General features: G+C 61.7%; 60 protein-coding genes (2 of these 60 cut by a window edge). 41 read left to right on the top strand and 19 right to left on the bottom strand.

Annotation, left to right across the window (positions count from 1 at the left end):
• The 5 genes from LB566_RS25935 to LB566_RS25915 all read right to left on the bottom strand — a co-directional run.
• Positions 1-515: the 5' portion of a formylmethanofuran dehydrogenase subunit C gene (locus LB566_RS25935; protein WP_224628575.1), read on the bottom strand. It extends 298 nt beyond the left edge of the window; only the first 515 of its 813 coding nucleotides appear in the window; the start codon lies at positions 513-515; its stop codon lies beyond the left edge, outside the window.
• Complete coding sequence (gene fhcD, locus LB566_RS25930) at positions 512-1,420, bottom strand: formylmethanofuran--tetrahydromethanopterin N-formyltransferase (protein WP_140552495.1); 909 nt, start codon at positions 1,418-1,420, stop codon at positions 512-514. The genes LB566_RS25935 and fhcD overlap by 4 nt, the downstream gene beginning before the upstream one ends.
• Positions 1,408-3,039, bottom strand: coding sequence for a formylmethanofuran dehydrogenase subunit A (locus tag LB566_RS25925; RefSeq protein WP_224628574.1), 1,632 nt, complete (start codon positions 3,037-3,039; stop codon positions 1,408-1,410). The genes fhcD and LB566_RS25925 overlap by 13 nt, the downstream gene beginning before the upstream one ends.
• On the bottom strand, positions 3,033-4,118 hold the full coding sequence (locus tag LB566_RS25920; protein WP_224628572.1) for a tungsten formylmethanofuran dehydrogenase: 1,086 nt from the start codon (positions 4,116-4,118) through the stop codon (positions 3,033-3,035). The genes LB566_RS25925 and LB566_RS25920 overlap by 7 nt, the downstream gene beginning before the upstream one ends.
• Positions 4,119-4,236: 118 nt before the next feature.
• Positions 4,237-4,617, bottom strand: coding sequence for a 4a-hydroxytetrahydrobiopterin dehydratase (locus LB566_RS25915; protein WP_140552492.1), 381 nt, complete (start codon positions 4,615-4,617; stop codon positions 4,237-4,239).
• 157 nt (positions 4,618-4,774) lie between these two features.
• On the opposite strand from LB566_RS25915, the gene LB566_RS25910 reads away from it, so the two are divergent.
• Both LB566_RS25910 and LB566_RS25905 read left to right on the top strand, forming a co-directional pair.
• Complete coding sequence (locus LB566_RS25910; RefSeq protein ID WP_224628562.1) at positions 4,775-5,746, top strand: beta-ribofuranosylaminobenzene 5'-phosphate synthase family protein; 972 nt, start codon at positions 4,775-4,777, stop codon at positions 5,744-5,746.
• 30 nt (positions 5,747-5,776) lie between these two features.
• Positions 5,777-6,670, top strand: a complete 894-nt coding sequence (locus LB566_RS25905) for an NAD(P)-dependent methylenetetrahydromethanopterin dehydrogenase (RefSeq protein WP_224628560.1) — start codon at positions 5,777-5,779, stop codon at positions 6,668-6,670.
• 148 nt (positions 6,671-6,818) lie between these two features.
• Here the strand turns inward: LB566_RS25905 and LB566_RS25900 are convergent, their stop codons facing one another.
• Complete coding sequence (locus LB566_RS25900) at positions 6,819-7,046, bottom strand: hypothetical protein (protein ID WP_224628612.1); 228 nt, start codon at positions 7,044-7,046, stop codon at positions 6,819-6,821.
• On the opposite strand from LB566_RS25900, the gene LB566_RS25895 reads away from it, so the two are divergent.
• The 5 genes from LB566_RS25895 to fae all read left to right on the top strand — a co-directional run bounded on the left by LB566_RS25895 (position 7,008) and on the right by fae (position 11,262).
• Positions 7,008-7,778, top strand: a complete 771-nt coding sequence (locus LB566_RS25895; RefSeq protein WP_224628608.1) for an ATP-grasp domain-containing protein — start codon at positions 7,008-7,010, stop codon at positions 7,776-7,778. The genes LB566_RS25900 and LB566_RS25895 overlap by 39 nt on opposite strands.
• Positions 7,775-8,731, top strand: a complete 957-nt coding sequence (mch, locus tag LB566_RS25890) for a methenyltetrahydromethanopterin cyclohydrolase (protein WP_224628558.1) — start codon at positions 7,775-7,777, stop codon at positions 8,729-8,731. The genes LB566_RS25895 and mch overlap by 4 nt, the downstream gene beginning before the upstream one ends.
• A 53-nt stretch (positions 8,732-8,784) precedes the next feature.
• Positions 8,785-9,732 carry a RimK family alpha-L-glutamate ligase gene (locus LB566_RS25885; RefSeq protein ID WP_140552488.1) on the top strand — a complete coding sequence of 316 codons (948 nt, stop codon included), beginning with the start codon at positions 8,785-8,787 and terminating at the stop codon, positions 9,730-9,732.
• A gap of 14 nt (positions 9,733-9,746) precedes the next feature.
• Entirely contained in the window at positions 9,747-10,607 is an 861-nt protein-coding gene (locus LB566_RS25880) for a triphosphoribosyl-dephospho-CoA synthase (protein ID WP_140642660.1), read from the top strand.
• A gap of 148 nt (positions 10,608-10,755) precedes the next feature.
• Positions 10,756-11,262 (top strand): formaldehyde-activating enzyme, encoded by a 507-nt coding sequence (gene fae / locus LB566_RS25875; protein WP_140552486.1) that lies wholly within the window; start codon positions 10,756-10,758, stop codon positions 11,260-11,262.
• Between the two features lie 135 nt (positions 11,263-11,397).
• On the opposite strand, the gene LB566_RS25870 is transcribed toward fae, so the two are convergent.
• Complete coding sequence (locus tag LB566_RS25870; protein ID WP_224628556.1) at positions 11,398-12,189, bottom strand: HisA/HisF-related TIM barrel protein; 792 nt, start codon at positions 12,187-12,189, stop codon at positions 11,398-11,400.
• Between LB566_RS25870 and LB566_RS25865 the strand changes: the two genes are divergently transcribed.
• Positions 12,139-13,185, top strand: coding sequence for a hydantoinase/oxoprolinase family protein (locus LB566_RS25865; RefSeq protein ID WP_224628554.1), 1,047 nt, complete (start codon positions 12,139-12,141; stop codon positions 13,183-13,185). The genes LB566_RS25870 and LB566_RS25865 overlap by 51 nt on opposite strands.
• A 20-nt stretch (positions 13,186-13,205) precedes the next feature.
• Here the strand turns inward: LB566_RS25865 and LB566_RS25860 are convergent, their stop codons facing one another.
• From LB566_RS25860 to LB566_RS25845, 4 genes are read right to left on the bottom strand one after another with little or no spacing between them, the layout of a single operon-like run.
• Positions 13,206-13,790: a DUF447 domain-containing protein gene (locus LB566_RS25860; protein ID WP_224628552.1), complete on the bottom strand. Its 585-nt coding sequence runs from the start codon at positions 13,788-13,790 to the stop codon at positions 13,206-13,208.
• Positions 13,791-15,185 carry a DUF6513 domain-containing protein gene (locus tag LB566_RS25855; RefSeq protein WP_224628549.1) on the bottom strand — a complete coding sequence of 465 codons (1,395 nt, stop codon included), beginning with the start codon at positions 15,183-15,185 and terminating at the stop codon, positions 13,791-13,793. It lies immediately after the preceding gene.
• A complete protein-coding gene (locus LB566_RS25850; RefSeq protein ID WP_224628547.1) occupies positions 15,178-15,729 on the bottom strand; it encodes a flavoprotein in 552 nt (183 codons plus the stop codon). The genes LB566_RS25855 and LB566_RS25850 overlap by 8 nt, the downstream gene beginning before the upstream one ends.
• A 3-nt stretch (positions 15,730-15,732) precedes the next feature.
• Positions 15,733-17,550: a (5-formylfuran-3-yl)methyl phosphate synthase gene (locus LB566_RS25845; RefSeq protein WP_224628605.1), complete on the bottom strand. Its 1,818-nt coding sequence runs from the start codon at positions 17,548-17,550 to the stop codon at positions 15,733-15,735.
• A gap of 302 nt (positions 17,551-17,852) precedes the next feature.
• Here LB566_RS25845 and LB566_RS25840 point away from each other — a divergent pair, with 302 nt between their 5' ends.
• From LB566_RS25840 to LB566_RS25815, 6 genes are all read left to right on the top strand, one after another.
• A complete protein-coding gene (locus LB566_RS25840) occupies positions 17,853-19,082 on the top strand; it encodes an ABC transporter substrate-binding protein (RefSeq protein WP_224628545.1) in 1,230 nt (409 codons plus the stop codon).
• A gap of 21 nt (positions 19,083-19,103) precedes the next feature.
• The gene (locus tag LB566_RS25835) at positions 19,104-20,075 is read left to right on the top strand and encodes a YVTN family beta-propeller repeat protein (protein WP_140498194.1); all 972 of its coding nucleotides are present in this window, start codon (positions 19,104-19,106) and stop codon (positions 20,073-20,075) included.
• Between the two features lie 29 nt (positions 20,076-20,104).
• The gene (locus LB566_RS25830; protein ID WP_224628544.1) at positions 20,105-20,548 is read left to right on the top strand and encodes a hypothetical protein; all 444 of its coding nucleotides are present in this window, start codon (positions 20,105-20,107) and stop codon (positions 20,546-20,548) included.
• A 70-nt stretch (positions 20,549-20,618) separates the two neighbouring features.
• Complete coding sequence (locus LB566_RS25825; protein ID WP_224628542.1) at positions 20,619-21,407, top strand: ATP-binding cassette domain-containing protein; 789 nt, start codon at positions 20,619-20,621, stop codon at positions 21,405-21,407.
• A complete protein-coding gene (locus LB566_RS25820) occupies positions 21,404-22,279 on the top strand; it encodes an ABC transporter permease (RefSeq protein ID WP_411910512.1) in 876 nt (291 codons plus the stop codon). The genes LB566_RS25825 and LB566_RS25820 overlap by 4 nt, the downstream gene beginning before the upstream one ends.
• Complete coding sequence (locus LB566_RS25815; protein ID WP_224628540.1) at positions 22,279-22,905, top strand: hypothetical protein; 627 nt, start codon at positions 22,279-22,281, stop codon at positions 22,903-22,905. Before LB566_RS25820 ends, LB566_RS25815 begins: the two co-directional genes overlap by 1 nt.
• A gap of 94 nt (positions 22,906-22,999) precedes the next feature.
• On the opposite strand, the gene LB566_RS25810 is transcribed toward LB566_RS25815, so the two are convergent.
• On the bottom strand, positions 23,000-23,932 hold the full coding sequence (locus tag LB566_RS25810; protein ID WP_140552473.1) for a LysR family transcriptional regulator: 933 nt from the start codon (positions 23,930-23,932) through the stop codon (positions 23,000-23,002).
• Positions 23,933-24,055: 123 nt separating this feature from the next.
• On the opposite strand from LB566_RS25810, the gene LB566_RS25805 reads away from it, so the two are divergent.
• Genes LB566_RS25805 through gph form a run of 10 tightly spaced genes read left to right on the top strand, consistent with a single transcriptional unit; the run spans position 24,056 to position 34,029 of the window.
• On the top strand, positions 24,056-25,102 hold the full coding sequence (locus tag LB566_RS25805) for a class 1 fructose-bisphosphatase (protein ID WP_140552472.1): 1,047 nt from the start codon (positions 24,056-24,058) through the stop codon (positions 25,100-25,102).
• Positions 25,103-25,110: 8 nt separating this feature from the next.
• Positions 25,111-25,983: a phosphoribulokinase gene (locus tag LB566_RS25800; protein WP_140552471.1), complete on the top strand. Its 873-nt coding sequence runs from the start codon at positions 25,111-25,113 to the stop codon at positions 25,981-25,983.
• Between the two features lie 10 nt (positions 25,984-25,993).
• Complete coding sequence (gene tkt, locus LB566_RS25795) at positions 25,994-28,000, top strand: transketolase (protein WP_224628538.1); 2,007 nt, start codon at positions 25,994-25,996, stop codon at positions 27,998-28,000.
• Between the two features lie 11 nt (positions 28,001-28,011).
• A complete protein-coding gene (fba, locus tag LB566_RS25790; RefSeq protein ID WP_224628536.1) occupies positions 28,012-29,091 on the top strand; it encodes a class II fructose-bisphosphate aldolase in 1,080 nt (359 codons plus the stop codon).
• Positions 29,092-29,112: 21 nt separating this feature from the next.
• On the top strand, positions 29,113-30,606 hold the full coding sequence (locus LB566_RS25785) for a ribulose-bisphosphate carboxylase large subunit (protein ID WP_224628535.1): 1,494 nt from the start codon (positions 29,113-29,115) through the stop codon (positions 30,604-30,606).
• 18 nt (positions 30,607-30,624) lie between these two features.
• Positions 30,625-31,059, top strand: coding sequence for a ribulose bisphosphate carboxylase small subunit (locus LB566_RS25780; protein WP_140498220.1), 435 nt, complete (start codon positions 30,625-30,627; stop codon positions 31,057-31,059).
• Positions 31,060-31,066: 7 nt separating this feature from the next.
• On the top strand, positions 31,067-32,005 hold the full coding sequence (gene cbbX, locus LB566_RS25775; RefSeq protein WP_224628534.1) for a CbbX protein: 939 nt from the start codon (positions 31,067-31,069) through the stop codon (positions 32,003-32,005).
• Between the two features lie 60 nt (positions 32,006-32,065).
• Positions 32,066-32,752 carry a ribulose-phosphate 3-epimerase gene (gene rpe / locus LB566_RS25770; RefSeq protein WP_140560476.1) on the top strand — a complete coding sequence of 229 codons (687 nt, stop codon included), beginning with the start codon at positions 32,066-32,068 and terminating at the stop codon, positions 32,750-32,752.
• A gap of 21 nt (positions 32,753-32,773) precedes the next feature.
• Positions 32,774-33,331, top strand: coding sequence for a thioredoxin family protein (locus LB566_RS25765; RefSeq protein ID WP_224628529.1), 558 nt, complete (start codon positions 32,774-32,776; stop codon positions 33,329-33,331).
• A complete protein-coding gene (gene gph, locus LB566_RS25760) occupies positions 33,328-34,029 on the top strand; it encodes a phosphoglycolate phosphatase (protein WP_224628527.1) in 702 nt (233 codons plus the stop codon). Before LB566_RS25765 ends, gph begins: the two co-directional genes overlap by 4 nt.
• 48 nt (positions 34,030-34,077) lie before the next feature.
• Here gph and LB566_RS25755 read toward each other — a convergent pair whose 3' ends face one another.
• Complete coding sequence (locus tag LB566_RS25755; RefSeq protein ID WP_140498230.1) at positions 34,078-34,458, bottom strand: c-type cytochrome; 381 nt, start codon at positions 34,456-34,458, stop codon at positions 34,078-34,080.
• Between the two features lie 361 nt (positions 34,459-34,819).
• Here LB566_RS25755 and LB566_RS25750 point away from each other — a divergent pair, with 361 nt between their 5' ends.
• The 6 genes from LB566_RS25750 to LB566_RS25725 all read left to right on the top strand — a co-directional run bounded on the left by LB566_RS25750 (position 34,820) and on the right by LB566_RS25725 (position 39,569).
• Positions 34,820-35,029 carry a hypothetical protein gene (locus tag LB566_RS25750; protein ID WP_140552462.1) on the top strand — a complete coding sequence of 70 codons (210 nt, stop codon included), beginning with the start codon at positions 34,820-34,822 and terminating at the stop codon, positions 35,027-35,029.
• Positions 35,030-35,060: 31 nt separating this feature from the next.
• Positions 35,061-36,047, top strand: coding sequence for an ABC transporter substrate-binding protein (locus tag LB566_RS25745; RefSeq protein ID WP_224628518.1), 987 nt, complete (start codon positions 35,061-35,063; stop codon positions 36,045-36,047).
• A gap of 77 nt (positions 36,048-36,124) precedes the next feature.
• Complete coding sequence (locus LB566_RS25740) at positions 36,125-36,871, top strand: ABC transporter permease (protein ID WP_411910516.1); 747 nt, start codon at positions 36,125-36,127, stop codon at positions 36,869-36,871.
• Positions 36,840-37,580 (top strand): ABC transporter ATP-binding protein, encoded by a 741-nt coding sequence (locus LB566_RS25735; protein ID WP_140552511.1) that lies wholly within the window; start codon positions 36,840-36,842, stop codon positions 37,578-37,580. Before LB566_RS25740 ends, LB566_RS25735 begins: the two co-directional genes overlap by 32 nt.
• 35 nt (positions 37,581-37,615) lie before the next feature.
• Positions 37,616-38,587 (top strand): quinoprotein relay system zinc metallohydrolase 2, encoded by a 972-nt coding sequence (locus LB566_RS25730; RefSeq protein WP_224628515.1) that lies wholly within the window; start codon positions 37,616-37,618, stop codon positions 38,585-38,587.
• Positions 38,541-39,569, top strand: a complete 1,029-nt coding sequence (locus LB566_RS25725; protein WP_224628513.1) for a quinoprotein dehydrogenase-associated SoxYZ-like carrier — start codon at positions 38,541-38,543, stop codon at positions 39,567-39,569. Before LB566_RS25730 ends, LB566_RS25725 begins: the two co-directional genes overlap by 47 nt.
• Before the next feature lie 52 nt (positions 39,570-39,621).
• Here the strand turns inward: LB566_RS25725 and LB566_RS25720 are convergent, their stop codons facing one another.
• Positions 39,622-39,975, bottom strand: a complete 354-nt coding sequence (locus tag LB566_RS25720; RefSeq protein WP_224628511.1) for a hypothetical protein — start codon at positions 39,973-39,975, stop codon at positions 39,622-39,624.
• An 812-nt stretch (positions 39,976-40,787) separates the two neighbouring features.
• On the opposite strand from LB566_RS25720, the gene LB566_RS25715 reads away from it, so the two are divergent.
• From LB566_RS25715 to pqqE, 8 genes are all read left to right on the top strand, one after another.
• Complete coding sequence (locus LB566_RS25715) at positions 40,788-42,563, top strand: methanol/ethanol family PQQ-dependent dehydrogenase (protein WP_319023031.1); 1,776 nt, start codon at positions 40,788-40,790, stop codon at positions 42,561-42,563.
• Between the two features lie 175 nt (positions 42,564-42,738).
• Positions 42,739-43,263 (top strand): c-type cytochrome, methanol metabolism-related, encoded by a 525-nt coding sequence (locus tag LB566_RS25710; RefSeq protein WP_140515133.1) that lies wholly within the window; start codon positions 42,739-42,741, stop codon positions 43,261-43,263.
• Complete coding sequence (locus LB566_RS25705; RefSeq protein ID WP_224628509.1) at positions 43,235-44,128, top strand: substrate-binding domain-containing protein; 894 nt, start codon at positions 43,235-43,237, stop codon at positions 44,126-44,128. Before LB566_RS25710 ends, LB566_RS25705 begins: the two co-directional genes overlap by 29 nt.
• On the top strand, positions 44,125-44,685 hold the full coding sequence (locus tag LB566_RS25700) for a PQQ-dependent catabolism-associated CXXCW motif protein (RefSeq protein ID WP_224628508.1): 561 nt from the start codon (positions 44,125-44,127) through the stop codon (positions 44,683-44,685). The genes LB566_RS25705 and LB566_RS25700 overlap by 4 nt, the downstream gene beginning before the upstream one ends.
• A 413-nt stretch (positions 44,686-45,098) precedes the next feature.
• Positions 45,099-46,037: a pyrroloquinoline quinone biosynthesis protein PqqB gene (gene pqqB / locus LB566_RS25695; RefSeq protein ID WP_224628507.1), complete on the top strand. Its 939-nt coding sequence runs from the start codon at positions 45,099-45,101 to the stop codon at positions 46,035-46,037.
• A complete protein-coding gene (pqqC, locus tag LB566_RS25690; protein ID WP_140498254.1) occupies positions 46,034-46,792 on the top strand; it encodes a pyrroloquinoline-quinone synthase PqqC in 759 nt (252 codons plus the stop codon). The genes pqqB and pqqC overlap by 4 nt, the downstream gene beginning before the upstream one ends.
• Positions 46,789-47,085: a pyrroloquinoline quinone biosynthesis peptide chaperone PqqD gene (gene pqqD / locus LB566_RS25685; protein ID WP_224628506.1), complete on the top strand. Its 297-nt coding sequence runs from the start codon at positions 46,789-46,791 to the stop codon at positions 47,083-47,085. Before pqqC ends, pqqD begins: the two co-directional genes overlap by 4 nt.
• Positions 47,082-48,203, top strand: a complete 1,122-nt coding sequence (pqqE, locus tag LB566_RS25680; protein WP_224628505.1) for a pyrroloquinoline quinone biosynthesis protein PqqE — start codon at positions 47,082-47,084, stop codon at positions 48,201-48,203. The genes pqqD and pqqE overlap by 4 nt, the downstream gene beginning before the upstream one ends.
• A gap of 9 nt (positions 48,204-48,212) precedes the next feature.
• Here the strand turns inward: pqqE and folP are convergent, their stop codons facing one another.
• Entirely contained in the window at positions 48,213-48,989 is a 777-nt protein-coding gene (gene folP, locus LB566_RS25675) for a dihydropteroate synthase (protein ID WP_263498365.1), read from the bottom strand.
• A gap of 560 nt (positions 48,990-49,549) precedes the next feature.
• On the opposite strand from folP, the gene LB566_RS25670 reads away from it, so the two are divergent.
• Entirely contained in the window at positions 49,550-50,383 is an 834-nt protein-coding gene (locus LB566_RS25670; protein WP_224628502.1) for a hypothetical protein, read from the top strand.
• Positions 50,384-50,533: 150 nt separating this feature from the next.
• On the opposite strand, the gene LB566_RS25665 is transcribed toward LB566_RS25670, so the two are convergent.
• Positions 50,534-51,199 carry a GNAT family N-acetyltransferase gene (locus tag LB566_RS25665; RefSeq protein ID WP_224628500.1) on the bottom strand — a complete coding sequence of 222 codons (666 nt, stop codon included), beginning with the start codon at positions 51,197-51,199 and terminating at the stop codon, positions 50,534-50,536.
• Positions 51,200-51,223: 24 nt separating this feature from the next.
• Positions 51,224-52,120, bottom strand: coding sequence for a LysR family transcriptional regulator (locus tag LB566_RS25660; protein WP_224628499.1), 897 nt, complete (start codon positions 52,118-52,120; stop codon positions 51,224-51,226).
• Between the two features lie 277 nt (positions 52,121-52,397).
• On the opposite strand from LB566_RS25660, the gene LB566_RS25655 reads away from it, so the two are divergent.
• The gene (locus tag LB566_RS25655) at positions 52,398-53,132 is read left to right on the top strand and encodes an SDR family NAD(P)-dependent oxidoreductase (RefSeq protein WP_224628497.1); all 735 of its coding nucleotides are present in this window, start codon (positions 52,398-52,400) and stop codon (positions 53,130-53,132) included.
• Positions 53,133-53,219: 87 nt separating this feature from the next.
• Positions 53,220-53,822, top strand: a complete 603-nt coding sequence (locus tag LB566_RS25650) for an NADPH-dependent F420 reductase (protein ID WP_224628495.1) — start codon at positions 53,220-53,222, stop codon at positions 53,820-53,822.
• 107 nt (positions 53,823-53,929) lie between these two features.
• Here LB566_RS25650 and LB566_RS25645 read toward each other — a convergent pair whose 3' ends face one another.
• Both LB566_RS25645 and LB566_RS25640 read right to left on the bottom strand, forming a co-directional pair.
• On the bottom strand, positions 53,930-54,277 hold the full coding sequence (locus LB566_RS25645) for a hypothetical protein (RefSeq protein WP_224628493.1): 348 nt from the start codon (positions 54,275-54,277) through the stop codon (positions 53,930-53,932).
• Positions 54,274-55,020, bottom strand: the 3' portion of a protein-coding gene (locus LB566_RS25640; RefSeq protein WP_224628492.1) for an IS5 family transposase. The gene runs 345 nt beyond the window's last position; the window shows 747 of its 1,092 coding nt (coding positions 346-1,092); its start codon lies beyond the right edge, outside the window; the stop codon is at positions 54,274-54,276. Before LB566_RS25640 ends, LB566_RS25645 begins: the two co-directional genes overlap by 4 nt.

Genomic DNA, 55,020 nt, shown 5'->3' with positions numbered 1-55,020 from the left:
GAGCCTTTCAGCACCGCGATCAGGCCGCGCCGCATGCGGTCCGCGGCGAAGGCGCCCGCCCTGCCCCTGACGATCAGCACGCCGCCATTCATGCCGGCCAGTTCGCCGACGAGCGGCGCACCAAGGTGATCGCCGGCGTTACCTGTTATCTCCAGCCTGCCGCCGCGCATGCCAGAGCCGGCGTGCGGCCCCGCATTGCCTTCGATCGTCAGCTTGCCGCCGCGCATCGCGCGCCCGGCCTGCGCGCCAGTATTGCCGATCACGCGGACCGATCCACCTCCCATGCCTTGCGCCAGCCGGTCGAGGCGCGCGCTTCCACCTTCGAACACGATGCTTAGCGGATCGCTGCCGGCGAGGCGAAAAATGTCGCCCACCTTCGATCCATGCTTCGACATGCCGATTCGGATTTTTTCGATATCCCGTCTTTCGCTCCCAGCAAGCCGTTCCGGCGTCAGCGGCGACAGGTCGAGGCGCTCAGGCGGTTCGGCAACAAGAGTGAAGGTCAGCGCCTTCATGGCAACATATCCTTCAGCGAATAGATGAACTTACCGAGCTTGCCGCCGTAATTGCCGGCGCCGATGCGAACCGCGCCTTTCTTCGGGCCGAGCTGGATGACGGCCTTGATGCCGGCCTTCATCGCCGCGGCAACGGCATCATTCGTCTCACCATCAATGACGATTTCCAGGACGGCGTTGATGTCGGGCCCGAGTTCACTCGCAACCACGCCGCGCAGTGTCGGCGCGTAGGCTTCGTTGGCCGAGGCGATCATGCCCTTATATTTGCCACCTATCTTGGAGCCCGAACGGGCGATGCCGCCCGGGAACGGCACGATGGCACCAGGCACCATTCCGATCGCGGCGACCGCGGCCTCGGCCGCGACCAAAGCGTTGGCGCTGCTTTCCGCCATGACAAAGAAATTGCCGCCGCCGACGGCTTCCTTGGTCAGTCCGGTTGTTGCCTCGCAGAGGAATTCACCATCCATGACGGGAATGCGCCAGAAATGCCTGTCGCCGATCTTCTTGGAGATTTGCCAGCCGTCGCCGAAATAACGCAGCGCCGAACCGAGCTTGAGCTTGGCGCTGCCCTCCAGTCCGGCAAAGCAGGCGGAGCCTGGCGAGGTCAAGACGCACTGCCCAACGCGATTGAGCAGTTGCTTCTGCAATTCATCGGTTCCCATCGCGAAGATCATCACGCGGCAGCCGGGCCGGCCATCCGGGGTGGCTGACGGCGGCAGGTCGGCATCGATTGCCGCTTCGCAGCCGCAACCGATTACCGAGGTGGCGAAGCCGGTCATCGTGATCGCCGCCTGCCGTGCCCATTTCCGGTTCGACGCGGTGATGATGATGGCGGTTGCCCGCATCCCGAAGGCTTCGGCAAAAGTATCGTCGATCGTTACCCCATTTACGCTCACGTTCGGCATGGCACCTCGCCGAATGGCTGTTCACGCGCAATCGCGGAATCCGGGAAATTGAACCAATCCAAGGACAGGCCGTAGCGCTGCTGGTGATAGTCCTCCAGACGCCGCACCATCGCCTTGTCCACAGGTGGATTAAGCCTGAGGGCCTTGCCCCAGCGGTAATGGATGATCTCCCCGTCCTGCACGACGAGATCGCCATCCTTGAAAACATACGCTGCCTGTCCGAGCATTTTCGCGATACTTTCGTTCCTGCGATAGACAGCGATGTCGGCTATCGCGCCGACGCCGAGATGGCCTCGATCCGTCAACCCGAGCAGCCTCGCCGGCGCTGCACGCGTCATGATGGCGATTTCCTCGAACGTGTATTCGCGGTCGATTGCGGACAGGGTAGAGAGCGCTAAGGCGGATCGTGAAAGTCCAGTGGCCATTTCGGTGCGCGCTTCCCGCCTCATGAGCAGCTCGAACAGAGCCGGATAAGCGGTAAAGGGTGCACCGTTGGGGTGATCGGTGGTGAAGAACACACGCCAGGGATCGTCGATGAGGAGAAAAAGCTCGAGCCCGATCGCCCACTGCATCGTGCCATAGAAGTCCTTGCCATAGCTGTAGGGCACGATGCCGCCGCCATTGCCATCCCCGTCATGAATGACGGACTTTTTCGGATGTGCGCTGCCCCGCGCCGAGAACTGCCGCATGACGTCGGAGGAGACCGTGACCGTCTGACCGAACATCACCTGACCGATATCGATAGTGACTTCCGGAGTCGTGTTGATAAGCTCGGCAAGGCGCGCGGCGGCGGAGGAAAATCTGCGCTTTCCTTCCGTGCCATAGCCATAGAACTGGAGGTGGGCGAGGTGCATCGGCAGCCCATCCGCCGCCGCAATCGTCGCGGCCGCCGTATCCGCAGATCCGGGAATGCCCAGATTATTGCAATGGACATGCAAAGGATGCGGCAGGCCAAGACTGTCGACGGCGGCCTGCAGCGTCTTGACAATCTTGCGCGAGCTGACGCCGTAGGAAGGCACCACATCGTCCAGCGCGAAGGTGCGTGCGTTTTCCTTGAAGGCGGCCGCCGCACCGGCGTTGATCACCTTGACCCCGAGCGCTCGCGTCGAGGCGACCGTCCAGGCGACATAGTCCTCGATCATTTGAGGAGTGGCGGCGTCACGGATCATTGACAGCAGGAAGTCGTCGTTGCCGAGAATGGCCAGCGTCGCCTTGTCGATGATCGGGATGTCGGCCAGTTCGAGATGGGTGTGGAGTGCAGATCCCGGGGACATCGCCGGTTCGACGACCGTCGTGAAGCCCATCTTGGCATAGAGACAGCCGGTCTGGAAGGTCGACCAGCCGGCATTGGAGAGCGGCGTCGTCGCCGGTCGCGCCTGATGGGCGGCATGCTGTTCGGGCAAGAGAAGCCGCGCGGTATTCACGTTACCGCCGCCAATGTGGGAGTGGATGTCGATGGCGCCCGCCATCACGATGCAGCCGGCGGCTTCGATGGTCCGGTCGGCCGACCCCTCAGCGGGCGCCGCGACGATCTTGCCGTCCTTGATCCATAGATCGCCCTTGCCGAGCCGGCTGTTGACGGGGTCGACGATCTCGCCGTTGGCGATTTTCGTCAGCATGGCAATGCCTCGGCGAAAACCCGACTGGCGACCAGGCGAATGATCGTCGCGGCGGAGGGCAATTTCGAAGCAGCGCGGGTATCAGTCGACTTCAGCGAGCCGGTACGGCTGGAATAAACAACCGCATCGTGATCGATCCCAGCTTCGCCAATGGCGATGGTGACCGCGGCGCCTGCGACCGGCTCTTCCGTTTTGGCCAGCGCAATCAGTGCCGTGCGTCCCCTGTTTCTCGGGAGTTGGGTAACCGTGGCGGAGATCCGCAGGTGCAGGTCGGCTTCGCCGGCGGCGATCATGCGCTCCACATCGTAGCGCCAGGGATCGAATTCCGGGAAGCCCCGCGCAAAGCCCGTGCGCAATGGAAAACCTGTCATCCAGGTCGAGGCGAGCACACTTCCCCACCCGTTTTCGCTCGCGGGCAGATGAAGGCCAGATGCACGTGATTTGCGATTGAGATCGGCGATCAGCCCCTGCAGCATCTCCAACGCCAACCCATCGGTGGCGTGGCCTGAAAACAGGAACACGGGAAAATGCGCAGCCGTCAGAGCCTTGGCGAAATCGTTGAAGTTCGACACCGGTCGCGATGTTTGCCGCCCCTTGTACTGCGCCCTCAGCGCCGCCAGCGTGGCGCCGAGGCTAGCTTGGCCACAGGAAAGGAGCGTTGCCTTGCGCCCGTTTTTCAACGGCACGGACACCCCGTTCGATCCCACCAGGAAGAACTCGCGCTTGCTCCTGGTCGAGAGATCGGGAACCGTGCCAGCGAGCTCGGCAACAAGATCATGATGGATTTGTGCGAGTTCGCCCACGATCACCACGATATCGGCACGCCGGCGCGTCTCCCCAGGGGCGACGGTCATCGCGCCCCTGTCGGTAAAAAGCATGGTCTCTCGGGCAAGTGCCGCGCCGTCGGCGTGATCGTATGCCGCGCCAAGCCGCTCGGCCAGCGCGATCGCCGCCCTCGTGCCGTGTATGTCCGTATCAAAGCTGAAAACCGGGCACCGGCTTGACGATAACAGCGACGCGGCATGCGCAGCCGCGCGCTCGACCAGCGCTTCCCGGTTGCCTATCCAAGCAACCGCCATTCGCTACACTACTTTCTGGTGCCGGCCCGATCCTAGACGAAACTGGATTGGCCGTGAACCCCGCTTGCCAGCAGATTAACGAATGTTTTCATACGCTATCAACAAACTCCGACCGCGCTTAATCATATTTGATGTAAGCGAAGCGTTGATCGGTCGGCGGAGTTCCCTCCAGCGCCCCGCCTTCCTTGGCCGGCTGCCACTGGACAACGTCCTCGATCTTTCTCGCCAACTCGAAGTCCTTGTCGGTGATACCCTTCGCGGCGTGGTTCATAAGGCGTACCTCGACCCAGGCATAGGAAGCGGTGATATCGGGATGGTGCCACGCCGCCTCGGCGAGATGGCCAACCGTGTTGATGACCATCAGCGTCGACTTCCAGCTGTGGGTCTTGTATTTGCGCCGGATCCAGCCGTTTTCGTAGCGCCATTTCGGCAGCTCCTTCTCAAGCCGGTCGGCAATCTCGGCGTCCGAATAGATCTTCTCCTTGACCGTTTCGCTCATCTCGACCTCCCCGAATTGCTCGGTCCGTCAACACGACAGGCCAAAGCAGAAACATGAATGCACTCTCTTTGGCTTGCTCCCTCGACGAAAACAGTTATCATCGTGGCGGGCACCTAAACTTCCATGATGCATCCATGATGCACCCATCGGGGGGCAGATGTCGAATTTTGTTACCGTACGAGTGCCCGCTCGCCTTCACCTTGGCTTCCTCGATCTCAATGGCGATGCCGGACGTCGCTTTGGCAGCGTTGGGCTTCCGTTGAGTGAACCCGAAACCGTTGTCACCCTGTCGCGGTCCGGCGAGACCCTAGTCGAAGGTTCCGAGAGCGTTCGCGCCGGTGAGCACTTGTCGACGCTCCGCAGGCATCTCGGCATTCGCGGCCAGCACCATTTGGTGATCGAACAGTCGATCCCGAGTCACGCCGGCCTTGGGTCCGGCACGCAGATCGCCCTTGCCGTCGCCTCGGCACTGCGAACGCTGCACAACCTGCCTCTCGATGTCGCCGGCGACGCGACCCTGCTCGAACGAGGCGGCCGATCTGGGATCGGCATCGCAAGTTTCGAAGACGGCGGCGTGATTGTCGACGCGGGCAAGGACGAGCGTGGCGGACCGCCTCCGGTCGTGGCGCGGCTGCCGTTTCCCGAAGAATGGCGCGTCATCCTCATCCTCGACCATGCCGGGCATGGACTGCATGGCGAGGCCGAGGTCGCGGCGTTCCGTTCACTGCCACCCTTCCCGACGGCGGGCAGCGGCGAGATCTGCCGGAGGGTGCTGATGGGTATCATGCCGGCCTTGGTCGAGCGCGATCTTGCGGCATTCGGCGCTGCCGTCACCGCGATACAGATGCTGATCGGCAGCCATTTCGCTCCGGCGCAGGGCGGCGTGTTCACCTCAAAGCGGGTCGAGATGGTCGCTCACCGTCTCAATGAAGCGGGCGCCGTCGGAATCGGCCAGAGTTCCTGGGGACCGACAGGGTTTGCCTTCGCGCCGTCGCATGACGCCGCGCTCAAATTCGTCGGCGCGGTTCAGAAGACAACCGTTGAAGACGGCCTTCAGATCAAGATCGTCAAAGGCAGGAACTCCGGCGCGAAGATCAGTTCGACCGGACTCGGTCTCGTCGGCAGCTGACGCTTCAGATTCCAAGCAGAAAGGCGAGAAATGGCCCGCAAACATATCCTGCATATGCTGACGCCGTTGAAGCACATGAGCCCCTTCGACGTGAACATGGCGCTCGACGCGGGCTTCGACAGCGTCGTCCCCTATGTCGATGTTGGCCTTGGTGAGGTGACAGGCCTGGTTCAGGACGCGATCTTTTCGCGTCCGCCTGATGCCGGCGTCGATACCGGCATCTTTATCGCCGGGAAGGATGCTTCGTTGGCGCTCGACATGTTCGATGCCGCGAAGAAGGCGATGGTGCCGCCTTTCCAGGTTTCGGTATTTGCCGACCCGGCCGGCTCTTTCACCACGGCCGCGGCGATGGTGGCCAAGGTCGAAAAGGCGTTGGAGAAGAAATTCGAGCGCGGGCTGAAGGACACGAGGGTGGCTGTTTTCGGCGCCACCGGCGTGGTTGGCTTCTGCACCGCCGTCATCGCGGCAAGGGAGGGCGCCCGCGTCACACTCGTCGGCCATGACGGCATCGAAAGGGTGAAACAGATCGCTGCCGAGATCAAAAGCCGATTCAAGATCGGTGTCGATGCGGCTGACGGATCGAGCGATGCCCGGAAAGCCGATCTGGTCGAGGCAAGTGAGGTCATACTGGCTTGTGCGAAGGCCGGCGTCCAGGTGGTTTCAAAGGCCCAGTTGAGAGGCAGCGGCTTGCTTATCGCCGCCGACGTCAACGCGGTTCCGCCCGCAGGCATCGAAGGATTGGCCGTCAATGCCAATGGCGACCCGCTAGAAGCGTCAAAGGCCGTCGGGATTGGCCCGCTTGCCATCGGCAACGTCAAATATAAGGTCGAGTCCGGCCTTTTCAAAAGAATGATCGAATCCGAAAAAACGATCGCGCTCGATTTCCAGGAAGCGTTTTCCCTTGCACGCGAGATTGCCAAATAGCGCCAGATCTCTGCTGATCGCGGCGATTTCAGGCCGGGCATTGGCCATGGCTGCGCGGCGTGCGGGCTATCGTCCGTTGGTCGCTGATTTCTTCTGCGACACCGATACGGTTGCGCTGGCAGAACGAACGACCAAGCTGCCGGGCAACCTACAGGACGGCATCGACGGCGAGCGCATCATCGAGACGCTTCGGGACCTGGCCGGCGAAGACCAGCCGGTCGCCGTCGTCCTGGGCTCGGGTTTTGAGCGGATGACGGAGACTGTCGACGCCGTCGCTCGCCATTTTCCGCTTGCCGGCAATCGCGGCGCGGCGATCAGCAGGATCAAGGACCCGCAATTGCTGGCCGCGGATTGTGCCGAACTCGGCATCCCACATCCGGAATTCCGGTGGGATCGGCCGCCTGAGCCGGACAGCTGGGTGGCCAAGACCGTGGGCGGCGCCGGGGGTGGGCATATCAGACAGGCGGCCGGAGAAAGCCAGACCACCGGCCGCTATTTCCAACGTTTCGTCGCCGGACGCAGCGTCTCGGCCCTTTTCGTCGGCGACGGCCAGGCCGCGCGCATTGTCGGCTTCAGCCAACAATGGACCTCCCCCGTCTCCGCGGCACCCTATCGCTATGGCGGGGCCGTGCGGTTGAGACGCTTCGACCGCAGGCAGGCGGCGCTCATCGGCGGCTGGCTTTCAGCCCTGACGCGCCGCGCCGGCCTGATTGGATTGTGCAGCGCCGATCTCATTCGCGGATCGGACGGCTACAAGCTCATAGAGATCAATCCGCGGCCAGGCGCCACGCTGGACATTTTTGACGAGGACGAGGCGCCGCTGATCGAAGCACATCTGCGAGCTGCGGCCGGAGGAACCTACCGTTTGCCACGCTTCGTCGATTCGATGGCTTCAATGGTGACCTACGCCGCGACCCCAATCGCCCGGTTTCCGTCGATTGTGTGGCCCGAATGGACTGCGGACCACCAGTCACCCGGCACCCGTCTGATTGCCGGCGACCCCGTCTGTACCGTCTTCGCGCGCGGTCCGAACGCCGGTTTGACCAGGCGGCTCATCAAGGGGCAAGCCCGCCGGTTGCAACTGCAATGGGAAGGAGACCGGACATGAAGAACGGTTCGGCATTCCTGAACGACAATGCACAGCGCATCGCCGACGGCATGATCAGCGATGCCGAACGGCTGCGGATCGCCGCTTCCAAGGGAACCTTGGGCGAGCTCCTTATCGATGTCGGCGCCAAGGCGCCCGGCAGCGTCGAGGCCGGGCTGCGCATGGCAGAGGCGGCGATGGGTGGTCTCGGCAGCGTTTCGGTGTTCATGGACCGCACGGAGCGGAAATGGCCGTTCACGGTCGAGGTGCGCTCGTCGCAGCCCGTACTGGCCTGCCTAGGCAGTCAATATGCGGGCTGGAACCTGTCTGCCCAGGACTATTTCGCCATGGGATCGGGACCTGCGCGGGCACTCGCCCGCGTCGAACCACTGTTCGACGCGCTTTCCTATCGAGACACCGCATCGTCCGCCGTGCTTATCCTGGAGACTGCCAAACCGCCTCCCCCAGCAATCGTCGAGAAAGTGAGCAAGTCAACCGGATTGGCAACCGACAAGCTCACCTTCCTCTACGCGCCGACGCAAAGCCTTGCCGGCAGCCTGCAGATCGTTGCGCGCGCGCTCGAGGTTGCCCTGCACAAGGCCAACGATCTCAAATTTCCGCTGGAGAACGTTGTCGACGGCATCGGAGCGGCGCCAATCCCCGCCCCCCACCCGGATTTCCTGACCGCCATGGGCAGAACGAACGATGCCATCATCTATGGCGGCAGCGTCCAGCTCTTCGTAAAAGGGTCGGCAAAAGAGGCCAGCAACCTCGCGGAGAAACTTCCGAGCCGCGCCTCACGGGACTACGGTCAACCGTTTGCCGAGATATTCAAGCGGTTCAAGGGGGATTTCTATGCCATCGATCCGCTGTTGTTCAGCCCGGCCGAAGTGATCGTGACGGCGATCGAAACCGGCGATACGTTTCGCGCTGGCCGGCGTGATCCGAAGATGCTCGAACGGAGCCTCGGTTAGAGCATGGCGGCACAAAGGGAACCGTCCGTCATCCGCCATGTCCGAGGCGCCATATGATCCCTCGCATCCTGATCGTCAGTGACAGTTCGGACACCGGCTCCAGGGGCCTCGCGGCAAGGCTGAGTCGACGGGGCGCTATTGTTGCTACCGCGCCGCTGGCGGCAATCGCGTTCGACACCGGTAGCCCGAGCGGACTTTCGATCCCCGGTTTCGGCGGCGCGCTGCCCGACGCCGTGCTCGTCCGTTCGATCGCCGCCGGATCGTTCGAGGCGATCACCCGGCGCCTCGGGGTGCTGCACGCGCTGAGCCGGCTGTCGGTTCCCGTGTGGAATTCGGCGCAGGCGGTCGAACGCTGCGTCGACAAGTCGATGACGACGTTCCTCTTGAAAAATGCCGGCCTGCCAACGCCGCCGACGTTCGCCGTCGAAGGCCTTGCCGCCGCCAAGGAGATCGCGGCGCGGGAGCTTCCGGAGGGACCGCTGGTTCTGAAACCCTTGTTCGGGGCGCAAGGCCGCGGGATAAGGCTGATCCGTACGCTCTCCGACCTTCCCGCCGCAGACGAGGTGAACAGCGTCTACTATCTCCAGCATTATGTGTCGCGCGCCGGCCCGCCTTTCCGGGATTTTCGCGTTTTTATCTGCGCCGGCGAAACCGTCGCGATGATGAGCCGCAGCAGCGACGACTGGATCACGAACGTCAACCGGGGTGGCGTGCCGGAGCCGGTTTCGGGACATGGCGAGGCTGAGCTGGCAGCGCTGGCTGTCGCCGCGTCGGCCGCCGTCGGCGCGGATTTTGCTGGCGTGGACATTGTGCGAGCCGACGATGGCAGCTTGTTCGTGCTCGAGGTGAACAGCATGCCCGCCTGGTCAGGGCTGCAATCGGTGGTCGCTGTGAACATCGCCGAAGCGATCGCCGATGCCCTGCTGAAATTCCTGGCCGACCGCACCGAAGCCACCGCCGCGCCGCGCCCCTTCCGGTTCACCGCGCCGGCGAATTCGTAACGGAGCGGCGGAGGATGACGTTATCGCGTGAACGCCTCCGGGCTAGCTACAAGGATGCCTGCAGGATGGAGATCGAAGCTCTGAAGCCGGGCAATGTCCACCTGTTCGCCGACGGACACGGCATGTCCGCCGCTCAGTTCATGATAAGTGCCGAGGTTTCGTCCGAGCCGCTGACCGATCCTCGCCTCTCGGCCGGGCAGCGCATGCTGGAGGCGGTGCGTGCGACACGTCTGGCGGTAGCAACCAATACAAATCTCGGTATCATCCTCCTGGCGGGGCCTCTGATATGCGCCGCCGAAATGAGGAGTGGCAGCTTGCAGGATAATCTCGACTCGCTGCTGCGCGCGTTGAGCATGGACGATACCAGGGCAGTGTTCGAGGCGATCGCCATGGCAGCGCCAGGCGGCCTGGGAGATGCCGCCAATGATGTGCGGCAGGAGCCGAAGGTTCATCTCCTGGAAGCAATGCGGGAGGCTGCCGACCGCGATATGATCGCACGCCAGTATGACACCTGTTTCGGCGACGTGTTCGGGGTCGGGCTGGCGGCGCTGGTAGGGGCGCTAGCGCGCGGAGAAAGCGGCATGTGGCCGACCGTGTTCGCCTATATGGCGTTTGTGGCAGGCTTCCCCGACAGTCACGTGGTGCGCAATCACGGAATTGAAGTCGCAAATCAGGCGCGACAAGACGCTCTTGCCGTTCAGGCGGCGCTCCATGCCAACGGCGACGAGCCGTCACGCATTCGCCTGCTCATGGAGTTCGACCGCCGGCTGAAGGCGGACAAAGTCAACCCCGGCACCTCGGCCGATCTGACCGTGGCTACTCTTTTAGTCCACACCCTGGGCGCTCGCTTGCATAATCGCGGCGTTGGTGCTTGACTTCCAAAAGCGGGAGCTGTGCTTCCGCGGCTATCTAGCCAACCGGCCCGGGCAATCCGGGCGCTGCCAACAAGGATAGCTGTCCATCGAGCGCCTGCTCGGTTGCAGCGTCCGTGGACATCATAATTGTGTCTTGGAGGAAATTGGCATGGCAAAAATCTCGAAGGTAATGGTCGGTGAATCGCTGGTAGGGGACGGCAACGAAGTCGCGCATGTCGACCTGCTCATCGGCCCGCGAGGGAGTGCGGTCGAAACGGCATTTTGCAACGCGCTCACCAACAACAAGGACGGTTTTACCTCGCTGTTGGCGGTGATCGCGCCTAATCTTCAATGCAAGCCCAATACGGTGATGTTCAACAAGGTCACGATCAAGGGCGCCAAGCAGGCTGTCCAGATGTTCGGCCCGGCGCAGCACGCCGTTGCAAAGGCCGTGCAGGACAGCGTCGCGGACGGGACCATTCCGGCCAACGAAGCAGACGACGTGTTCATCTGCGTCGGCGTATTCATCCATTGGGACGCGGCCGACGACGCCAAGATCCAGAAATACAACTACGAGGCGACGAAGGAGGCCATCCAGCGCGCTATCGCAGGAACCCCGACTGCCGCCGAAGCCACCGCTCAGCGCGACAAGGTCAAGCATCCGTTCGCGGCCTAGACAAGAGACGGCCCCGCACAGGAAAAGCCATCTTCCGAAACGGATGGTCTGTTGCGCCGGCTGAAAAAGGTTCTGGGCTTTTGAAGCGACACTCCCGAAGGGCGCCCGCCTTTCGGGGGTGAGGAGCAACTATGATCAGGCGCCGAGCGACGCCAGGTGATCGGGTGTGAGCGTGGCGTTGTGCAGTGAGGTTGCGACCAGCGCTGCGGCGATGCCCATCGCCGACAATGCGTGGATATCATTGTCATCGCGGACGCCGCCGGCGGCGATGACCGCCCGATTTCCTGCTTTGGCCCTGACCTCCTCCAGCCGCCTGAAGTCCGGGCCGCCGGCCGCACCGACTTTGGCCAGCGTCATCACGATCACCTTTTGCGGCCAAAGCTCGGGCTCATCGAGAAGAGAACGCGGTCCGCAAAAATCATCACCGAAGAAATCAAGGGACAGGATGAGATCGGGATGATCGCGAAAATGCCGGAGCAGCATATCGTCCTGCTGCGATTCGGAACCCAGGACGGGGTACACGGAACGTTGAGCAAGCGCCGCCAAGAGCGTTTTCCCGTCTGCTGCGCCGGCATCGACCCAAAGCTCGGGCGGCTGCGTCATCGCCCTCAGCCGGGCAAGTGCGTCACTGTTTGGAGTACCGCCTTCGATGGCGTCCAGATCGGCGATGTAGAAGGTCGAAAAGGGATAAAGCGTGCGCAACCCTTCGGCGACGGCGAGGACATCGGAACTTCGGCTGAGCGGCGTAACGATCGGCCGGTAGCGATCGCGTTTTCCTTGCTGGGCGCGAACCACCTCGCCGCCTTTCAAGTCGAGAACCGGAATGATGCGCAACGCTTTTCTCGCCAACCAACTGCTGTCATGAAAGCTTGAAGTGTGGAAAAAAGAAAGAGCATCATTGCGGGCTTCGACATTGGCGGCGCGCATCTGAAGGTGACGCGCGCGCAAGGCGGCCGCATCGTCGGCGCGGTAACGCTCGCCACGCCGCTTTGGCAAGGGTTGCACAGCCTGACCTCGGCCCTCGACGAAACAGCCCCGCTCTATGCGGAAGCCGATCTCAACGCGTTCACCATGACGGGCGAACTGTCGGACATCTTTGCATCCCGCGATATCGGCGTGACGACTCTGCTGGGTCAGATTTCCAACCGTTTTCCCACAGGCGAAAAGCTGATCTATGCCGGATCATCCGGCTTTGTCGAGGTCGAGCAGGCAGCGCGGCTGAGCACCGATGTCGCCTCCGCCAACTGGCACGCGACAGCCTCTTTGGTGGCAAAACTGGCCGGCGATGCCCTGTTCGTCGATATGGGCTCCACCACCACCGACATTATCGCAATCAAGAATGGCGCCGTCGTCAATGAGGGCTACACCGATGCCGGACGGCTTCTGACTGGCGAACTGGTCTATACGGGATTTACCAGGACATTCCTGTTCGGCGTAGCCTCGTCTGCTCCTGTCCATCGAAGACTGACGCCATTGATGAACGAGTATTTCGCCTCGATCGCCGACGCGCACCGGATTCTGGGCGTGCTCGATGAGGAGGACGACATGCACCCTTCCGCCGACGGCAAGGAAAAGACCGTCCACGGCTCAATCGCGCGACTGGCGCGCATGGTGGGGCGCGACGCCGCAGAACTTTCGCCGCCGGAATGGGGTGAAGTCGCACGCTGGTTCAGCGAGCGGCAATTGCGGAAAATCCACGACGCAGCATCCCTGGTTGCCTGGGGTCTTGCTCAAGATGTTCCGATCGTCGGCGCCGGAACGGGCCGCTGGCAGATCAGGCGGCTGGCCGAGCGCATGGAACGTCGCTTTGTCGATTTCGCCGACATCGTCCCCGCCCATGACGCTGTTCGCGGCGAGGCCAGCCGCGCCGCACCAGCATCGGCGGTGGCGCTGCTGGCCGGATATCGATCACAAGCAGCGTAGCGGCGCTCGCGTCGTCACGCTCATGCGCCCTTGCTGCTGGACCCTTTGGCGGCCAAGTGATCGCTGACACGCTGCATCAGCCAACCCCAGGCTTCCCGTTCGTCGGCGCCGGCTGTCTTTTCGATAGAGATCGAAAGATACGCAATCTCGGCCTCGATCTTGTCGCGGGGTAGCATGCCAAGCCGGCTGACCAGGATGGCCAGTTCCAGAACAGCCGCCTTGGCACGGTTCAGGCCGGTGAAGGGCGCATGCATTTCTTCTCGAACCACGCGGCAGAAATGGCGAGGGCGCACACCATCATCGTCAACGCTCTCGACTTCGAGAACCGAATGCGCCAGCGCAGTCGCCAACCGGGGAACCAGAAAATCTTCAACGGGAACGGTTGGCCAATCCTTGCGCCCGGTCAGGCATCCAGCGAAGACGCGCACGTCGTCGGTGTAGTTGGCGATGGCGAACGGCACCGCCGCCAGATTGTCGAGCGTGACCGAGGGACGAAACGGTGCGATGACCCAGCCGTCTTTTTCGGAGATTATGCCGATCGGCGCGATATGGACCTTTCCTGTCTTGTCGACAGTGGTGATGATTGTCTCGCGAATGTAAGGCACCTAGCCCTCCCTCTTCGCGCGAAGCGTCTCGCCCGGTTCGGCAAGACGGGTACGGTCGGCTTCGAGAGCCGGTGCGGCGACGCCCCATGTGAGCGGCTCGTCCTGAACATAGCGCTTGCCGAGGCGCCACGCGATCTCGGCTTTCGTCAGTTCCGCGCCCAGATAAAAAGCATGCGCACCGTCGCTCTCCACGCCAAGCCCGGCGAAGAATTCGAAGGCATCCTTAGCAACCGCGTGCGTTTTTCCATTGAAAATATGGATGCCGTCCTCCGCTGCAGCAATACGGAAGTTGGCGTCGCGCACCTCGGCCGCCAACGCAGCGATATCATCGGTCGAGGCCGTGAAAGGCTTGCGATCGTGGATCTGTAGCAAGCCTGGGTGATAGCTGCGCGGCAGCGCACCGTCATTGCGGGCGGCAAACATGATGCGGCGGGCAATATCGTGCTCCTCGATCGTCCGCACCGTGTGTGGGCTGACATGCACGGCTAGCACGTTTCGAATCCCGAGTTCCGAGCAGAGCCCCGTCAGAACGGCCGTAACGCCGGAACTGTCGGCATCGGTAAGTTCAGTGAGATTGCCGGTGCCCATCAGCAATTCGGCCTCCGGCCAGCGGCGCCGCGCCTCGATGAAGCGGCCGATCGATTGGGAAAAGCCGAAGTGGATCGGATCCAACACGGGGTCCGCGATAAAGGGAATGCCAGCGCTTCGCGCCGCATCGATAGCGCGACCAAGCGAATCCAGATCGCCGGGGGCGGACGGGATCAACACCGCCGTAGCCCCATGGCCGAAGATTAATGGCAGCGTGTTCTCGTCGAGGCTGAGAAGATAGTCCGCGCCGGCGCGCGCACCGATCGACAGTTCGTCCGCGCTGGCCGAATCGACGCTGACCCGAAATCCCTGTGCCTTGAGCTCGCGCACGGCCTCCGACAGCAACGGAAATGGCGTTTCAGGCAGGCAGCCAAGATCGATGACATCGGCGCCGGCCGCAGCTAGCGTCCCCGCCCGCAGCATGAGCGCTCCGATCGACAGCATGGGCGCGTCGACGATCTCGGCGAAGATGCGCATATCGTGACGCGTAAGATCCGGCGGATCGCCGACACGGCCGAGAAAGGCCGGTAGGTCCGCGATCTCGTCAGGACCGCGCGCAAAGGTCACGCCGAAATGGTTCGACAATCGCTCGATATCGCCACGATAGCGCCCTGGCAGGACAAAGCGGTCAACGGCGTCGGGCGCGATGAGACGCCGCTTTATGATGTCTTCGGTCATCAGTGCGGCGACCTTGACACCGATGTCGACCACCTCCCACGAAAACTCCGTCTCGCCCAGACCGGATAGCAGCTTTTCCAGCCGTGCCCTGGCCAGATGTCCGGTGAGAAAGACCAGCCGCTCAGCCATGGCCGGACAGCTCGGCCCGGCGTTGCTGAACCGCCGCGTTGAGGTCCGTGAGCGACTCGACGACCCGGGTTCGTTCGAACCCCTTCAGCCGCTCGGTGTTTTCCAGGTCGATCCTGCGCGGATAGACTTTGACCAGGCCATGCGGTGCCATGGTTTCGAGTTCGGGCGCGGTGTCGCAGGCAAAGACGATAATCGGCACGCGGCACTTTCCGGCTTGCGCAAAGACGTTGGTGGCAAGCGTATCGGAAATACCCCAGACGCATTTGGCAACCGTGTTGGACGAGGCAGGCGCCACCACGACCGTGTGGTAGACGCCGTGGTAAAATTCGCCGACGGGAATGGCGCTCGCCGTCTTGTCGTGCAGCACGCGCGTCGTCTCCGGAAAATCGAGTTTGAGCTTGTACATACGCAGCACTTCATTGGCGGCTTTCGACACGAAGACATCGCAATGTTCGAGTTGGCGAACAAGTGCGAAGCTCTCCGCGAAAAAATGCCCGGAGCCCGTCAAAACCCACGCCCAACGCGGCACGTGCAGCTTCACCATCGGCTAGCCTGCCTTCTTTGCCGAGTGGGTCGAAGCCCCGATCCCGATGCCGGGCAGCTTGCCCGATGCGAGTAGCGCGCCCGCCTCGGCGGCATCCTTCGGACCGGCGAGACGGAAATCGATGCCGTCGGGCAGCATGGCGGCAAAGCCTGGGTCGACAACGCCCCTGGCCTTCAGGCTGTCAGGGGTATCGTTGTCGAAGAATGCATCGGTCTGCTTGATAAGCAACAGCGCGTTCGCGCCAAGCTTCCCTGCAAGCCAGGCGGCCAGGGAATCGGAGGTAATGTCCCAAGAGGCCGGAACGTCCGGTGCCGGCAGCGCAAGTGACGACGGCAGCCACACCGGAACCTTGCCCTCGTCCAATGCTCGGACAATCTCCTCCAGCGACCGTGCCGGCGTCAGTCTTTCGTCCCGATCGAGGATGACTTGACCGAACTGCTCCATGGCGAGGATCGCCATGGCATGTGCGGCGGTGTCTGAAAAATCCATGCGGGTCTGCGTCTCGCGCACCTGGTCGGCAAACAGGCCGCCGCCGGGCACGATGACGATCGGCAACCTGGAACCCGCCAGCGCCGCGATCCAGTTCGTCATTTCCGCACCATGGGCAGTGCTGCCGCCAAGCTTGACGACGGCCCGCCCGAGGACGTCGGAGCCTTGCTGGCGCGACCGGGAAACACTGCCTCGGTCTTTTCTGCCCGCAGAGCCGGAGGCGACACCGCGTCCTGCTGCTTGGCGCTTGCGTTCGATCTCGACGCCGACACCGCCAGGCCCGAGCTCGAGTTTTTCCACCCTTACCGTGACGCGCACGACGCGCTGGTTCTCCAGAACGTGCGCCGCCACTTGCTCGGCCAAAGCCTCGCTGAGCTGAATGTGTCCCCTCGCGACGATGGTGCGAATGCCATCCATGATGATGTCGTAGGAGAACACATGGCGCATGTCCTCGGGATGGTCGGTGACTTGCAGCACGTCGGCGATCACATCAAAGCGCACCTTTTGAGTATGACCATGCTCGAAGCTGTACGCACCGATCTGGACCGGCAGAACAAAATCCCGCACGAAAATCCTGTCCGTGCCCAGTGTCGGATCAGTGCCCGGCGAATAGCCTCTCGCTGCCAACAGGCGATAGTCGATGCTCGATTTACCGCCTGTCCCAGGCTCTGCCGGGACCAATTCGCGAATCTGCGAGACCGCCTCGGCGCTGATTGAACCCGCGCGGCCGGCATGGCCACACAGCGCTCCGCGAAAGCCGAGGAAATCGGGAGCGAAAGGCAATAGGCGTGGAATATCCGGGGCTTCGAGCGATCCGCTCAGGCCAACCATCAGACCGAGCGACTTCGCTCGATCGACGAATCCCGGAATGCGCTCCGGTGGCAAATGGTCCAGCAGCCGGCCGTTGCCCTTTTGCGCGGTATCGACCATCACGCCATGGAAGCGGTGCCTGCCGAACACCGGCAGGAGTTCGAAATCCGGCGCCAGATCGGCAAAGAGCACAGCGATCAGCTTCGTTCGCGCGGCGAGCGGTTCCAGCGCCTCCGCGCAGGCGGAGATGTCAGCCGATGGGAAAAACCCGATCTTGACATAATCCACGCCGGTCGCCGCGATCTCTTCAGCCTTGGCCCGGATCGTTTCGGGTTCCATCGGCAGGTCGCCGCAGACCGCGCTGACCGGAGCCCGACCCGCGATGAACGAAATCGTTCGGCGGATGGTTTCGGTGGATACCACGCCCAGCGCTCCCGCCTTCGGGTCCTTCAGATCGACGATGTCGACGCCGCCCGAAAGAACGGTCTCCGCCTCTTCGATACCGGTGACGCTGGCCAGCATTCTGGTCATTTGAACAGTTTCTCCAGTTTGGAGGCCAAGATTCTTTTTTGTTCTTGGTCCGCGCGATTCTCACGCACGTCGCAGATGACATAGCTGCGAACGACCTCGAAATCGAAGATGGCAATCTTTTCAGCCGCCATGGCATGTTTGTCAAAAAGACATCGAGCCTGGGCAGACGCGAAAAGTCGTCCGATAGGGTTTGATAAATTTCGCGGGTCGGCTAAGTTGACCATGGGCACCTTGACTTGGCGCTGGTCCCGACAATCGTCGGACCTCGGCGCAAGAATGGGTAATTACTATCGATGACGAGCGCGGTGCCGGGCACTCTCGCCGCCTTTTTGTGCTTTTTTTCCCTGACCGTCAACGCTCCGGGCGCGATAGCCCAGGAAGCGGCGGCGAAGCCGGAAAAAAAAATCACTGAAATCAAGATAGGTTATTTGCGCGCCTACGCGCCGCAACTGACGCTTTCCATGCTCGACCTGCCGCCGCGTGACGAAGGTGTCGCCGGCGCCAATGTGGCAATCGGTGATAACAACACGACCGGAAAGTTCACCGACCAGAAATTCAGCCTCGACGTGACCGAGATCAAACCCGAAGCCGACGCGGTCCAGGCATTCGAGGACCTGATCGCCAAGGGTGACCACTATGTCGTCGCGGACCTCTCGGCCAAACAATTGCTGTCGATCGCCGATATCGCCCGCGACAAGGGCGTGCTGATCTTCAACATCGGCGCCACCGACGACAGCCTGCGCGAGGAGGACTGCCGCATCAATGTTTTTCATATCGCGCCGACGCGCAGCATGCTTGCCGATGCGCTGGCGCAGTATCTCATGGTGAAGAAATGGCCGAATTGGGTGCTGCTCTACGGCTCGCACGAGCAGGACCATCTCTACGCCGACGCGTTGCGCCGCGCGGCAATGCGTTTCGGCGGCCAGATCGTCGCCGAGAAGGAATTCAAGGACACCGGCACGGCCAGGCGTACCGATACCGGCGCCACGCAGATACAGCAGCAGATTTCCGTATTCACGCAGGATCTGCCGGAGCACGACATTGTGCTTGTCGCCGACGAAAGCCAGGTTTTTGGCACCTACGTGCCCTACCGGACCTGGACGCCGCGGCTGGTCGCCGGCACGGCCGGGCTTGTTGCATCGTCGTGGCATCCCGCCAGCGAGCAATGGGGCGGCATCCAGATGCAGAGCCGCTTCCTGAAGACGGCGGGCCGGCGGATGCTTTCCAAGGACATGTCGGCGTGGACAGCAGTGCGTGCCGTCGGCGAAGCCACCACGCGCACCAAAGGCGACGATGCGAAAAAGATCAGCGACTACATGCGGTCGGGCGATTTCTCGGTTGCCGCCTTCAAAGGACAGAAGCTCACCTTCCGCAAATGGAACCTCCAGCTTCGCCAGCCGATCCTGCTTGGCGACACCAAGTCGGTCGTGTCGACATCGCCGCAGGAAGGCTATCTGCACCAATTCTCCGAACTCGATACGCTCGGTATCGATCAGCCGGAAACGAAATGCGTTCTCAAGTAGGGCCAAAGGGGAGGAATTTGCGTGCAGACACGAGCTTGTGCATTCGCCATTCTCGCGGCCGGCCTCACGGCCAGCCCGGCATCGGCCTATACGGCATACGTTTCCAACGAGAAAGACAACACGATGACGGTCGTCGACACGGCCACCATGCAGGTGGTGAAGACCGTCGAGGTCGGCCAGAGGCCACGCGGCATCACCATCTCGCATGACGGCAAATTCGTTTATCTATGCGCCAGCGACGACGACACGGTCGAAATCATCGACACCGCGACGCTGCAGATCGTAGGCACGCTGCCATCTGGCCCCGATCCCGAATTGTTCGTGCTCTCGCCTGACGGCAAAACACTCTATGTCGCCAACGAGGACGACAACCTCGTCACCGCCATCGACGTCGAGAGCAAGCAGGTCATGGCGGAGATTCCAGTCGGCGTGGAACCGGAAGGCATGGGTATCAGCCCTGATGGCAAGACCATGGTCAACACCTCGGAAACCACCAGCATGGCGCATTTCATCGACACTGGCACCCACGATGTAACCGATAACGTGCTGGTCGACACGCGCCCGCGCTTTGCCGAATTCAAGCCGGACGGCTCGCAGGTGTGGGTCAGCGCCGAGGTCGGCGGCACCGTCAGCGTCATCGATAACGCCAAACGCGAAGTGGTGAAGAAGATCCAGTTCGCGATTCAGGGACTGCGGGCTGAGACCATCCAGCCGGTAGGCATCGCCATCAGCGCCGACGGCAAGAAAGCCTATGTCGCGCTCGGCCCGGCGAACCATGTCGCCGTGGTCAATACCGACACCTACGAGGTCGAGAAATACATCCTCGTCGGCCAACGCGTCTGGCACCTGGCCTTCACACCCGACCAGAAAACGCTGATCACCACGAATGGCAACTCCAACGACATCACGTTCATCGATACGGCGACCGACGAGCCGGTCCAATCGCTCACCGTGGGCCAGCAGCCTTGGGGTGTGGCCATTTCGCCCAAATAGCAGACATTGATCTAGGGGAGGATCGTGACATGAAATTTCGCCATGGGTTTATCTTCGCCGCGCTCGCCGGATTCGTCCTTGCTCCGATCGGCGCAAGCGCGGATGACGCAATGCCAAAACCCTCGCGTGCCAGCAAGAACCTGCCGGAATTGATTATCGGCTCGGCCGATTCTACCTATGCCGTCAATCAGAAGGATTTCGAACTGATCGCCGGCCAAGGCTATCGCTGGAAGATCACCTCCAAGGGCGGTTTCGAATACAAGTTCGTGACGGACCTGTTCCGCAATGTGTGGATGGACCAGATCGTCATCGACGATCTGGAGGTGCATATGGACGGCGGACCGGCCTGGCTGGAATTCGACGACGCGGGAACGATCCAGGTGCAATTCCACACAGTTCGCCCGGGCGAATATACCTGGTCGGTTCCCGACCTCGCCGACAGGGGCCTGAAGGGCAAGATCACGATCAAGTGAGACCAAAGGCAATCAGACGCGCTAGATAGCAGTGCGTCCTGCCAACGCGTCCTGAAGGAGCGATCCGGGCATGCAGCATGTGAGGACAAGCGGACCGGGAGACGAGGCGGCGGCGCTCGATGTCAGTGCCGTCAGCCACTCCTATGGACCGAAGCGGGCACTCAACGAGGTTTCGTTCTCGATCTTGCCGGCGACGTTCACCGTCCTGCTCGGCCTCAACGGGGCCGGCAAGACAACGCTGTTCTCCCTGATCAGCCACCTCTATGACACGCGTCACGGGTCGATCCGCATCTTCGGTCACGACATCCGCAGCGCTTCGGGCGAAGCGCTCAGACGGGTCGGCATCGTGTTCCAGGCGCGCACGCTCGACCTCGATCTTAGCGTCTACCAGAATCTCTCCTACCATGCCTCGCTGCACGGCATTGGCGGACGCGAAGCCCGGCAGCGCATCGCCGCGCTGCTTGACACTGTCGACATGCAGGGCCGCCAGCATGACAAGGCGCGCAGCCTCTCCGGCGGTCAGATGCGGCGCATCGAGATCGCCCGGGCGCTGCTTCACCGACCTTCCCTGCTCCTGCTTGACGAAGCGACCGTCGGCCTCGACATCGAGTCGCGCGCTGGCATCCTCGCCACCATCCGCAAGCTCGTCGAAACCGATGGCATCGGCGTGCTTTGGGCCACGCATCTGATCGATGAAGTCGACGATACCGATCATGTCGTGGTGCTGCGGCGAGGCGACCTGGTCGCCAGGGGCAAGGTGTCGGATGTCGTCCAGGCAAATGGAGGAAATTCCATTCGGGATGCCTTTTCGAGGCTCAGCCGCGTCGACGCGGCAGGCATGGCGGAGACATCGTCATGAGCGCTCCTGCGATGCCCGGAAAAGTAGTCGGCGTCAAACCGGTAGGGTCTGAACCATTCGGCCTCCGTCACTATCTCATTTGCCTGAAAGGCATCGTCCTGCGCGAGTGCCTGCGCTTCCTGCACCAGCGCGAACGGTTCATTTCCTCACTGGTGCGGCCGCTCGTCTGGCTGTTCATCTTCGCCGCCGGCTTCCGCCAGGTGCTCGGCGTGTCGATCATACCTCCCTACAAGACCTATGTGCTCTACGAGGTCTACATCACTCCGGGTCTGTGCGGCATGATCCTGCTGTTTTCCGGCATGCAGTCTTCGCTGTCGATGGTCTACGACCGCGAGATGGGCAATATGCGCATCCTGCTGGTCAGTCCGTTTCCGCGCTGGTTCCTGCTGGTGTCGAAGATGTTGGCCGGCGTGGCCGTGTCGATCGTGCAAGTCTACGCATTCCTGATCGTCGCCTGGTTGTGGGGCGTCAGGGCGCCGCCGCTCGGCTATCTCTACGTGCTGCCGGCACTGTTTCTGTCGGGCATGATGCTTTGCGCGCTCGGCATGCTTTTGTCGTCCATGATCAAGCAGCTCGAAAACTTCGCCGGCATCATGAACTTCGTCATCTTTCCAGGCTATTTCGCGTCTCCGGCGCTGTATCCTTTGTGGCGTATCCAGGAGGCAAGCCCCCTGCTCTACAAGATCTGCCTCGCCAATCCGTTCACCTATGCCGTCGAACTGATCCGCTTCGCTTTCTACGGGCAGATCGACTGGCTGTCGCTGGGCGTCGTCGCCGGTTGCACGCTGTTGTTTCTGGGCGGCGCCATCATTGCATATGATCCTTCGCGCGGCCTGATGACCCGCAAACAGGACACGGGAGGAAACGGCTGATGGCGCGAATGAGACTTGTCCACACCCTGGTTCTGGTCGCCATGCTTGTCCCGATGGACGCCAGGGCGGCAAACACCGATCCCGACTGGCCCTGCATGCAGCGCAAGGTGCCGCAGCTCTCGCTCGGCCAGATCTGGAATGGGCCGGAGCTTCCCCGGGCGGCGAAGGATTGGTCGAAGGATTCGGGCGTCTCCGCGCTGGTCGAGGCGGTGGCGGCCCGACGGACGCCGATTGCCGAAGCCCAGAAGGAGATCAAGGACTACGCGGCTTCCCTGCCGGCGGAGCAGGTCGCACCAAAGATGGCGATGCTGGTGCAGGGAATGTTCGATCACATGGACGCGGAGCGTTCGCACGTGATTTCCGGCATTTCCCGCTATGCCCACAAACAGCTCGAAATGGCGGCTGAATTGCGCAAGGAAGCATCCGACGTCGACGCCCTGCGTGCCAAAGCCGATGCCGATCCGGACGAAGTCGAACGGCGTACCGACCAGTTGAATTTCGAGACGCGCATTTTCAACGAACGTGTCCAGTCGCTGACCTATGTCTGCGACGTGCCGACGATAATCGAGCAGCGGCTCTATCAATTGTCCAGGACCGTCTCGGAAACGCTCGGTCAGAAGAAATAGACCTTCACTCGACCTCACGCGACGGATTTAACGTCCCCTAGGTCATCGACACGTCTGGCGTCTCCCTCCGAGCGCCGTCCTGCGGCGCACCCGCTCAGGAATCGGGATAAAGCTTACCGAACAGGGGCAGATACATCGCGCCCTTGCGCATCAGGAAATCGTTGAACGTAGCCATGGCCGGCGAGATTGCGTGATCGGTTCGTATCACCGAGAACCATTGTCGGCGGATCGGCATGCCGACCACGTCGAGGATGACGAGCCGGCCAGCTTCCGTTTCCGCGGCGATGGTGTGGGCAGAAATGAAGGCGATGCCCAGACCAGCCATCACCGCCTGCTTGATCGTTTCGTTCGAGCCCATCTCGACACCGAGTTCGTCGATGCGGCCAGGCACGTCGCTCAGGAATATTTCCAGCGAGATGCGGGTTCCGGAGCCGGGCTCGCGAATAAGGAAATGCTCCTCGGCAATGCGCTCCTTGGAGATATCGCGCGCCGCCGCCAGCGGGTGTTCGGGCGGCGCGATGATGACCAGCGGGTGATCGCCGAAGACCGAGGCACGTACCGGTACCTCTTTCGCCGGGCGCCCCATCAGCGCGATGTCGATGTCGTGATTCTTGAGGTTGTCGATCGTCTGGGCACGATTGCCGATGGCAAGCCGCATGTCGATGTCGGGATGTTCCTTCATGAACGCAGCCATCAGCCGCGGCGCGAAATACTTGGCGGTGGAAACGACGCCGAGCCTCAGGCTGCCTGTACGAACGCCCTTGATGGCGTCGATCTTGTCTTCGAGCAGGCTGAGATGCTCCTCGATAGCCTGCGCCGCCTCAACGACCGCCAAACCTGCGGCAGTGGGACGCATGCCGTCCGACGTCCGGTCGAACAGAGCCAGTTGGAATTCTTCCTCCATTTGCCGCAACTGAATTGTCAGCGCAGAAGGAGACAGACCTAACGCCTTGGCCGCACTCACAATTTTTCCGTTCTTGATGATGGCCTGGATGGTCTTGAAATGTTTGAGCGTGAGGTTTCTCATGCCTCATACTAAATTATTTTTAGTGCTAACGTAAAGTTATTGAATTTTACTTACCGAGTGTCGTTTGTTTTCATTCCCCGATCCAGCCGATCCGAGGAGACGCGGCTGGATCGGGAGGTTACGATGCCAGCGGCAACGCTCGACGCTTTTCTGAACTCCTATCTCGGCCAGCCGGACGAACTCCGCTCCGCGGTCGTAACGACCGTCCGTCAGCTGACACAGGCCGCCAGCAAGGTCCGCAATACCATCAATCAAGGTGTGCTCGGCGCCGCCTTTGCCGGGACCCGTGGCGCCAACGCCGACGGCGATGTCCAGAAGGATCTCGACGTCTTCTCCGACGACATCTTCCTCGACGCCATGCGCCACGCTCCGGTCGCGCTCTACGCTTCCGAGGAGCTGGAGCAGCCGGTCCTGCTCGACAGGCAAGCACCACTCGCCATTGCCATCGACCCGCTCGACGGCTCTTCCAACATCGACACCAATGTGTCGATCGGAACGATCTTCTCGCTGTTGCCCATAAATGGCGCGCCGGATGCCGATCCGGCCGCCTCTTTCCTGCAGGCAGGCGCGAATCAGCTAGGCGCCGGTTTCTTCATCTATGGGCCGCAGCTGGCGCTCGTCCTGTCACTCGGCAGCGGTACGCATATCTTCGTCCTGTCGGCCAGGCTCGGCACCTTCGTCCAGGCCTACGAGAGCCGGATCATTCCGCAACGCACCCAGGAGTTCGCCATCAACGCCGCCAACTACCGGCACTGGGACGAGGCCGTGCGGCTCTATGTCGACGACTGCCTGGAGGGCACCGAAGGACCGCGAGAGAAGGATTTCAACATGCGCTGGATCGCCTCCCTGGTCGCCGACTGCTACCGCATATTGATGCGCGGCGGCGTGTTTCTCTACCCCGGAGACCGGCGCAAGGGCTACGGTCAGGGACGGCTGCGCCTGGTCTACGAGGCCAACCCGATTGCCTATCTCATAGAACAGGCTGCCGGTGCGGCCACGGATACGATCAACCGCATCCTGGACATCGAACCCGACAGCCTGCACCAGCGCGTGCCGGTGGTCTTCGGGTCGGCGCGGGAGGTCGCGCGCATCACCCGCTACCACACCGAGCCGAGCAACATCGGCGAGCGTGCGCCGCTGTTCAGCCGCCGTGGCCTGTTCAGAGCCTGAGCAGCACCATGTCAGCCAAGCACCCCATCATCACCATCACCGGCTCGTCGGGCGCCGGCACCACCTCGGTCAAGCGTATCTTCGAGCTGATCTTCCGGCGCGAGAACATCGAGGCCGCGTTCATCGAAGGCGACGCATTCCACCGCTACGACCGCGCCGCGATGAAGGCAAAGGTGGCCGAAGAGGAGAAGGCCGGCAATCCGAACTTCACCCACTTCAATGCCGCGGCCAACGAACTCGGGATTCTCGAAGAGGTGTTCGCGGAATATGGCCGCCGGGGATCCGGAAGAACCCGCACCTACATCCATGACGAGGAAGAGGAAAAGCAGTACGGCACGCCACCGGGAAGCTTTACCGAATGGCGCGAGTTCGCTCCCAGCGACCTGCTCTTCTACGAGGGGCTGCACGGCTGTGTCGTCACCGACACAATCAATTTGGCCAAACATGCGGATCTCAAGATCGGCGTGGTGCCGGTCATCAACCTCGAATGGATCCAGAAGATCCATCGCGACCGCTCGACACGCGGCTATTCCACCGAGGCGGTGATGGACGTGATCCTGCGCCGGATGCCCGACTATGTCCGCTACATTGTCCCGCAATTCTCGCAGACCGCCATCAATTTCCAGCGCGTGCCGATTGTCGATACGTCCAACCCCTTCATCGCGCGCTGGATTCCGACGCCCGACGAATCGATGCTGGTTATCCGCTTCGCCAATCCGCGCGGCATCGATTTTCCCTATCTGCTGTCGATGATCCACGACTCGTTCATGTCGCGGCCAAATTCCATCGTGGTGCCAGGCAACAAGCTCGACCTTGCCATGCAGCTGATCCTGACGCCGCTCATCCTGCAGTTGATCGAACGCAAGAGCCGTGTGTCGTGAGGAGGACGCCATGACCAGCCAAACAGCACTGAAGCCTGCCGCCGCCGTCGTCTCGGAGCTCGACATGTCGAACGCCATTCGCGTGCTGGCGATGGACAGCGTCCAAAAAGCGAATTCGGGACATCCCGGCATGCCGATGGGCATGGCCGATGTCGCAACGGTGCTGTTCAACCGCTTTATCAATATCGATCCATCCAGGCCGGACTGGCCGGACCGTGACCGTTTCGTTCTTTCAGCCGGCCATGGCTCGATGCTGCAATATGCGCTGCATTATCTGCTCGGCTATGAAGACATGCCGATCGAGGAGTTGCAGCGGTTTCGGCAGTTGGGCAGCCGCACGGCCGGACATCCGGAATATGGCCACGCACTTGGTGTCGAGACCACCACCGGCCCGCTCGGACAAGGCATTTCCACGGCTGTCGGCATGGCGCTGGCGGAGCGTATGCTTGCTGCCCGCTACGGTGCCGATCTGGTCAACCATCATACCTATGTGATTGCAGGCGACGGCTGCCTGCAGGAAGGCATCAGCCACGAGGCGATCGACCTTGCCGGCCACCTGAAGCTTTCCCGCCTGATCGTCTTCTGGGACGACAATGCGATCTCCATTGACGGGCCAACCTCCCTGTCCACGTCGATGGACCAGCCGGCGCGCTTCAAAGCCGCCGGCTGGGATGTCCAAACGGTCTCCGGCCACGACATGGAAGCTGTCGCCGCGGCTATCGAGGCGGCGCGGCGGTCGGATCGACCGTCGCTGATTGCCTGCCGCACAGTGATCGGCAAAGGCGCCCCCAACCTCGGCGGCTCGGAGAAGACGCATGGCGCGCCGCTGGGCGAGGCAGAGATCGCCGCGACCCGCGAGAACATCGGCTGGACCTTCGCGCCGTTCGAGGTGCCGGACGACGTGCTTTTCGCCTGGCGCGAAATTGCCGGCCGCGGCGAAGCGATGCGGGGCGCCTGGGAGCAGCGGCTTGCCGCCTCGCCGCAGCGAGAGGCCTTCGAGAACGCGGCCGCCGCCAGACTGCCCGACGCGGTCTTCGAAGCGCTCGATGCCTTTCGCCGCGAGCATGTCGAAAAGGCAACCAAGGTGGCAACGCGAAAAGCTTCCGAAATGGCGCTGGAGGTCATCAACGGCGCCACGGAGTTGACCGTCGGCGGCTCGGCCGATCTGACGCACTCGAATCTGACGATCACCAAGGGCATGAAACGCATTGCGCCGAGCGACTATGCCGGCCGCTACATCCACTACGGCATTCGTGAGCACGGCATGGCCGCCGCCATGAACGGCATCGCACTGCATGGAGGCTTCGTGCCCTATGGCGGTACGTTCCTGTGCTTCGCGGACTATGCGCGTGGCGCGATACGGCTCTCGTCACTCATGGGCCAGCGCGTCATCTACGTGATGACGCATGATTCCATCGGCCTTGGCGAGGACGGCCCGACGCATCAGCCGATCGAGCACCTGGCGATGCTGCGTGCGACGCCGAACCTCAATGTCTTCCGCCCAGCGGATATCATCGAAACGGCGGAGTGTTGGGAACTTGCGCTGAAGAGCAAGAATCGGCCGAGCGTGCTGGTGCTGTCGCGCCAGAACCTGCCGATACTGCGTGAGGCGCACAGCGATGCGAACCGCTCCAGCCAGGGCGCATACATCCTGCGCGAGCCAGCCAGGCACCGCGCCGTCACCCTGATCGCCACCGGCTCGGAGGTCGAGATCGCGGTTGCTGCCGCTGAAAGACTGGAGACCGAGCATGGCGTTGCCGCCGCTGTTGTCTCGATGCCGTGCTGGGAGCTTTTCGAGGAGCAGGAAAACGCCACCCGCAAGGCCGTTCTCGGCTCCGCGCCACGCGTCGCGGTCGAAGCGGCAGCCCGGCTGGGCTGGGACCGCTGGGTCGGCGAGACGGGCGCTGTCGTCGGCATGGCCGGCTTCGGCGCCAGCGCCCCTGCCCCCGATCTCTACCGGCATTTCAACATAACGTCCGAAGCGGTTGCCGCGGCGGCGCTGAAGCTCATCGTCTAGGAGGACCCACAATGGCCCGCATCACCCTTCGCCAGCTTCTCGACCATGCCGCCGAGCACGACTACGGCGTCCCTGCATTCAACATCAACAACATGGAACAGGGCCTCGCAATTATGGAGGCGGCCAAAGCCTGCGACGCGCCCGTCATCATCCAGGCCTCACGTGGCGCCCGGTCCTATGCCAACGACGTCATGCTGGCCAAGATGATGGAGGCATTGACTGAAATGCACCCCGCCATTCCGCTGTGCATCCATCAGGACCACGGCAACGACGAGGCCACCTGCCTTTCCGCGATCCGCCACGGCTTCACCTCGGTGATGATGGACGGATCCCTGATGGCAGATGCCAAGACGCCGGCAAGCTATGCCTACAACGTCGCCGTAACCGAACGCGTCACACGCATGGCGCATTGGGTCGGGGCTTCCGTCGAAGGCGAACTGGGCGTGCTCGGATCGCTGGAAACCGGCCAGGGCGAGGCCGAGGATGGCCACGGCGCCGAGGGCGCGCTCTCCCACGACCAACTCCTGACCGATCCCGATCAGGCGGTCGACTTTGTGGCCGCAACCCAGGTGGACGCGCTGGCGATCGCCTGCGGCACCTCGCACGGCGCCTACAAATTCACCCGCAAGCCGGACGGCGACATTCTGGCCATGCAGGTGATCGAGGCGATCCACGAGAAGCTGCCCAACACGCATCTGGTCATGCATGGCTCTTCCTCGGTGCCACAGGAACTGCAGGACATCATCAACAAATATGGCGGCGAGATGCCCCAGACCTTTGGCGTCCCCGTGGAGGAGATCGAGCGCGGCATCCGCTACGGCGTGCGTAAGGTCAACATCGACACCGATTGCCGCATGGCCATGGCCGGGCAGTTCCGCCGCGTCGCAACGGAGAATCCGCGCGAGTTCGATCCCCGAAAATTCCTGAAGCCCGCCATGGATGCCTTGCACGATCTTTGCCGAGACCGCTTCGAGCGTTTCGGCACGGCGGGTAACGCCTCGAAGATCAAGGTCATCGCCCTGGACGAGATGGCCAAACGCTATGCCGCGGGAAAACTCGCGCCCCATATCGCAACCGCGAAAGCCGCCTGAGCAACAAACAGGAGACCTGTCATGAACAAGATCGATATGCTGCCAGCGGGTACGCTCCAGGAAGGCAAGGAACGCTACAAGTCAGGGGTCATTCCCTACAAGAAGATGGGCTACTGGGAGCCGGACTACAGGCCCAAGGAGACCGATCTGATCGCCATGTTCCGGATCACGCCGCAACCCGGTGTCGACCACGAGGAGGCAGCGGCCGCCGTCGCCGGTGAATCGTCGACCGCAACTTGGACCGTGGTGTGGACCGACAGGCTGACGGCCTGCGAGCTCTACCGCGCCAAGGCGTTCAGATCCGAGCCGGTTCCAAACACCGGTCCCGGCACCAAGACCGAGCAACAGTACTTCGCCTACATCGCCTACGACCTCGACCTGTTCGAGCCGGGCTCGATCGCCAACCTGACCGCGTCGATCATCGGCAACGTGTTCGGCTTCAAGGCGGTAAAGGCGCTGCGGCTGGAAGACATGCGCATCCCGGTCGCCTATCTCAAAACCTTCCAGGGACCCGCAACCGGCATCGTGGTGGAGCGTGAGCGGCTCGACAAGTTTGGCCGTCCGCTGCTCGGCGCGACGACGAAGCCGAAGCTCGGTCTGTCAGGCCGCAACTATGGCCGCGTCGTTTACGAGGCGCTGAAGGGTGGCCTCGACTTCGTCAAGGACGACGAGAACATCAACTCGCAGCCCTTCATGCACTGGCGCGACCGCTTCCTCTACTGCATGGAGGCGGTGAACAAGGCTTCAGCTGCCACCGGCGAGGTCAAGGGCCATTATCTCAACGTCACCGCCGGCACGATGGAGGAGATGTACGAGCGCGCCGAATTCGCCAAACAGCTTGGCTCCTGCATCATCATGATCGACCTCGTCATCGGCTACACGGCGATCCAGTCGATGGCCAAGTGGGCACGCCGCAACGACATGATCCTGCACCTGCACCGCGCCGGTAATTCGACCTATTCGCGCCAGAAGAACCACGGCATGAATTTTCGCGTCATCTGCAAATGGATGCGCATGGCCGGCGTCGACCATATCCATGCCGGCACTGTGGTCGGCAAGCTGGAAGGCGACCCGCTCATGATCAAGGGGTTTTATGACACGCTGCGCGAGGAGCGCACGCCGCAGAACCTCGAAACCGGGCTGTTCTTCGATCAGGACTGGGCCTCGCTCAATAAGGTGATGCCCGTCGCCTCGGGCGGTATCCATGCCGGCCAGATGCACCAGTTGATCCATTATCTCGGCGAGGACGTCATCCTGCAGTTCGGCGGCGGCACGATCGGCCATCCCGACGGCATCCAGGCAGGCGCGACGGCCAATCGCGTTGCATTGGAAGCGATGATCCTGGCCCGCAACGAGGGACGCGACTATTTGCGCGAAGGAACCAAAATCCTCGAACAGGCGGCCAAATGGTGCACCCCGCTGAAGGCTGCCCTGGAGACCTGGAAGGATGTCACCTTCAACTATGAATCGACCGACACGGCCGACTTCGTGCCAACCGCAACGCCCAGCTTCTAGAAGAAAGGAACCGTCGCCATGATGACCAACCCGGGAAACAAGGTCACGCAGGGACAATTCTCGTTCCTGCCCGACCTGACTGATGAGCAGATTTCGGCGCAGATCAAATACGCGCTGAAGAACCACTGGGCCGTCAGCGTCGAGTACACCGACGATCCGCATCCGCGAAACACCTATTGGGAAATGTACGGCAACCCGATGTTCGACTTGAGAGACCCGGCGGGCATCCTGCTTGAAGTCAACGCTTGCCGGAAAGCCTGTCCGAACATGTATGTCCGGGTAACCGCCTTCGATTCGACCAAGGGATGGGAAGCGCCGCGCATGTCGTTCATCGTCAACCGGCCGCCCAGCGAACCCGGGTTCCGGCTGCTGCGCCAGGAGCGTGACGGCCGCAGCCAGGGTTATTCGATCGTGCCTTATGCGACCGACAGGCCCGAGGGCGAGCGGAGCTAGCTGAGCCATGCTGGACACGATAGCGAAGGGCGCTGGCGCGCAGGACGAGTCGGTTGATCTGCAGGCCGAGTTCGAAGCGTCCAACATCGACGAGGTGATGGACAAGCTCGACCGCGAACTCGTTGGCCTGAAGCCGATCAAGAACCGCATCCGCGAGATTGCCGCTCTTCTCCTGGTCGACCGGCTTCGCCGCAAGTTCGGTCTGACCTCTGGCGCACCGACGCTGCATATGAACTTTACGGGAAATCCCGGCACGGGCAAGACCACCGTGGCGCTGAGGATGGCCGAAATCCTGCATCGTCTCGGCTATGTCCGCGAAGGCCACATGGTCGCGGTGACGCGCGACGATCTCGTCGGCCAGTATGTGGGCCACACCGCACCCAAGACGCGCGACGTGATCAAGCGTGCCATGGGCGGCGTGCTTTTCATCGACGAGGCCTATTACCTCTACAAGCCCGAGAACGAACGCGACTACGGCCAGGAATCGATCGAGATCCTGCTGCAATGCATGGAAAACAACCGCGACGACCTGGTCGTGATCCTTGCCGGCTACAAGAACAAGATGGATCGTTTCTTCGACAGCAATCCCGGCATGCGTTCGCGCATCGCCCACCACCTCGATTTTCCCGACTACGGTGTCAGCGAGCTGAAATCGATCGCCGAAATCATGCTGGCGGAGCAGAATTACCGCCTCAGCGAGGCGGCCGCCCAGGCCCTCGAAGAGTATCTTCCGATCCGCATGAGGCTGCCGCATTTCTCCAACGCGCGCTCGGTGCGCAATGGGCTGGACCGGGCGCGGCTTCGCCAGGCCAATCGGCTTTTCGCATCGCGAAGCCGTGCCCTGACCAAGGCAGACCTTATCACCATCGAGGAATCCGATATCCGCGGAAGCCGCGTATTCGCGGAAGGGAAGCTCGAAGGCGAACCGGAGACGAAGGCGCACTGACAGGACGAAGCCGGCTGGCGGGCGACCCGAGATGGAAGACAGAAATTGGAGACGACGACCATGGTCACCAGGACAATCATTGCGCCCTCCGTGCTTTCCGCGGATTTCTCGCGGCTCGGCGACGAGGTCGAAGCTGTCGTTCAGGCGGGCGCCGACTGGATCCATCTCGACGTGATGGACGGGCATTTCGTACCCAACATCACCTTCGGTCCGCCGGTCATCAAGGCGATCCGTGGCCGAACAGACAAGGTCTTCGACTGCCATCTGATGATCGCGCCGGCCGACCCCTATCTGGCCGCCTTCGCCGATGCCGGTTGCGACATCATCACGGTGCATGCCGAGACTGGACCGCATCTCGACCGCTCATTGCAGGCGATCAGGAATCTTGGCAAGAAGGCCGGGGTGTCGCTCAATCCGTCGACGCCGGAGAGTGTCATTGAGTATGTGCTCGACCGGCTCGATCTGGTGCTGCTGATGACGGTCAATCCAGGCTTCGGCGGCCAGGCTTTCATTTCAGCGGTCGTCGAGAAAGTCAGACGGATCAAGGCTTTGGTTGGCCATCGCCCGATTGACATCGAGATCGACGGCGGAGTCACGGCCGAAACCGCCCCGCTGGTCACCGCGGCTGGCGCCAACGTACTGGTCGCCGGTTCGGCTGTATTCAAGGGAGGCACCGAGGCAGCCTATCGTGCCAATATCGGCGCCATCAGACAGGCGGCCGATGGCGCGATCCGGAAAGCCGCGTAAACCGTTGTCGGGGAGACGAACATGGCTGCGGTCCCACCTGTATGCGATTTCGGCTGGCCCGCCATCGATGCCGTTTTGCCCGGCGTCGACGGCACGTCGCATTCCATCTTCGGTCACGCCGGCCCGAATGGTCTGGTCGTGGCCTTCATCTGCAATCACTGCCCTTATGTGAAGGCCGTGATCTCTCGCATCGTGCGCGACGCCAATGATCTCAAGGCCGAAGGTATCGGCTTCGTCGCGATCAACTCCAACGATGCAGATGCCTACCCGGACGATTCCTTCGACCAAATGAAGCGCTTCGCCATGACGAACGGCTTCAGCTTTCCTTACCTGCACGACGAGGCACAGAGTGTAGCGCGCGACTACTCAGCGGTGTGCACTCCCGATTTCTTCGGGTTCAACAGCGAATTGAGACTGCAATATCGCGGCCGGCTGGACGCGTCGCGACGCGAATCCGGACCGCTCGGGCTGCGACGCGATCTGTTCGAGGCGATGAAGCAGGTTGCCCGAACCGGCGATGGCCCGTTCGACCAGATCGCCTCGATCGGCTGCTCGATCAAGTGGAAGGATGCTGCATGAATGTCGGCGCAGGTCGGTCGCTTCGACCGCCGAAGGCGATCCTGTTCGACCTCGACGGCACGTTGGTCGATTCGGCGCCTGATATAACGGCCGCCGTCAACGAGTTGCTGGCCAGCCGCGATCTGCCGCCGTTGCGCCTGGACCAGGTCAAGGCCATGATCGGTGGTGGCGTCAGGAAATTGATCGAGCGGGCCTTCGCGGCATCGGGGACGCCGCTCCTCGGCAACGCGCTCGATGAAGCCAACCGCGTCATGGCGCCGATCTACAGCCGACATCTGACCGGCCTGACAAGACTGATGCCTGGCGTCAGGGAGGTTCTCACACACTTCTACGCGAAGGGAGTGGCCATGGGCGTGGCGACCAACAAACCGCAGTTGGCGACTCGCGAGATCCTGCTGCATTTCGGACTGACGGAATATTTCGGTGCGATCATTGGCGGAGACGCAGTGACATGCCTGAAACCCGCGCCCGATGCTCTGCTGCTGGCGCTCGCCCAGCTTGGAGTCGACCCGTGTGACGCGCTGCTGGTCGGAGACAGTGGCGCCGACGCAGGCGCCGCACGCGCCGCCGGCATGCCCGTCATTCTGCTGCGCGGCGGGTACGCCCATTTTCCGGTTGAAGAGCTTGGCGCCGACCAGGTTTGCGACAGCCTTTTCGACCTGCCTGCGGCGATGCAGGTGCTGCAAGCCGGTGCTTGATCGGGGCGAACGCCGGCCGGACGCAAGTTCGAACGGCCGGCGCCGCCGCTATTTCGAGAATTGCTTCAAATAGGCGATGACGTTGGCGATGTCTTGGTCCTGCTTGAGGCCGACGAACGCCATCTTCGTTCCTTTGACCATGGCCTTGGGATCGCGAAGGTAAGTCGTCAGCGTGGGTTCGTCCCATTTGACGCCGGACTTGCCTGCCGCGACCATCGCTTGGGAGTAACTGAATCCCGGGTGTGTGCCAGCCGTCCGGCCGATGACGCCGTTCAACGACGGGCCGACCTTGTTCTTGTCCTGGTCGGCAACATGGCAGACCTTGCATTTGGCGAAGACCTTCTCACCCGCCGCGGCATCCTGTGCCTGGGATTGGCTTGTGATAAAGGACACAGCAAACACGACTGCGAAAAATGCGATTGCGCGCATGGCATTTCCTCATGGATCGTCTGGGTGCCCTGGACGATTTTGCACATGCCGATCTTTCATCCGTTGGCATGCACCTTACGCGGTGGAGTGGAGTATCCGCTTCCCCTTTGTGAAGCGGCGCCGCGTGAATCGGAAAGCTAGTTGGCGTGCGGTGAAAGTCAATCGTATAAAGGTACAGAGGCTTGGGTCCCCAGGGTACCGGTATTCGTCTTTGTTGACGGCCATCGGGCGAATGCGTAGCTTCAACACATTCCGGTTTCTCCACTGGCACCTCGGGAATCCGGCAACTGGCGATTCTGTCCAGGCTCCTCACTGGGCCGGACCAGTCGAGACAGGCGTCCCGGAGCGCAAGAGGTGCTAAATGGATATGGTCGATCTCATATTGACGGTGTGCCTCAGCACCAATCCGGGCAATTGCCGAGACGAACACCTCTATTTCGAGAGCCGCGGCTCTCTGCTCCAATGCATGTTCCTTGCGCCCAGCGAGATCGCGAAATGGTCTCAGGAACACCCGACCCTCAAGGTCATGCGCTGGAAATGCGCATTTCCGAGCAAGGAACGAGCGATCTGATTGACGTCCTGGAGCCCAGGGAGAAGGTGTCATGATGATTTCACGGCGCAACACGCTGCGTCTAGCAGTTCTCGGCACAGTCGCTGTTCTTGCCGCCAGGCCTGTCTTTGCAGCAGCCAGGATTCGCATCGGCGTCCTGAAATTTGGAACCGTGAGTTGGGAACTCGACACGCTGAGGCAACACAAATTCGATGTGGCGAACGGGATCGATCTGGAGATCATCGATTTCGCCGGGGAGGACGCGACCAACGTCGCGCTGTTGGCCGGTGCGATCGACATGATCGTCTCCGACTGGCTGTGGGTCTCGCGCCAACGGTCGGAAGGCGGCGACCTCACATTGGCCCCCTATTCGACCGCTGTGGGGGCGATCATGGTGAAGGAGGGGTCGCCGATCCGGATGGTCGCCGACCTCAAGCACAGGAAGATCGGTGTCGCCGGTGGTCCGCTCGACAAGAGCTGGCTCCTGATACAGGCCCTGACCAGACGCGACTACGGGATCGACCTGTTGGCAAGCAGCGACATCATCTTTGGGGCGCCACCGCTGATTTCGGAAAAGGCCATGCAGGGCGAACTCGATGCGGTGCTGAATTTCTGGCATTTCTGCGCCCGACTCGAGGCCAACGGCTTTCGTCGATTGATCGGCGTGAACGATGCGGCGCGGGCGCTCGGCGCCTTGGGACCTGTGTCGGCACTCGGTTACGTCTTCCATGACCAATGGGCGAACGAGAACCCCGATGCCGCCGGGGGCTTCGTCAGGGCCTCCGCGCAAGCCAAGGACTTGCTGGCGAGATCCGACGAGGAGTGGCTACGCCTGGCGCCGATCATTCGCGCGGAAGGCAAGGAACTGGAAAAACTGCGCGACCGCTACCGCCAGGGCATCCCCAGGCGGGCGGTCGCCGAGGAAGCGGCCGACGCCAGCAGGCTCTATCATGTGCTGGCGGCGATCGGTGGCGCGAAGCTGGTCGGCAGCGCGCCCGAGATGGCGCCCGGCACATTCTGGCAGGACCGCGCAAAATGACCGCACCGGAAACCAGCAACGGCACGCGAGGTGCCCCGACGAGCATGTCCGGGCGAGCCAGGGTGGCGACAACGCTGATGCCCGCTCTGACCGTGGCGGTTTCCTTGCTCGGGCTTTGCCTGCTGTGGAGCCTTGCGGCGAGTGTCTGGCGGAGCCGTGCCCTCCCGGGGCCGGGACAGGTCTGGCAGGTGCTCCTCAGGGAGGCTGCGAGCGGCGACCTCTTCTATCATCTCGGCGCGACCCTCGGCCGGGTCGCCGCGGCATATATCGTCGCGATGATCATCGGATCGGTCATCGGCGTTTTGCTCGGGAGCTATCGTCGCGCCGACCGCTTTTTCAATCCATGGGTAATTCTGTTCCTCAACATCCCGGCGCTGGTGGTCATCGTCCTCGGCTACATCTGGTTCGGTCTCAACGAGGCGGCGGCGATCGGCGCGGTTGCCGTGAACAAAATCCCGAATGTCGTGGTGACGATGCGCGAGGGCGCCAGGGCGCTTGATCCGAGCTATGCCGAAATGGCCACCGTCTATCGCTTCGGCCCTCTCGATCGCATCCGCCACATCCTGCTGCCGCAATTGCAACCCTATCTTGCCGCTGCGTCACGATCCGGCATCGCCCTCATCTGGAAGATCGTCCTGGTCGTCGAACTGCTCGGCCGCTCCACCGGCGTCGGCTTCCAGATCCATCTCTATTTCCAGCTCTTCGACGTCGCCGCCATTCTTGCCTACACGCTGGCTTTCGTGGCGGTGATGCTCGTCATCGAACTTCTTCTGGTGCAACCCGTTGAACGACATGCAACCCGTTGGCGCCGTCGTCCCGCTTAGGGTCGATATCGCTGAAAAGACTTTCAGGTCCGCGCAAGGCGTCTCGATCACGGCGCTTCAGGACCTTTCTTTCGAGGTCCGGCAAGGCGAATTCGCCTGCTTGCTGGGGCCGTCGGGCTGCGGCAAAACCACGACGCTGCGTATCCTGCTTGGGTTGGACAAGGATTTTTCCGGGTCCTTCCAGTTGCCGCAAGGAGGCTCCAACCGCATCGCGGCCGTGTTCCAGGAGCCGATCTTGCTGCCGTGGCGGACGGTGGAGCAGAATGTCAGGCTGGCGTTGCCGAAAAGCTTGAGAACGAAGAACCTCGACGATCTGTTTGAAACTCTCGGCCTCGCCGGCATGCGCTCGCTCTATCCTGCGGAACTGTCACTCGGCCTTGCGCGCAGGGCAGCGCTTGCCAGGGCCTTCGCTACCGAGCCGGCGATGCTTGTCCTGGACGAACCCTTTGTCTCGCTCGACCACCGGACCGCCGAGCGGCTTCGTCACCTGCTTCTGTCGGTGTGGTCGGCACGGCCTACGACCGCCTTGATGATAACGCACGATCTACGCGAGGCGCTGATGCTGTCGGATCGCATCATCGTGCTCGCGCCGCGACCAGCACATGTGCTCGGCGTGTTCGATGTGCGGCTGCCTCGCCAACACCGCAATTCACAGGTGATGAGCGACCTTCTGCGGTCGTTCCGTCAAAGATTTCCGGGCGTCACCTGACCGCCCTGATGGCGAAATGCATACCGGAGGACCCGATGTCGATTGATCGGCTACGACGCAGGGTTATGAGTGGCTTTGCCTGCACCGCCGCCAGCGCCGCCTTGCTGCCATGCTGCCTCGGACGAGCCGCCCTGGCCGCGGCCGGCAGCCTGCGGTTTTCGGTCCGCCAAATCGCCGACGGCGTCTTCGCCTTTCAGGGCGTGGATGAATTGATGACCGCAACCAACGACGGTGCGATCTGCAATCTGGGCGTCGTCGTCGGCACCGATGCGGTTGCCGTCATCGACAGTGGCGGCAGCCTGATCGAGGCGCACGCCTTCCTCGCCGCGATCAGAAAGATAACCGCAAAACCGGTTCGCTTCCTGATCAACACCCACATGCATCCCGACCACATTTTCGGCAATGCGGCATTCCGGGAGATCGGCGCGACCATCGTTGGCCATCGCAATCTGCCGCGTGCCCTCGAGGCGCGGGGCGCGTTCTATCTGCACAATTATCGCGAACAGGTCGGCGAAGCGCTCATGAAGGGAATCGAGATCGTTTCGCCGGCGATGCTGGTCGACGATCGCCTGGAACTCGACCTCGGCGGGCCCATGCTCGAACTGCGGGCATGGAAGGCTGCGCACACCGACAACGACCTGACCGTCTTCGACCCCGAGACCAGTACGCTCTTTGCCGGCGATCTCGTGTTCATGGGTTCCTTGCCGACGCTCGACGGATCGCTGCTTGGCTGGCTCCGCCAGATGGATGCGCTCGCGGCGATCGGCGCCGCGCGCGTCGTTGCGGGTCATGGCCCGGTACCGGCCGACTGGCCGCAGGCGCTGGCAGGAGAACGACGCTATTTCGAGATTCTGGCGCGCGATATCCGCAAGGCGATCGCCGACGGGACGCCGCTCCGAGAGGCCGTCAAAACCGCCGCCGGAAGCGAACGGGGCAAATGGCACCTGTTCGACGACTACAATGAGCGCAACGCAACGGCTGCTTTTGCTGAACTCGAATGGGAATAAACCACACCGACATGCCCCAGAGATCATGGAATTGGGGCGATTTGCCAACGCGTCATCAAAGGCATATTCTAGAAGCCAGCCTGGGCACCACCTCTGTTGCATTGGTGGAGGCATCGAAATGCAAAATCACGCTTACGCGAGCAGGCAGTTCGCCTTGTCGCTTGCATCGTTCCTGTCCACAATCATCTTGACCATCGGTACGCTGTTCGGCGTCTCCTCAGCCGCGAACGCACAGCAAACAACGGCTTCTTCGGAGAAGATCTGGGAAGACTTGAAAGGCGACGTGTTCGGCGACCGGGCTATTCTGATCGATACCGGAGTCGTCAGGATCGAAGCGCCAAAGCGGGCGCAAGATGCCGCCATCGTACCTGTCGACATCTATGTCGACCCAGCCAGGGCACCGGACGGCATCAAATCCGTGACCTTGATCATCGACGCCAATCCTGCGCCGGTGGCGGCAACGTTCCAGATCGGCAAGGACGCCGGCGTGACACATCTGTCGACACGCGTGCGCGTCAACGACTATTCCTATTTGCGTGCCATAGCGGAGACTCAAGGCGGCCAACTCCACATGGCTCAGACCTTCGTCAAGGCGTCAGGCGGCTGCTCCGCCCCTGCGGTCAAGAACCAGGACGAGGCCATGGCGACGATGGGGCAGATGAAGTTACGCCAGTTCCCACCCCAGGAGACGATGAGCAAGGCAGAGGAGTTGCAGTTGATGATCCGCCACCCGAACAATTCGGGCCTGCAGCGGGATCCACTGACACAGTATTTCATTCCCGCGCATTTTGTTCAGAAGCTGTCGATCTCGCAAGCCGGCCGGCCGATCCTCTCGATGGAAGGTGGAATATCGATTTCGGAAGACCCCAATTTCCGATTCGATTTCACGGCGCACGGCAATGGTGAAATCCAGGTCGAAGCGATCGATACGGATGGCAAGGTATTCCGCAATCAGTGGCCGCTGGAGAAAACGGGGCTCTGAAGTCTCGAAATATGATATGCCGCACTGCCACCGCGATGGCCACGCTTGATCTTTAGAAGCAACGCACGTCGGCTTCCGACTGCGCACGCTTCAGCTCGGTACGGGCTGCCTTCGCCGGTGCGCTTTCGCGAAACAGCCCTGCGTTTTCCCCCGTTGTCAAAGACATGCTCTTGAAGGTCTCAGCCGTCTCATAGTGGTCGTAGGGAAGGATCGAGGCAATGACGTCGATCGAGCAGGAACAGCTTTCCAGAGCCTGACGCGTCTGGCCGTTCGTTCGCATGCAGCCGAGCACGTAGTCGACAACCGTTACTGTGGGATAGTCTCCCGCAGCGCCCGCCGGGTTTGCGACGGCCAATGTCGCGGTGAAGAGCAGCGGCAAGGTCGAAAATCCAACATATCTGATCATGAGGAACCTCCGGTTGGTCCGGGTTCGACGCGCCCGGACGGGATCGGCGTGCCAGTTGGCAACGCGCCGTAAAGCCAGTCAAGCACCCATGGGTTCCGTATACGACCAAAGGAGGAAAGGGCTGTCCACGAGCGATAGCTGTGCATGACGACTTGATGACCGGCTCCGCGCCCAGGCTCCCACGACCGCTTCGTATCTCGCTCAATACCGGGGAACGACGAGACTTTTTACATGCCATCCACGATGGGCATCGATAAACATTAGCAAATAACCTCAGTGTATATTAGAATCAAAATATCGAAAGCAAGACTATTTTAATACCGTCCTCGGCCTCCACGGGAGCGTAAAACACTTCGTATTAGGCTTGTAGTTCTGCCAATTTCTGTATATTGCAGTGCATCATTTAGAGTATTGCGGTGCAACAATGCGCTAGGCCTTTTTTTCTTGCCTAGCCTTTTGGGATGACATAGCCTTTCCCTGTTTCCGGCTTCAAGGGCGTCACCGTCATTAGGGAGCGGCGACAGTCTTTCGTAGGCCAAAGTGAGGTGGGCAGTAACGGTGCCCTCTGCACATCTGGCTTAGGTCGTGACACGCTGCCGGAAATATTTCCCCCCCGTGAATCGCTTGGGCGAGCCCTTGTGGGCCTAACAGTCGATTCATCACTGTGAACCCCGGGAGGAATTCGGATGCGTGTACTTACGAAAGCTACGTATATTCTAACCACTGCGGCGTTTCTGTCGCTCGGCGCGGCCTATACGGCGTCGGCTAACGAGGATCTTGCAAAGCTCGCTTCGGATGCGAAGAACTGGGCGATGCAGACGGGTGACTACGCCAACACCCGCTATTCCAAACTCAACCAGATTACTGCGGATAATGTGAAAAACCTGCAGGTCAAATGGACCTTTTCCACCGGCGTGCTGCGCGGGCATGAGGGTGGACCGCTGATCATCGGCGATGTGATGTATGTCCATACGCCCTTCCCGAACAATGTCTTTGCGCTCGACCTCAAGAATGACGGGAAGATCCTCTGGAAATACGAGCCCAAGCAGGATCCGAATGTCATTCCGATCATGTGTTGCGACACGGTCAACCGCGGTGTTGCCTATGGTGACGGCAAGATCATTCTCAATCAGGCCGACACCACGGTCGTCGCCCTCGATGCAAAGACCGGCAAGGTCGTCTGGTCGGTCAAGAATGGCGACATGACCGACGGCGGCAAAGGCGAATCCGGCACGGCCGCCCCCGTCGTGGTCAAGGATAAGGTACTCATCGGCGTGTCGGGCGCCGAATTCGGCGTTCGCGGCTGGCTGGCCGCCTACAATCTGAAAGACGGCAAACTTGCCTGGAAAGCCTATTCGGAAGGTCCAGACGCCGACACCCTGATCGATCCCGAGAAAACCACGCAGCTGGGCAAGCCGGTAGGCAAGGATTCCGGCACCAACACCTGGGAAGGCGAGCAATGGAAGACGGGCGGTGGCACGACATGGGGATGGTATTCCTATGATCCCAAGCTGAACCTGGTCTACTACGGCACCGGCAATCCCTCGACGTGGAACCCGGTCCAACGGCCTGGCGACAACCGCTGGTCAATGACGATCATGGCCCGCGATGCCGATACCGGTGTTGCCAAATGGCTCTACCAGATGACCCCGCATGACGAATGGGACTATGATGGCATCAACGAGATGATCCTCGTCGATGGCATGGAGGTCAATGGCGCCAAACACGACGTGCTGGTGCATTTCGATCGTAATGGTTTCGCCTACACCATGGATCGCGCCACCGGCGAGCTTCTCGTCGCCAAGAAATACGATCCAGCGGTGAACTGGGCGACGGAAGTCGTCATGGACCCAAAGAGCGAACAGTATGGTCGCCCGCAGGTCGTGGCGAAATATTCGACCCAGCAGAACGGCGAAGACACCAACTCGACGGGTATTTGCCCGGCGGCACTTGGAACGAAGGATCAGCAACCGGCTGCCTATTCGCCGAAAACCGGCCTGTTCTATGTCCCGACCAACCATGTCTGCATGGACTATGAGCCTTACAAGGTAAGCTACACCGCCGGTCAGCCTTATGTTGGCGCGACAGTGTCGATGTACCCGGCACCTGGCGGCGACGGCAGCATGGGCAACTTCATTGCCTGGGATGCGGCCAAGGGCGAGATCGTCTGGTCGAAGCCTGAGAAGTTCTCCGTGTGGTCAGGCGCGTTGGCGACAGATGGCGACGTCGTCTTCTATGGTACGCTCGAAGGCTACATCAAGGCGGTCGATAAGGACGGCAAGGAACTTTACAAGTTCAAGACCCCGTCCGGCATCATCGGCAACATCACCACGTACGAACATGACGGCAAGCAGTACATCGCCGTTCTGTCCGGCGTCGGCGGGTGGGCAGGCATCGGTCTGGCAGGCGGTCTGCTTTCGCCTGACAACGCCGCTGCCTGGCATGGCGCCGTCGATCAGGGCCGTGCGCAAGGCGATCAGTCCGCGGTCGTTGGTACCGCTGGCCTGGGTGCCGTCGGCGGCTATGCGGCACTTGCCGACTATACGACGCTGGGCGGTCAGCTCACCGTCTTCGGTCTCCCGGACTGACGGGCGGGGAACCTTAAGCACGCCTCAGGTCTTGTTGGACCGGAGGCATGAAAACGAGAGCCCGGATCATCCGAAACCATGGCCGGGCTCTCGATGCGGTTGCACCCCCAACACACCGATCAATGCCGGCCACGACAGCAAAACCGTGTCCACGGCAAATGAAGGAAGCGTCTGAATGTCCGTTCGCATTGTAATTTCGGCTTTCGTCCTGGCTCTGCTGCCTCTGGCAAGCTCAGGCGTGGCGTGGGCCGAGGACAGCATGGAAAAAGCCAAGGCGGTGAAGCAAGAAGGCGGCAAGTATTTGGATGCGGATGGAAATCCGACCTACAAGATCGAGAACGGAACCGTCGACTGGTACACGTTCAGCGGCTACCGCCGGTATCACTCCGATTGCCATGTCTGTCACGGACAGGATGCGACAGGTTCGAGCTATGCGCCGGCCCTGGTCAACAGCTTGAAAACCATGGACTACGCCACGTTCCTCTCGATCGTCGCCGAGGGCCGCAAGAATGTCGGCGGCGGCAAGGAAAACGTCATGCCTGCCTTTGGCGACAACAAGAACGTCTATTGCTACCTGGACGATCTCTATGTCTACCTGCGCGCGCGCGCCGATGGTGCGGCGCCACGCGGCAGGCCGCCCAAGCACGAAGACAAGCCGCAGGCGGCGAAGGATGCCGAAGCATCCTGCATGGGCGGATGACATGAACGGCTGCGGGGCATCGAAACTGCGCGTCGTTCTGCCGATCCTCGGCGCGCTGGCCTTGTTGCCATCGAACGCGCAGGCGCAAGGCGCCGGCCTCGGCGCGGCGGGAGAACTGGTCGATCCCGACATTCTGCGCGTCTGCGCCGATCCTTCGAATATGCCCTTCACCGACAAGAGCGGCGAAGGCTTCGAAAACAAACTTGCCGAACTGGTAGCCGCGAAAACCGGACGGAAGTCCGTCGCCTACACCTGGTTTCCACTTGTCACCGGCTTCGTTCGCAACACGCTCGGGGCCAACCAATGCGACATCATCATGGGCTATGCCCAAGGCGATGAACTGGTGCAGAACACCAACGCTTACTATCGCTCCGCCTATGTGCTGGTCTACCCGAAAGGCAACGATATGGAAGGCGTCGAAACGATCGAGGATCCCAAACTCACGGGCAAGACGATCGGGGTTGTCGAGCGCACGCCGCCAACCGCCAATATGGCCGCCAACAAGCTTCTGCGGACCGCCAAGATCTATCCGCTTGCAGTGGATACGCGTGTCACCCCCTCCATGGGAGAGGTCATGATCAAGGACATGCTGGCCCACAAGATCGACGCGGCGGTCCTGTGGGGACCGATGGCAGGCTACTATGCCAAGCAACTTGGAGCCGATGTGGCGGTTGTTCCGCTGCTAAAGGAAAAAACCGGCTCGCGCATGTCTTACCGCATCACCATGGGCGTACGTCCGTCCGACCAGGAATGGAAGCGGACGCTCAACCGGGTGATCAGGGAAAACCAGGCGGAGATCAACAGGCTCCTGCTGAGTTACAATGTGCCGCTGATCGATGAACACGACAATCCGATCACCCAATGAAGGGAAAGGAGGCTGTTTTTTTGCTGGTCGCTGCGAGCCTTATGGGTCTGGCCGAACCGACGCGCGCTGGCGAGATTGCCGAACCCAGCGGGTACCGGATGGATGACTATCGGGCGCCGGTGCCGCCGACGCTGCGAGGCGCCAGGGTGGTGACGACGGCGGAAGCTGAAGCGCTGTGGCGAGCGAAGAAAGCAGTCTTCTTCGACGTGATGCCGAACACGCCCAAGCCGACCAATTTGCCGGCAGGAACGATATGGAGAGACAAGGTTAGAAAGGACATTCCAGGCAGTACATGGCTGGCCAACGTGGGATACGGCGCTATTTCGCAGGAGACCACCAGCTATTTTCGCCAAGGCCTCGAAGCCAAGGCCGGCACGGACAAATCGCGAGCGATTCTGTTCTATTGCATGACGAATTGCTGGATGTCCTGGAATGCCGCCAAACGGGCGATCGAGTGGGGCTACAGTTCGGTAATCTGGTATCCACTCGGTGCTGATGGATGGGAAGGTGCAAATCTTCCGCTGGAGGTGAAAAAACCGTATGAAACGAACAATTGAAGGAATGTTATGCAATTATTCCCGGTAATTTTGCTTTTCGATTTTTCAAAACCTACTTTTTCGTTTGTCCATTTTGAGACGTGATGGACGAGCCATTGCTTTGGTGCCCTGCAATGGTTGGCTAACAACAGGGATCGGTCCCTTCGGACTGGTATAAGAGGAGAAATGTCATGAAGAAGAACTGGAAAAAACCGACCATGTGCCAGGTTGCCGCGGGCATGGAAATTTCCCGGTATCTGCCTGCCGAAATTACTCCCAAGAGGTAGGCCGCAGAGGTGCGTGTCCCTGGCAACAGGGGCACGCATCCCCGCATGGGTTTTGGCGAAAGGTTTTGACGCGTGTAGGGCGCGCGCGGCACTTTTCAGGGCTGCAAATTGCCTGCTGGTCAGAGAAGCCGCGGGGCGGGCATTTTCATGCATTTGAGGATCATCGGATCGGCGGCAGGCGGCGGCTTTCCGCAATGGAATTGCAATTATCGTCTCAGTCGCGCGGCCCGCTCCGGGATGGCTGGCGTGCATTCACGAACCCAATCAAGTGTCATCGCCTCGGCGGATGGGGTCGGATGGGTTCTTTTCAATGCCTCTCCCGACATTCGCCAGCAGATCGCGGCAACCCCTGAGTTGCAACCTGCGGGCGACGCGCCGCTGCGCTCGACCCCTATCCGCGCGGTGGTGCTGACCAATGCCGATGTCGATCATATCGCCGGACTGCTCAGCCTGCGCGAGCGGCAGCCTTTCGCCATCTACGCAACGGCGCAGGTTCTGGCGACGCTGGAGGCGAATTCGATTTTCAACGTTCTCGATCCGGCGGTCGTGCCGCGGCGCATCCTGCCGACAGCGAAAGAATTGGTCATCTGCGATGCCGAAGGCAGCGAGACCGGCGTGATGATCGAGAGCTTTCCGGTGCCCGGAAAGATAGCACTCTATCTTGAGGACAAAGACCATCCAGATGCCAATTTCAGCTTCGACGCCGGTGACACGATTGGAGTCCGAATTGCGAGTATCGGCAGCCGCGATTCTGTCTTCTACATTCCAGGCTGCGCGCGCATCGATGCGAGGCTGCGCGCCCGTCTTTGCGATGCAGCCTGTCTTCTGTTCGATGGCACGGTCTACACCGACGACGAGATGATCGTCGCCGGCGTCGGTCAGAAAACCGGCGCGCGCATGGGACATCTGGCGATTTCGGGAGACGCGGGTTCGATCGCCGGCCTGGCCGATGTGAGGCTGGGCCGCCGCGTCTTCGTCCATATCAACAACACCAATCCGATCCTTGACGAGAATTCGGCCGAACACGCGGCAGTCAAGGCGGCAGGATGGGAGGTCGCAGGCGACGGCATGGAGATGGAATTTTGAACGATTTCCGCGATGCGGCCAAAGGCGGCCTGTCCACGAGCGATCTCGAAGCCGTGCTGAGGCAGGTCGGCGCCGAACGCTACCACAATCATCATCCCTTCCATCACAGGATGACCAGCGGCGCGCTGTCGAAGGCCGAGATGAAGGCCTGGGCGCTGAACCGTTATTGCTACCAGGCTGTCATCCCGCGCAAGGATGCCATGATCCTCGCACATGCCGAGGATCCGGCGTTTCGCGCCGCCTGGCGCAAACGTATCGAAGACCATGACGGGGAGGACGGCTGGAGCGGCGGTATCGCGCGCTGGCTGCATCTGGCAACCTCGCTCGGCCTGGACGCCGAGGCCGTGAAGAGCGAAAGGCTGGCACTGCCGGCGACACGGTTCGCCGTGGGGGCCTACCTCTCCTTTTGCACCAACCGGACGCTGTTCGAGGCGGTCGCGTCGTCGCTGACCGAGATGTTCTCACCGCTTATCATCGGCGAGCGCGTGCCGGCGATGCTGGCCAAATACGATTATATCACCGAGGATACGCTGGCCTATTTCAAGCAACGACCCGAACAAGCCTCGCGCGACGCCGACTTCGCCCTCACCTACGTGCTCAGCCATGCCGATACGGCGGAACGCCAGCAGCAGGCAATAGATGCGCTGGTGTTCAAATGCGATATACTCTGGGCCATGCTTGATGCGCTTCAACACGCCTATGGCGAACCGGGAAATATACCGCCCGGCGCCTTCCGCCCCGAGGCAGCCCCATGATGACGCTGCGCGAAAGAGCCTTGGTGTCCCTGCGATCGGTACCCTTCCTGCCGAAGCATGTGCGCATACAGTACGATTCCGTGCGGCAGGCATTCGCCGTGCTTTCACCGGAGAGAATATTCTGGCCGAACGATATCAGCCTCGACATATTGCGGCGCTGCGACGGACGGTCCACGGTCGGCGAAATCATCGCCGGCCTTGCCACGGATTATGAGGCCGAGGAGGAGGCCGTGGCGGCCGACGTCATCGCCTTCCTACAAGAGTGGTCGGACAAGCTGCTGGTGAAGCTATGAGCACGCCCCTCCTCCCTCCTATCGGCATGCTGGCGGAACTGACACATCGCTGCCCGTTGCAATGCCCTTATTGTTCCAATCCGCTCGAATTGCAGAAGGCCAATCGCGAACTCGACACACAGACCTGGCTCAGCCTGTTCTCGGAGGCCGCCGATCTCGGTGTTCTGCAGGTGCATCTATCCGGCGGTGAGCCGACGCTGCGCCGCGACCTGGAGCAATTGATCGCCGGACTTTCAGCGCGCGGCGTCTACACCAATCTGATTACCGCTGGCGTCGGCATCGCCGAGGGTCGCATCGAAGCATTTGCCGAAGCCGGGCTCGACCATCTGCAATTGAGCTTTCAGGGCGCGCGGCCGGCGACCACCGAACGCATCGGCAACCACAAAGGCAGCCACGACAAGAAGCTGGAGACGGCACGCCGCGCGCGAGCTGCCGGCTTGCCTCTCACCATCAACGCGCCGATCCATCGCCATAACATCGAGGAGGTGCCGGATTTCATCGATCTTGCGCTTTCGCTGGACGCGGAGAGGCTCGAGATCGCCAACGTCCAGTACGCTGGCTGGGCTTTGATAAATCGCGATCAGCTGATGCCCGAGCGTGCAGCAGTCGACCGGCAGGCGGAGATCGTCGCGGAAGCACGCGAGCGGCTGGCCGGCATTATCAACATCGATTTCGTGACACCGGACTATTTCGCAATCTACCCCAAACCGTGCATGGGTGGCTGGGCGCGTGACGCGTTCATGGTGGCGCCTGACGGCACAGTGTTGCCGTGCCATGCCGCGCAGACGATCCCGTCGCTCAGCTTCGAGCGTTTCAAACCACACACCCTATCCTCGATCTGGGCCGATTCGCCGGCGTTCAATGCCTTCCGCGGCACGGACTGGATGCAGGAACCCTGTCGCAGCTGTGAACGGCGCGAGATCGACTGGGGCGGTTGCCGCTGTCAGGCGATGGCAATCGCCGGCGATGCCGCCGCAACGGATCCGGCTTGCGCGAAGTCGCCGATCCACGCGCGCATGGCGATGCTGATCGACGAAGCCAAGCGCACCGCGACAGTTTCTTCGGAGGACGAACCATTCACCTACCGGCGTATCGGCGTCGTGACCGAGCCCGCCTGACAGGTTCTTTCATTCCGCCGTATTGTCGCGCTCGCGCACTGCGTCGGCGAAAGCCAGGGCATCGCGATTGATCCCGACATTGTGCACACGAAAAATCGAAGCACCCTTCAACCGCAGGATGACGCTGGTTGCCGCTGTGCCAACGTCCCGCCCTTGGTCGCTTTCGCCGACCAGGTGATGGGCAAGGCGCTTGCGCGAGGTGCCGACGAGCCATGGAAAACCAAGAGCGCGCAATTCGCCGAAGCGAGCCATGAGTTCAAGGTTCTCCTCTCCGCTCTTGGCGAAAGCGAAGCCTGGGTCCAGCACGATGCGGTCGTTCGGGATGCCGGCGTTGCGCGCGATCTCCAGCGATCTGTTCAGGAACAGGAACTGGTCGGCGATTACATCCGCCAATTTTTCCCGGTCGCGCCCGGTGTGCATGATGACAAGGCCAGCGCCGGTTTCCGCCGCGACGTGCGCGATGTCGGGTTCGCGCTGCAGGCCATGTACGTCGTTGACGATATGTGCGCCCGCCGCGACCGCGAGACGCGCCGTCTCGGCCCGATAGGTATCAACCGAGACGATGCTGTTGCCGTCGGACGACAGCGCCTCGATGATCGGGAGGATACGCGATTGTTCCTCAAGCGCCGAAACGCTGCCGGCGCCGGGCCTGGTCGACTCGCCCCCGACGTCAATGATCGCCGCGCCCTCGCCGATCATACGCCGGGCCTGTTCGAGTGCCCGCTCCGGCCGATCGAATTCTCCCCCGTCGGAAAAACTGTCCGGCGTAACGTTCAAGATCCCCATCAACAACGATCTCGCACCAAGATCGAGATAGCGTCCATGAGCAAGTTGCCAACGGTTCATCCGGCGAGCGCGGCAAGCATCGACGCCATGCCTCCATGGTGATCGCGCGGACATAGTCTGCCGGGTGCATTCTCGCGAGGGATGCTGACCTCCGTGCCACGCAATACCGCGGTTGGTGTCGTGGTCATCGTCATTGCGGAATTCGTGTCTTATTCGATCTTTCGGCTTGCCTAGGCTTATCATAACCCCGCAATGCGAAAAGCCAATGTTCGGGCACCGCAGGTGTGCGAAAACGTTCCGAGGGAGGAACCCGCGGGATGGCAATTTCGATTTTCGGCTGGTGTCGTCAGTTCGGGCCAGAGACCACGGAGCCGTCGCCTGGTAGGCGTCTGCCTTCGTGGGTATGGACGGCTTCACTCATGCGCAATATGTATGAGGATGAGGCCTGCCGTGGCGCTCACATTGTCGTCGCGTCGCTAAGGCAGGTAATGTACGTTCAACGAGGCTGCGCAGGCGGGTAATGCCACCCGCATAAGTGTCGATATCGGGGGATCTGGTCCATGACCGACAACAAGCCAGACGTTACCAAGGATTGGCAGGCGACGCAGGGCCAGAAGTCCTCCGCCACACGTCTTCGCCTTTTCGCCGCACTCTCGTGGATTGTCGCCATTGGCGGCGAGATCTACGGGATTATGCTACTTCGCCAGAACAAGTTCGACCAGGCACACCTGCCGCTGATCATCGGCCTTCTGGTCGGCATCGCGATTTTCGCAATCGCCGGCAACTTGCTGTGGAAGGCGGCCAACAGGCACGATCCGGCCCGCGCATCCGACACGGCCAGGTTCTTCTTCCAAAACCAGCTCGGCGCAATCATCACGCTGATTGCCTTCCTCCCGCTGGTTTTCCTGATCCTCACCGACAAAAACATGGATCCACGGACAAAGAAGGTTGCCGGCGGCGTCGGTGCTGCGCTGGCCGTGCTCGCGACGGTCATGGGGATCAGTTTCAAACCCCCGTCGGTCGAACAATACACCCAGGACATGAACGCATGCGCAGCCCAGATCAAGTCGGGGCAGCCCACCACCGCCTGTTCGCCCGACGTCGCCGCTCAGGCGCAGGCGATCGCGGCGGACACCGCCGCGGTGGCGGCGGCGACGAAGGACGCGAGCCACCCCGCAGGGCAGGACGTCGTCTACTGGATCGCGCCCGAAAACGGAGCCGCGAAATCCACCGAGCCGCATGTTTTCCACCTCTGCGCAGGCGTGAGTCCGCTGAAGGACAAGACCGTGAACAGTGGCTCCGTGACGGAAGCCTACGCACAGAACGCCGTCCGCATCACGAAGCAGATCGATATGGAGCAGAAGCAGTGCGGGTTCACCGCCAGCACCAACTGATCTTGCACTCGATCGATCGCGTCCAGCCGTTGGTCTTGTCCACGGAAATGGCGGGATCGTTCCGCTGGCCATTATTGTCCAACTGCTAGCTTATCCGTGGCGGGCGATGACCGGGCGTCCTGCGCACGGCGAATTCCGGCCTGCGATGGCTCAAGCCGGGAAGTCCGGCATCGCGTTGCTCGCCAACAGTGACGGCCCGATGTCTCGGTCGAGCGTAAAGCGCTCGCAACGCTCGCCGTCGGACTCATCGATGAAGCTCTCGACATGTTTGAATCCGAGCTTCGCAAATATCCGCACCGAGGCAAAATTGCGCGCCGCCGCTTCGGCCGTCACCCGTTCAAGCGCCAGAGTTTCGAAAGCGTAGCGGAGAACTTCGTGCGCCGCCTCGCTGCCCAGTCCGTGCCCCCAATGCGCACGCGCGAGCACAAATCCCAATGCAGCTGCCTTGGCGTCGGTTGCGTCGAAGGAAAGGGTTATTGTCCCGATCGCTTCCGAAACTCCTACTTCATCTATGGACCACTGGATCGCTGTACCGTCAGCGAACCGCTGACGCGAACGGGCGAACCATCGCTCGCCCGCGCTTATGTCGTCGGGAACAGGATCGCCGGCAAGAGAGGCGGATTCGACATCCGTCGCGCGCGCAAACCATGCCGGGATATCCCGTTTTCTCGGCGCTCGAAGCACGAGCCTTGGTGTCGTGAGCTTGGGAAATCGGATAGTTTCCATCGAAGCATTTTCACCTGAGGCGGTGCCAATGATAGCCGGAAAGCGGCGATCATGAACCAGCCGGCACCCCCCCCAGAAAGCCTTCGGCAAGGCAGGCCGTCAACCCGCCAAGCGTCAGTCGCGCGATATGGACAGCCCCGCGAGAAGCGGAGCGTACGCGGCGAGCCTGCGGGATACGAATTCCGTGAAGAGCCGCACGCGCTTCGTCTTGCGTGTCTCCCCCTGCGTGAGAAGCCAGAGCGTTCCGTACATGTGCAGTTCGGTGCCCGGCACCCTCACCAGCAGGGGGTCGGCATCTCCGACGAAGCACGGCAGTGTCGTGATCCCGAGCCCTTGCCGTACAGCAACGATCTGCGCCTCGGCGTCCGTGGTCCTGAATGGAACCCCGGTGGTGCGAACCTCGCCCTCGCGGGCCCAGTCCGGAATTCCATGAATACTTATGACGATCCACCGGATGGGATCAGGCGCGCCCGCATGCCAGGCGGCCAGTCGATCGCGGGACATATAGACGCCGCCGAACAACTCCGGCCCCTTCAGGCCGTGAAGATTGAGCGGCAGGGTTTTGCGGTCATAGACGACGCGGATCGCCACGTCGGCCTCTCGGTTGGTCAGGTTTGCCAGCTCCCCGGACGATAAGACGTCCATCTCGATGTCCGGATGCAGACGCGCGAACTCGGCGAAATCCGGCATGAGCAGGTGTGTCGCGAGGGTCGGAGCCAATGTCACCCGCAGAAGCCCGCGCACGCTCTGGTCGCGCCCGAAGACACGTGTCTCCAACTGGTGCGACGACGCTTCCATCTGGTTCGCGAGCTCGAGCACCTCCTCGCCCGCAGCCGTGAGGCGGTAGCCCGAAGGCAGCTTTTCGAACATCTGCGCCCCGAGGCGTTCCTCGAGCTGTGCAACGCGTCGCAGCACGGTCGAGTGGTTCACACCGAGGCGCTCGCCGGCAGCCCGCACCGAGCCTCCGCGCGCCACGGCCAGAAAATAGCGAACATCATCCCAGTCGATCATGGCGCGATCCCGCACCGCGCGGTGCGCTTTCCAAAGCCCGTATCCAACGCAGTCGTACAGCAGTGTGGGCGGTTATCATAGCTTATGTCGACGAGCGCGGCCCAGTTCCGAACGACGGACACCGATTCGTCGCGACTGGCGGCAGTCCTCCGACCGGATCGATTTTGCACCACCGATGTGCGCACTTCCGCACTCAACGCCTGACCCCTGCAGACTTATTTCCAGGCTCTCGGGGTTCTTCCCGAACGATCAAAGGCAGAGCCTGGAAGGAAAAGTCATGGGAAAGTTAAACGGTAAGGTTGCAGTCATCACGGGCGGCGCTACCGGCATTGGCCGCGCTGCAGCAAAGCGCTTCATCGAGGAGGGGGCTTTCGTCTTCATCTTCGGCCGCCGGCAGGAAACGCTCGACGCGGCTCTGGCCGAGCTCGGGCCCAATGCCCGCGCGGTGACGGGCTCGGTCTCGGATGAGGCCGACCTCGACCGACTCTACGCGACGGTGAAGGCCGAGCGCGGAACCCTCGACATCGTCTTCGCCAATGCCGGGGCGGGAAGCCAGCTTGCGCTCGGCAAGATCACCGCCGAGCACATTGACGAAACCTTCGACACCAATGTGAAGGGTACGATCTTCACTGTCCAGAAGGCGCTGCCGCTGATGGGCCAGGGCGGTTCCATAATCCTGACCGGATCGAGCGCCGGCACTACCGGCGCCGCGGCAATGAGCGCCTACAGCGCTAGCAAGGCCGCAGTGCGCAACCTCGCGCGGACTTGGGCGGAGGACCTGAAGGGCACCGGCATCCGCGTCAACGTGCTATCGCCCGGGGCGACCGCGACCGAACTCGCGAAGGAAGCGCTGGGCGAGGAGGGCCAGAAGGTCTTCGCCGCGATGACGCCGCTCCAGCGAATGGCCGATCCGGCGGAGATCGGGGCCGTCGCCGCCTTTCTCGCATCGTCGGACAGCAGCTTCATGACCGCCAGCGAGGTCGCCGTCGACGGCGGCCTTGCGCAACTCTGAGGCGCCACGCCCGGCCGGTCACTCCATTCAATTGACCAGCGCCGTTGAGGGCCGGGAATCGACATCAACACGGATCGGAGAAGCATTATGAGCTACGCAATTGTAGGATTCGGTAAAATAGGCCAGGCCCTCGCCCACGCCTTCGCCCGTAAGAACATCAAGGTGGCCGTGGCGAGCCGCCGGCCGCCCGAGGCATTGGCGCCGCAGGCTCGGGCGATTGGACCCACGGTCATCGCCAAGTCGCTGCGGGATGCGCTCGAGGCCGACACAATCATCTTGGCGGTCCCGTTCTGGGAGCATCGCGAGGTCGCGAAGGCCCTGCCGAACTGGGAAGGCAAGACGGTCATCGACGCGATGAACACTTTTGGAGTTCTCCCCGAAGAACTGGACGATCTTCCGTCCTCAGCCTTCGTCGCGAAGGCGTTCACCGGCGCCAAGCTCGTCAAAGGGTTCAATCACCTTGCTGCGGCCACGCTGGCTGCCGATCCGATCGTCGAGGGCGGCTACCGGGTCGTCTTCCTGTCTGGTGACGACGAGGACGCGACCGCCCCCGTGGCGGCCCTGGCCAAACAACTCGGGTTTGCCCCCGTCAAGCTGGGAAAGCTCGACGAGGGTGGCGCGCTGGTGCAGGCACGCGGCCGCATTTGGGGCCACCTCATCTTCCAGGATTTGTTCAAGAAGGAGCAGTAATCGATCTACGACCGCGTGATCGACGCCGAGAACTGGTCGCGCGCTAACCTCTTCGAGCAGCGCGCGATCAAATATTTGAAGACCACAAGGTCGCGAAGCTGGGGGGCCTAGCAGGCTGCTGTTGAAGAAGTCTGCCGTATAGCCTTGAGGATGGCCTCGTCGCCGTTGTGGTAGGTGAATGTGATTTCGATCGAGCCGTCGTCGAGCAGTTCGGCGTGGCCGTCGCCTGTGACTTCGTCCATCTCGTCACATCCGGCCCATGTGAAGTGAACCATCGACGGGCTGTAGATGAGGTCGAGGCCGGCTTGCAGGACGCCAAAGGCGATCTCGCCATTGTTGTCGCCGCCAATGGTGATCATGGCGGGGCCGCCGAGGTCTAGGTAACTGCGATCCCACAGATCGGCTTCGACGATGCGCCAGCGGCCGATCAACTGGCAGCCTGCGGCCACAGTCATATCGGCACCGCCACAAGCTTGGGCAGCCGCACTAGGTTGTAGGCGGCAGCCGCGAAGGTGAAGGCGCACCCAACGCGGTCGCGACCGCGCAACTTGGTCTTCGGCTGCCCGGCGACCGTCTTGATCCAACCGAAAGCTTCCTCGATCCGCTTGCGGATACACTGGCTGACGGAATAGCCGCCGTGCCGGGTCGTGCGGCGATCGATCGCCGAACTTCGCCCGTTCGTGTTCTGCGCCACGTGCGGTGTCACCCGCATCGAGCGCAACTGGTTGACGAAGTCCTCGGCGTCATAGGCCTTGTCGGCGCCGAGCGTGACCGCGGCCGGCCGGTCGGCACGAGGCTCGATGATGTGCAGCGCAGCCACCCGCTCGGCATGTCCGTCGGCCAGCGTCAGGCAGGCATCGACCAGCAGACCATGGCGGTTCTCCATCAGCTCATGCCCCATGAAGCACAGCTTGGTCTCTTTGCCTTTGCCCTTGCGGTATAGCCTGGCGTCCCGATCGGCAGTCGAGACATGCGTGTCGTTCGATCGCTTCCGGCTATGGAAGTCTGCTTCGGTGTTGCGCCCATCGCCTTGCGCCGGTGGCTCGTCCGAACCGTCCTTCACTTTGACGCTCTTCATCGAGGCCCAAGCCTCAATCAGCGTGCCGTCGACCGAGAAGTGGTCCGTCGACAGAAGTTTCTTCACCTTGGGCTGTGCCAAGACCGCCGCCAGGAACTTCGCCGCGACGTCGCCTTCCAG

Origin of the sequence: Mesorhizobium sp. CA13, assembly GCF_020165235.1 — a bacterium.
In the GTDB taxonomy this organism is placed as follows: domain Bacteria; phylum Pseudomonadota; class Alphaproteobacteria; order Rhizobiales; family Rhizobiaceae; genus Mesorhizobium.
This window is presented reverse-complemented; position numbering and strand designations above follow the sequence as displayed.

Excerpts from the sequence above, each read along its gene's own strand:
- LB566_RS25645 (WP_224628493.1), bottom strand. The coding sequence starts at position 54,277 with ATGACTGTGGCCGCAGGCTGCCAGTTGATCGGCCGCTGGCGCATCGTC.
- LB566_RS25870 (WP_224628556.1), bottom strand. The coding sequence starts at position 12,189 with ATGCGCGCCGCCAATGTCGAAGCCCGCAATGATGCTCTTTCTTTTTTC.
- LB566_RS25885 (WP_140552488.1), top strand. The coding sequence starts at position 8,785 with ATGATCCCTCGCATCCTGATCGTCAGTGACAGTTCGGACACCGGCTCC.
- LB566_RS25720 (WP_224628511.1), bottom strand. The coding sequence starts at position 39,975 with ATGATCAGATATGTTGGATTTTCGACCTTGCCGCTGCTCTTCACCGCG.
- pqqD (WP_224628506.1), top strand. The coding sequence starts at position 46,789 with ATGATGACGCTGCGCGAAAGAGCCTTGGTGTCCCTGCGATCGGTACCC.
- LB566_RS25855 (WP_224628549.1), bottom strand. The coding sequence starts at position 15,185 with ATGGCTGAGCGGCTGGTCTTTCTCACCGGACATCTGGCCAGGGCACGG.
- folP (WP_263498365.1), bottom strand. The coding sequence starts at position 48,989 with ATGGGGATCTTGAACGTTACGCCGGACAGTTTTTCCGACGGGGGAGAA.
- LB566_RS25715 (WP_319023031.1), top strand. The coding sequence starts at position 40,788 with ATGCAGACGGGTGACTACGCCAACACCCGCTATTCCAAACTCAACCAG.
- gph (WP_224628527.1), top strand. The coding sequence starts at position 33,328 with ATGAATGTCGGCGCAGGTCGGTCGCTTCGACCGCCGAAGGCGATCCTG.
- LB566_RS25825 (WP_224628542.1), top strand. The coding sequence starts at position 20,619 with ATGCAGCATGTGAGGACAAGCGGACCGGGAGACGAGGCGGCGGCGCTC.
- LB566_RS25920 (WP_224628572.1), bottom strand. The coding sequence starts at position 4,118 with ATGGCGGTTGCTTGGATAGGCAACCGGGAAGCGCTGGTCGAGCGCGCG.
- LB566_RS25800 (WP_140552471.1), top strand. The coding sequence starts at position 25,111 with ATGTCAGCCAAGCACCCCATCATCACCATCACCGGCTCGTCGGGCGCC.
- LB566_RS25660 (WP_224628499.1), bottom strand. The coding sequence starts at position 52,120 with ATGATCGACTGGGATGATGTTCGCTATTTTCTGGCCGTGGCGCGCGGA.
- LB566_RS25905 (WP_224628560.1), top strand. The coding sequence starts at position 5,777 with ATGGCCCGCAAACATATCCTGCATATGCTGACGCCGTTGAAGCACATG.
- LB566_RS25915 (WP_140552492.1), bottom strand. The coding sequence starts at position 4,617 with ATGAGCGAAACGGTCAAGGAGAAGATCTATTCGGACGCCGAGATTGCC.
- LB566_RS25745 (WP_224628518.1), top strand. The coding sequence starts at position 35,061 with ATGATGATTTCACGGCGCAACACGCTGCGTCTAGCAGTTCTCGGCACA.
- LB566_RS25725 (WP_224628513.1), top strand. The coding sequence starts at position 38,541 with ATGAGCGCAACGCAACGGCTGCTTTTGCTGAACTCGAATGGGAATAAA.
- LB566_RS25840 (WP_224628545.1), top strand. The coding sequence starts at position 17,853 with ATGACGAGCGCGGTGCCGGGCACTCTCGCCGCCTTTTTGTGCTTTTTT.
- LB566_RS25900 (WP_224628612.1), bottom strand. The coding sequence starts at position 7,046 with ATGTGGGATGCCGAGTTCGGCACAATCCGCGGCCAGCAATTGCGGGTC.
- LB566_RS25755 (WP_140498230.1), bottom strand. The coding sequence starts at position 34,458 with ATGCGCGCAATCGCATTTTTCGCAGTCGTGTTTGCTGTGTCCTTTATC.
- cbbX (WP_224628534.1), top strand. The coding sequence starts at position 31,067 with ATGCTGGACACGATAGCGAAGGGCGCTGGCGCGCAGGACGAGTCGGTT.
- fhcD (WP_140552495.1), bottom strand. The coding sequence starts at position 1,420 with ATGCCGAACGTGAGCGTAAATGGGGTAACGATCGACGATACTTTTGCC.
- LB566_RS25710 (WP_140515133.1), top strand. The coding sequence starts at position 42,739 with ATGTCCGTTCGCATTGTAATTTCGGCTTTCGTCCTGGCTCTGCTGCCT.
- LB566_RS25820 (WP_411910512.1), top strand. The coding sequence starts at position 21,404 with ATGAGCGCTCCTGCGATGCCCGGAAAAGTAGTCGGCGTCAAACCGGTA.
- LB566_RS25730 (WP_224628515.1), top strand. The coding sequence starts at position 37,616 with ATGTCGATTGATCGGCTACGACGCAGGGTTATGAGTGGCTTTGCCTGC.
- LB566_RS25880 (WP_140642660.1), top strand. The coding sequence starts at position 9,747 with ATGACGTTATCGCGTGAACGCCTCCGGGCTAGCTACAAGGATGCCTGC.
- LB566_RS25740 (WP_411910516.1), top strand. The coding sequence starts at position 36,125 with ATGCCCGCTCTGACCGTGGCGGTTTCCTTGCTCGGGCTTTGCCTGCTG.
- LB566_RS25925 (WP_224628574.1), bottom strand. The coding sequence starts at position 3,039 with ATGCTGACGAAAATCGCCAACGGCGAGATCGTCGACCCCGTCAACAGC.
- LB566_RS25850 (WP_224628547.1), bottom strand. The coding sequence starts at position 15,729 with ATGGTGAAGCTGCACGTGCCGCGTTGGGCGTGGGTTTTGACGGGCTCC.
- LB566_RS25780 (WP_140498220.1), top strand. The coding sequence starts at position 30,625 with ATGATGACCAACCCGGGAAACAAGGTCACGCAGGGACAATTCTCGTTC.
- LB566_RS25810 (WP_140552473.1), bottom strand. The coding sequence starts at position 23,932 with ATGAGAAACCTCACGCTCAAACATTTCAAGACCATCCAGGCCATCATC.
- LB566_RS25785 (WP_224628535.1), top strand. The coding sequence starts at position 29,113 with ATGAACAAGATCGATATGCTGCCAGCGGGTACGCTCCAGGAAGGCAAG.
- LB566_RS25700 (WP_224628508.1), top strand. The coding sequence starts at position 44,125 with ATGAAGGGAAAGGAGGCTGTTTTTTTGCTGGTCGCTGCGAGCCTTATG.
- LB566_RS25815 (WP_224628540.1), top strand. The coding sequence starts at position 22,279 with ATGGCGCGAATGAGACTTGTCCACACCCTGGTTCTGGTCGCCATGCTT.
- LB566_RS25845 (WP_224628605.1), bottom strand. The coding sequence starts at position 17,550 with ATGCTGGCCAGCGTCACCGGTATCGAAGAGGCGGAGACCGTTCTTTCG.
- LB566_RS25655 (WP_224628497.1), top strand. The coding sequence starts at position 52,398 with ATGGGAAAGTTAAACGGTAAGGTTGCAGTCATCACGGGCGGCGCTACC.
- fba (WP_224628536.1), top strand. The coding sequence starts at position 28,012 with ATGGCCCGCATCACCCTTCGCCAGCTTCTCGACCATGCCGCCGAGCAC.
- LB566_RS25765 (WP_224628529.1), top strand. The coding sequence starts at position 32,774 with ATGGCTGCGGTCCCACCTGTATGCGATTTCGGCTGGCCCGCCATCGAT.
- LB566_RS25830 (WP_224628544.1), top strand. The coding sequence starts at position 20,105 with ATGAAATTTCGCCATGGGTTTATCTTCGCCGCGCTCGCCGGATTCGTC.
- rpe (WP_140560476.1), top strand. The coding sequence starts at position 32,066 with ATGGTCACCAGGACAATCATTGCGCCCTCCGTGCTTTCCGCGGATTTC.
- LB566_RS25805 (WP_140552472.1), top strand. The coding sequence starts at position 24,056 with ATGCCAGCGGCAACGCTCGACGCTTTTCTGAACTCCTATCTCGGCCAG.
- tkt (WP_224628538.1), top strand. The coding sequence starts at position 25,994 with ATGACCAGCCAAACAGCACTGAAGCCTGCCGCCGCCGTCGTCTCGGAG.
- LB566_RS25910 (WP_224628562.1), top strand. The coding sequence starts at position 4,775 with ATGTCGAATTTTGTTACCGTACGAGTGCCCGCTCGCCTTCACCTTGGC.
- mch (WP_224628558.1), top strand. The coding sequence starts at position 7,775 with ATGAAGAACGGTTCGGCATTCCTGAACGACAATGCACAGCGCATCGCC.
- LB566_RS25650 (WP_224628495.1), top strand. The coding sequence starts at position 53,220 with ATGAGCTACGCAATTGTAGGATTCGGTAAAATAGGCCAGGCCCTCGCC.
- LB566_RS25750 (WP_140552462.1), top strand. The coding sequence starts at position 34,820 with ATGGATATGGTCGATCTCATATTGACGGTGTGCCTCAGCACCAATCCG.
- fae (WP_140552486.1), top strand. The coding sequence starts at position 10,756 with ATGGCAAAAATCTCGAAGGTAATGGTCGGTGAATCGCTGGTAGGGGAC.
- LB566_RS25705 (WP_224628509.1), top strand. The coding sequence starts at position 43,235 with ATGCCGAAGCATCCTGCATGGGCGGATGACATGAACGGCTGCGGGGCA.
- LB566_RS25735 (WP_140552511.1), top strand. The coding sequence starts at position 36,840 with ATGCAACCCGTTGGCGCCGTCGTCCCGCTTAGGGTCGATATCGCTGAA.
- pqqE (WP_224628505.1), top strand. The coding sequence starts at position 47,082 with ATGAGCACGCCCCTCCTCCCTCCTATCGGCATGCTGGCGGAACTGACA.
- pqqB (WP_224628507.1), top strand. The coding sequence starts at position 45,099 with ATGCATTTGAGGATCATCGGATCGGCGGCAGGCGGCGGCTTTCCGCAA.
- LB566_RS25670 (WP_224628502.1), top strand. The coding sequence starts at position 49,550 with ATGACCGACAACAAGCCAGACGTTACCAAGGATTGGCAGGCGACGCAG.